The sequence below is a fragment of the Nocardia sp. NPDC041819 genome (assembly GCF_055590505.1).
The window spans coordinates 224,099-281,769 of record NZ_JBVJAP010000008.1 but is presented as its reverse complement, the minus strand read 5'-3'; the positions used below and the strand labels follow the sequence as shown (position 1 = coordinate 281,769).

Below are 57,671 nucleotides of genomic sequence, written 5' to 3'. Positions count from 1 at the left end.
AAGCTCGGTGCATGGGTGACGATCCAGCGCACGAATCATGCCGCTGGCCGCGGGCTACCTGACCGGGAAGCGCGTCTCGGAAACCTGCGGGGGTGGTCGTGGGATCCTCGGTCTGACCAGTGGGAAGCCAGGTTCGCGCATCTTGCGGGGTTTGCCAAGGAACATGGGCATTCTCGTGCGCCAAAGGGCTACACGGTCGACGGATGCGATCTCGGTGGTTGGGTCCAAATTCAGCGCAGCAGATACAACAAAGGCGTGCTCGACCCAACCCGAGCCGATCGCCTGCAAGCCTTGCCAGGCTGGACGTGGACCCCGGATGCGGACCAGTGGGACAAGTTCTTCGCGCTGCTCGTATCCTATGTCGAGAAGTACGGGCATCCTCGTGTCCCTCAAACCTACGCCGTCGACGACCATCGTCTCGGCAGCTGGCTCAGTAACCAGCGACATCGTCTCGCCAAGGGAACCTTGCCCGCTGACAGGGCCGAACGACTCAAAGCCCTACCCGGTTGGACCGTCGTCGACCCGTGGGAAGAGTGGTTCATACTCCTCGGGGAGTACGCCGAAGAGCACGGACACACCCGCGTTCCGAAGGACTACACCGTCGGGGACCACCGCCTCGGCAGTTGGGTTGCCAAGCAACGGGACAAACACGCCGCCGCAACATTGTCCGCGGACAAGATCGAACGACTGAGCAACCTGCCCGGCTGGAGCTGGGACCCCCACGCTGATTTGTGGGAGAAGAACTTCAGCCTCCTCAAAGCCTATGTTCAGGCCAACGGTCACTCTCGGGTCCCCCGCTCATACACCGTGAACGAATACCGTTTGGGTCAGTGGGTCGGGATCCAACGTGCCACCTTCAATAAGGGGCGGCTCGCCCCTGATCGAGCAGCGCGACTGGAAGCGCTGCCGATGTGGTCGTGGGATCCGGTCGGTGATCAGTGGGAGGAAGGCTTCACGCGGCTGTCCGCCTACGTAGGCGAGCATCAGCACGCACAGGTGCCCAAATCGTATGTCGATGAAACGGGATACCCACTGGGAAGCTGGGTTGGTACGCAACGCAACCGACGTACCAAGGGCACCTTGACTGTTGAGCAGCAACGACGTCTCAACGAGCTGCCCGGCTGGGCCTGGGATGTCCTCGCTGATCAGTGGGAGCAGGGATTCCGGCACCTGGCCGCCTACGTCGACCAGCACGGCGACTCCCGCGTCCCCATCGGTCATGTCGACCATGCAGGGTACCGCCTCGGGCAGTGGTGCAAGGTTCAGCGTCGCAACCGGAATCTCTCTGCCGAGCGGCAGCGTCGGTTGGAAGCCCTGCCAGGCTGGACATGGGATGCCGTTGCAGACCAGTGGGAGCAGGGATTCCGCCACCTGGAAGCCTACGTCGACCAGCACCGCCATGCCCGAGTACCGGACGCGTTCGAATCAGAGGACAAATTCCGGCTCGGGCAGTGGGTCGGAGTACAACGTCGCGCACAATCCACCGGAAACCTCTCCGCCTCCCGGCAACTGCGGTTGGCGGCATTGCCCGGCTGGACATGGAACCCGATCGCCGATCAGTGGGAACACGGATTTGCTGTACTCGCCAGCTTTGTGGAGCAGCATGGCCACGCCCGCGTCCCAAGAGAGTGCCTGGTCGGAACCTTCCGTCTCGGGCAATGGGTTCTTACCCAGCGCAGCAGGTACGCCACAGGACGCATGCCGGAGGAACAGGTGAAACGACTTGAAGATCTGGCAAGGTGGAGCTGGGACACGTTCGCAGACCAGTGGGCGGAGGGCCTCGCTCACCTTGCTGATTACGTGAGCGAGCACGACCACGCCCTCGTTCCCCAGGACCATGTCAACCAGAGCGGCTTCCGACTCGGGACATGGGTAGCGACCCAACGCAGCAGGTATGCCAAAGGCACCCTCGATCCTGCACGAGTGCGTCGGATCGAACAGTCCGTACCTGGCTGGAGCTGGGATCTCTATACCGACCAGTGGGAACAGGGATTCGCCCACCTCATGACCTACGTCGAGAAGCACGGACACGCTCGCGTACCGAGGACCTATGAGATCGACAGTTACCGCCTCGGCGGATGGTGCAAAACACAGCGCAGCGCCCACGCCAAGGGCAGCCTCTCGACCGAACGGTACGAGCGACTCAACTCTCTGACAGGATGGACCTGGGATCCTCACGCCGACAGCTGGGAGGAGGGACTGGCCCAGCTGATCGCGTTCGTCGATCGACACGGCCACGCACGCATACCCAGAGACTGCATCGTCGACGGGTACCCGCTCGGAAACTGGGCGTCGAACCAGCGTGCATCACGCGCCCGCGGCGCACTCTCCGCCGACCGAATGAAGCGTATCGAGGAAGCTGTACCCGGCTGGAGTTGGGCCGCGCTCAGCGACAGGTGGGCCGAGGGTTTCGTTCGCCTACTGGCCTACGCGGCAGAGCACGGCCACGCCCTCGTCCCTCAATCGTATGTCGACCAGACCGGTTTCCGCCTCGGCACATGGGTAGCGACCCAACGAACGAGGTACACGAACAATGCGCTCTCCACCGACCGCATCGAGCGACTCGAATCTGTCGACGGCTGGGCATGGAATCCTCACGCGTATCAGTGGGCATCAGGATTCAGCCGACTCGTCGCGTACGTCGACCAGCACGGCCACGCCCGCGTCCCGCAGAGCCACATCGATGAGACCGGCTTTCGGCTCGGCGTATGGGTCCTCACCCAACGGCGGAGAAAAATCAAGGGCGCCATCTCCGACGAACAGGTCAAACGGCTCGAAGACCTGCCCGACTGGACATGGAACGCAAAAGAATGACACCACACGATGGGCCGACCTGGCGTGCTACCGAACGCCTGGGGCGCAAGCCGAACAGCATGCGAGTATTTCGATCAACTACCGACGCGCCGCCCGAGGAATCGGTAGCTCGTTGACCCGCAGGTAGCGTTGCTGATCGCAGATCAAGGCTGAACAGCGTCGTGGGACCTGGGCCAGGATCCACGGCGCTGCCCCGGTTCGGTCGGCCGCGGCTCGCCCGTGCCAGTCGCACGGTGCCGGTGAACCACTACACCTACAACAGTGTCAGCGCCAACCTTGCCGCCGCTACCCGCCGCGACGCGCACTAATGACCCACGAGAAAGGCCGGGCCCGGTCTTAGACCGGGCGTGACCTGCTATTTCTGTGGAGCAAAGGGGATGGCCAGTCCCCGATAACGCGACCATCCGGAAGTGGAGCCCGGGTTGTTTCGTCGGTTTCAATCGATCCCACAGCCCACCGGTTGGTGGGTGTGGGTGCAGGCCGCAGCGTACTCGGCCGGTGTCCGGTAGCCCAGGGCTGAATGCCAGTGCCGCAGGTTGTGCTCGGTTTTGAAGTCACCGATGACCACGCGGGCCTCGAGCAGGGAGGTCCAGTGGTTGCGGTTGAGGCACTCGGTGCGCAACCGGCGGTTGAACGATTCGATGTAGGGTCGGTCACGGGCGCGGTGCTGAAACTGGTCGGGTTCCAGTCCGTTTCCCGTGACCGCCCTCCGAACCCGGCGTGCCCATTCCTGAGCACCGGGCTCTCCCCGAGTCAGCGGGCTATGCTGCGGTTCCCTCGGTCCATGGGGTCGGGATGCGGGTGCCGCGGTAGCGGTATCGGCTGACCTTCGTGGTGTCCGCGTAGAACAGTGCCACGTCGCCGTCGGTAGGCTTCCAGTCCGGGAAATACTGTCGTCGCAGTTTCCGGACCGGGTCTTCGGGTGGCGTTTCACCGTCCAGCCGAACACCCGCCGCCAGGTGTAGGCGGCGAGGTAGGCGAACGTGGTCTTGGATGCCGCGTGCCGGAAATACATGCACCAGCCCCGAATCATGGGATTGAGAGTGCGCAGCAGGTTCGCCAGATTCCTGGCGCTGTTCCTGCGGGTGGTTTCGCGGACCTTCCCGACGATCGAGGCCAGCGCCTTCTTCGACGGGAAGGTGTAAACGAACCGTCTGTCCGGGGTTCCCTTCTTGCGGGACCGCTGGATGCGGAACCCCAGAAAGTCGAACCCCTCATCGATATGCGCGACCCGCGTCTTGGACTGCGACAATCGCAACCCGAGCGGGGCGAGCACCTCCGCCACTTCGTCCCGCAGCGCTTCGGTCTGTGTTTCGATGCCGCGCACGAGAACGACGAAGTCGTCGGCGTAGCGGACCAACCGGCAAATCGGGACGCCCTTGCGGGCGGCGAGGTGACGCTGCTTGGGGCTCAACGCATTCCAGCGACGCTCGAAATGCTCATCGAGCACGCTGAGTGCGATGTTGGCCAGCAGCGGGGAGATGATGCCGCCTTGCGGGGTGCCGGTGTCGTTGGCTTCCAGCTGCCCCAACTCGGTCATGACCCCCGATTTGAGGAAAGCCTTCACCAGCGTAAGGACTTTCTTGTCACCGATCCGTCGACGCACCCGCTCCATGAGGGCGGTGTGGTCGATGGCATCGAAACACGCCTCGATGTCGGCCTCCAGCACCCGCTCGTAGCCTCGCGAGGTGAACTGGTGGATCTCGGCGATCGCATCCCATGCCCGTCTTCGCGGCCGGAACCCGTAGGAACACGGGCGGAAATCGGCCTCGAAGATCGGTTCGAGCACCAGCTTGAGCGCGGCTTGCACCACGCGGTCCCGGACGGTCGGGATACCCAGCCGGCGCAGCTTGCCGCCGGTTTTCGGGATCATCCTCTCCCGCACGGGAAGCGGCGCGAACACCCCGGAGCGCAGATCCCGGCCGATCCCGGCCAGGAACTCCGGAACTCCGACGGTCTGCTCGATGTAGAAGACCGTGCGGCCATCCACCCCAGCGGTTTTCGCGCCGCGATTGCCCCGCACCCGTATCCACGCCGCAGCGAGAAACGCCGGGTCGGCGACCAGATTGAACAAATCGCAGAAACGGCGGTCGGGGTCCTGGCCCGCCCACCTGTGCAGTTTTATCTGGATCTCCCGTACCCGCCCGACCAGCCGTGGCTGCTCGACCGGAGCGACGGTATTCACCACCGCGTCTTCAGGCATTTCAGTCCTCTCCTGTGTGACTCGCTGCCGCCCTTCCCCCTGTGCCGGGCTTTCCCCGGCTCCGAGTACTACGGCGGCTCCGCCCCTGCCCGCTCCCGTCGGCAGTCCGATGCACCTGACCGGCAACCGCTCTGGCTCGGCGGCCGTGGTCAGCAACGGGCAGGTTCCCGTGTTCACTGATGATCGATCGGCAGGGTCGGTGCCCGACTGTGCCCCTGCGGCCATCCACGAGTACGCCGCAGACCTTCCCCGTGGTCTCCCGAACCTGCGGTTACATCACGTTCGGAAGTTGCCCGTCACACGGATTCGACGACGGGCACTCAGCCGCCTCCCGGCCCATATCCGCCAGGTTGGAGCCGGTTGAACACTGAAGGGGCTTTCTCGCCGGTTCCTGCACGTACACCTTTCTGCCTCGCTCGCCGGACCCGCACCGTCTGGCAGTGCCGACACGTCCCGGCTTTGTCGGGGCTGCTCCCGCCCTCCCCGGCATCGACCCGGATCAGGCCGCCCCCAGCTTCATTCAGGTTGCTGCGACAACCCGAAGGTGCAGGTCTCTCACCTCCACTCGACCAATCAGCGCCTCACGGCACACGAAACCGTTGTTCCACGGAGTTCCCGGCGGGATGTAGGTGATCCCGATCCTGTTGGCGCAAAAGCGTTGCAGTGCTGTGGATATCATTTCCGGGCCGTTGTCGCACCGCAGCACCTTCGGCACACCCCGGGTGGTGAACACCCGGGCGAGTTCGGCGACGAGTTTCTCGCCGGTGATGGAGCGTTCCACCAGATGCAGCAGCGACTCCCGGGTGTGTTCATCGACCATCGACGCGATCTTCACCGCCCGACCATCCACAGTGGAGCCGAACTGGAAATCCGACGCCCACACCATCTTCGGTGCGTCCGCGGCGACCGCCGGCACCGAGTAGGACCCGGCGCGTTTGCGCCGGCGATGCGCCCGCACCTGCAGGCCCTCCTGCTTCCACAACCGATGCACCCGTTTGCGGTTGACCCGGTGACCTTCGTCGAACCGCAACGCCGCCCACGCCCGACGGAACCCATGACACGGGGTTCTTCCTGGCAGATTCGCGCAGCCAGGCCCTGGCGCCGGCGTCGGGATCGCCCGGGGTCTGGTCGAGCGGCAGCCGCCGGAACGTGGACCGATGCACCCCGACGACCTTGCAAGCGAACCGTTCCGACATACCCTTGACCTGCAAGAGCATGCCCACCGCCCGCCGCTTGGCCGCCGGACCTAGAAGTCTCCGCGAGCGATCTCCCGCAACGCGTCCTTCTCCAGCTCGGCATCCGCCAGCAACCGCTCGAGCCGGGCGTTCTGCTCCCGCAACTCCTTGAGCTCTTTAGCTGCGTCGGTGTCCATTCCCCCGTACTGGCGCCGCCAGTTATACAACGTGGCCGCAGAGATCCCCAGCTCAGCGGCGATCTCCTCGCCCGAAGCCCCGGCGGCAGCCAACTCGTCGGCACGGCGCAGCTTCCGCACGATCTCCTCCGCGGAATGCCGCTTACGTCCAGCCATGGTTCTCAGTGTCCCTTCCAGGCCCTCACCAGAGCCAACAGGACTCTAAATCCAGGTGGTCTCATTCACCGGGGACAGGCCAGCCCCGCCACAACGGGAAAGTAGAGCGCTACAACCGGATCCTGGCCGAGGAATTCCTCTACGCCCGTGAATGGACCTCGGATCTGCAGCGCCGCCAAGCACTACAGATCTGGAACATCCACTACAACTATCATCGACCCCATTCGGCCGCCGGGAACCAGCCACCAGCCAGCCGCCTCCACACCGGCGTCACCAACGTCACGGCCTCATACAACCATGGGCTGTCACTGGGATGTTGACAGCCGGATCGCCGCACCGAGTCTCTCGTGGCCACCGTCCTCGAACAGATCCACCCAGTGCAAATGAGTAAGGCGACTCGGGATCTCACACGGCTCCAACCTCGCAGGGATCAGGTAGATCCTGCCCTCTGGCTGCTTGTCAGCCTCATCGAGAGCGAACAAAATCTCTTTCTGGACGAACCCCCTCTTACTCACCGAACCCTCGGAAAGGCACACGACGACCACGTCCGACGACTTGATCGCTTTGCGGATTTCGAACTCCCAATTCTCGCCTGCTACAAGGTCCACCGCATCCAGCCATGGTCGAAAACCTTTGTCGCGAAGCTTGTCGTACAACTGGCGGACTGCTGGTTTGTCGCCAGACGAATGACACAAGAACACCTGCTGCGAGGTCTCCGACAATGAGGCGAGAGCCATCTGCACGCGACTTCCCTGTGGGGCCCATGCGGATGTCGAACGGTCGACTCCGTCGGCTTCTTCTGCCTGCTGTCGCGGTCCTGAGCCGACAAGTCCAGCGATGAATTTATGCGTCGCCGGGTCAACCGCGTAGAGGACTACGCCTCGCATCCCGCGCGTCAACAGTACTTTGTAGGTATTTCGTATCAGAAGCTCGAAGTCCTCGTCGGAGACGGCGCCATTTCTTCTGCTCCTGAGCATTGGATCGCAATTGAATTCTCTGCGTATCGCCAACCGTTGGCCGTCAGCGACGATATCCGGACCAAGGATGACCCCAGCCCAATCGTGTTCGAACCCCTGGACGGTATATACAGATCCAACTTGCGCGAAACCACGCGGATCGGTAGCCCACAACGACGCCGGCGGGAATTCACCCTGGATCTTGCTACCTTTTTTGTTCCACGGTTTTGACCAGTCACCAATTTCGATATCAGATACTAGGGTTCCGTCGTCCCGGGGATCGCTCCATTGCCAGCAGTATCCTGCCGTTATTCGTGCGGTTTCGCCGTTGTTTTCCTTCGAGCGAAGGAAATCTTCCATCTCCTGTGGCGAGTCTGCGATGCGCACGTCGAAGAAGTCATCGCTGGTCCACGCTGTCGGCCCTCCAGCTCGTATGCCGAGCAAGCGCAACACCCATTCGTCGTATACCGCGCTACCGCCAAGCCGGAACCGGCCGTCGAGCTTGGTGTGGAAGACCGGAAAGCCTGACCGGGCTGCATGGTTCATGATGTATTCGACGGTTCCTACTTGATCAGGGCGAATGACCTCGTGCTCATCCAGGAGGAAGATTGGAACCCGTGCCGCTGCCATCAGCTCGTCGATTTGCGGGCGATTCGTTTTGTGCGCGTTCTTGTCCCAGCGATTGGCCGATGTCTTCCGGATACCATGCGCTTCGTCGCAGATGAGTACGTCCAGCGAGTTGTGATTGGTTGGGGCCTCTCGGTAGTAGGTAAACAGAGGCCTCAGTTCTCTCGAGTGCCGACCGTGAGATCTCCGCATCGTTTCGATGATGGCCGGAGAGCCAGATGCGTACTGCACTCGGCGGTCGAATCTGTGAAGTTCGGCGAGGAGCGACACGGCGATAAGGCTCTTCGCGCTGCCGGGCCCGCCGGTGACAAGTATGACGCCCTTGAAGTTCGATTTCGACAAGAGTTGGACTTGGCTCCACACAGTCTCGTATGCGAGCTTCTGGTCGTCCAGTAGAGCGGCAGCTGTGCGGCGCGTATCTGCGGCAAACTGAAGCGGTGTTACCCTGCGCCGAACCTCGCTGGCGAGTAGCCGGTCCGAAGCCGATCTGCCAGGCTCTGGGGCGAACTGGTTCTGCAGATACTCGATGAAGTCCTTGCGCTGGTCACGAGTAAACATTCGCCCCAGGTCGTCCTGCCAGCGTAAGAACAGTGTTTCTACTGATTTTCGGGTGGCGTTGTGCAGATAGGCGACTCCGTGCATCGCTGCTGGGCGATCATGCAAAAGAGGCACGTATTGCCGTAGATTGTGGCAGTATCCGCGTACCTGATCGACAGGATGCAGTCGCTCGTCGCGCAGCCCGTTCACCTGCACGATCTGATCGCTATTCCAGGCCAGCGCCGCTCCGCGCCACGCAACTAGTTCCACCACAATGTAGTTGTCATCGCCCGTTTCCGGATGCCTCCCCGCGAGTAGCACATCGGCCCTTTGAGACGCCTCTGGCAACGGATACTCAATAAGCATGTCGATCATCGCAAGTCCCGCATCGACCAAGACACCAGCGAGCAGCGGCAGGCTGTCATCCCACGCTTTTAGCTGCGCCGGAGGGGACCGCCGACCTAAGTGCTCGGTGATGACCGTCGACAGCGGCTCCGAGGGTGAAGTGGTGAATACTTCTCCTGCAGTCGAGCGATAGGGATGTCGCGTCATGCATGCCCCCTGGGGCTAAACGTATTGTAGGAGAGGCACATCCGCTCCCACTCGGCTGGATCCAACGATCGTATACGCACTCGGACACAGGTCGGATAGTTTAGCTTGCCCCAGTTGAGGGGTAGGTTGCCGCGTCGGCTGTGGCCTTCCTCTGGCTAGTCGAGGAAGTAGGCGTCGACCTTTTCATCGGAATCGAGGATCTCGTCCGAAGCTACGCCGAGGTGCACTGCTAGTTCGACGGATCCGGCGAGCGCGAGCTGCAGGTCAGGCGAGAAGGCTCGTTCGAGGAGTTCGAGATAGCCGGACATGCTTTGGTCCAGCTTTTCCAGTGTGGTCTGGTATTCCGCGGCGAGTTGTTCGTCGAGTGTGCGCTGCTGGTCGAGGTAGCGCTCGATCAGTGCCGCCTCTCGTTTCGTCAACGACGATGCGGCGGCCTTGTACATCACAGTGCCGACTGTGGTGCCGATGACGGCGCCGAGGATCGGGATGGGGATGGTCGCCTGGCCGATGCAAGAGGCCAGGGCGCGTACTGCGGCCTGCAAGGCGATGAGTTCGGAGTTCTCGATGAACTCGAGTTCGTCGATCTCGCCGCGGCGGAGCTGGTTGGCTTGTTCTGCGATGCTGAAGGATGTGGTGACGATCGAGCTGGCGATGGCTGCGGAGGTCGCGGTGAAATTCGTGAGCGCGTAGATGCTCAGTCCTCGGACGCCGCCCTTGCCGAACCCTGAGCCGGTCTGGCCTGCGAGGTCGATCCAGTCGCGCCCGCTGAACTCATTGAGCCGCTTGCCTTCCCGACGCTTGGCGACCACAGCCAGTACGAACGCGGTCGCGCCCGCGGTCGCGGCGGCGGTGAGTGCGGCCGGGCCTGCTTCTCGCAGCGTCGGCCGGCTGCGCTGGTAGGCATCGTCGCGCAGGGACCGGTCCGTGGCACGGAGCGAGCCCTTTTCGGCCGCCATGGTCGAGGTGTAGACATCGCGCTGCACTTCGTTGTACTCGAGCGTCGAGGGCTCGAGCGATTCGAAGCCGACCGATCTGGTTTGGAAGAACGCCTGGACCCGCTGCCAGTCTCTGAGGGAAGGTCCGTCGCCGCTGCGTGACAGCAGCTTGCTCGCTTCCTCGGGCGACAAGGCATGTAGCCGCTGGATCACCTCGAAATGGTCACGGGGGATCTGGTATTTCCCACCGTTGCGCACGTATTCGGGATACTTCTGGAGGTGCTCGGCGATCGCGCCCAGTGAGAAGCGGCCACCCGCTGCGACGAACTTCTGCTGGATCTCGACACTTCCGCGCATCAGGTCGACGGGTCCGTTGTCGTTGACCCACTGGTAGACGGGCGCGTGGCCGAGGATCTGCTTTCGGGCGTTGCCGATCCCGACCTCGGCGATCTCGGCGATGAAGCCGTGCATGCCATGCTGTCCGCCGCGGTTGGCGGCGACCACCTCGAGGTCGATCTTCCTGACGGCTTCATCGACACTGGTGAGCGCGTCCCGAAGGTGCTCGTCCTGCTGGCTGACCGCGCTCAGAAGGTTGTCTATGCGGAGCTGGTTGAGATAGCTCACCCAGGAAGCAACTGCCTGCTCCTGGGTGCTGGTGACGAACTCGGCAGCGTCACTCACTATCGGCGTCCTGTTCGATGCGCATGCTCAGCATGGTCGCGCACGACTTCGTGTTGTTCACCAACGTAGCGAGTGTCGACCGCTCGGCAGGGGCGAGCGCGTGGAAATCGGCGCGGAAGTGCACCAAGGCTTCGCCGTAACTCTTCACCAGCCCTTCGCGCAGCGAGGTCGTCCGCTGGAGGAGGTCGTCGATCTGAGCGTCCATGCCAGCGACGAGGGTGGTGTTGTGCTTTATCGCAGTCAGCGCTTCGTGCTTCGCCTCTCGATTCTCGAACTTCTTCTTCGCGAACAGGGCGATCGACGCGAGGAGGGTTGCGCCCGCGATTGTCCAGCCGATCGGGCCGGCAAGCGCGAGCAATGTGGCGCCTGCCGCAGTGCCGCCGCCACCGGCGGCCAGCGCGCCGCCACCGAGCCACGCCAGTGCTGCCTGACTGGCTGCCGCCCCGGAAAGGGTCGAGATCGCGGTGCCGGTCGACGCTGTCCCGAAGGTGGTGGCGACCCACATCGCCGCCGACGGTGCCAGGCCCGCTACCGCGGTGCCCGCCGCGAACCCGGCGCCGGCGCCGGCAGCCGACAACCGCGCCGCTTCCAGCTCTTTCCGAGCGAAATCCTCCGCGCTCGAGAACCGTTTCCGATGTACCTCGATCTCATCGAAGTCGGTATCGAACGATTTCGGGGTGTTGGCGATGCTGTTCACCAACTGCTCGACCAGCTCGATCAGGTCCGTCGAACGTTCGCGCTGACGCAACAAAGACAGGCCCCTGTCGGCCATCGCCGTGAAGACGGCGTTGTATTCCGCTACGGCCACTTCGTAGGGGTCGGGCCCTTTCGCAGTCAGCTTCTCGACCCTGCCTCTGGCAGCGTCCTTGACGTTGCCGACCTGCCCGGCGAACTGCGATGAAGCGGTTCGCGCCGCCCTGCCGATACCGTCGACGGTCCTGCCGATGCCGTCCTTGGCGTTGCCTACGTTGAGCTTGGCGCTGCCTACGTCGAGCTGTTCTACCATCGCACCCCTCCAAGACCATTGCGGCTCAACGACGTAACGGAGAATATCGACCACATGTGACAGATTGGGCGGGATGCACACTCCGATCCACCCGGGGCGGCGGCCCCCGGGTTGACTCACCGAGTGCCTTTGCCGGTCCGCTCCACGGCTCTCGCCCTCATAGGGCCGACCCCGCCGGGCGTGCCCTTGATACCCACCGCCGCAACAATAGAACCCCGTCCCATCCTCCCGCCGCGATTCGAGCGACCCCACCACTAGCAAGCTCGAACCCCTGAGCTGTCGATACTTTCAGCAGCGAACCGAACCACATCAACCGTCGGGCAGGCTCTGTGCTCCGGAGACAGGGCTGAGGATCGCGGAGGCGAGGGTGTTGACGCTGTCGAGTTCGGCGGCACCGGCACCGGCGTCCTCCCTCTCCCGCCCTCTCCCGCCTGCTAGACGCGAGCGCCGGCACTGCTTCCGCCAGTCGGGTTCGAGCTTGCGAAACTTCTTGAGCGCGGGCTTCTGGGCGTTGGTCGTGGTGATGACGTGCTCGTAGCCCAATTTCCGACTGAGACGAATCGCCTCGCAGTAGTGCGGGTGCAGCGTCGGCTCGCCACCGAGGATGGTCAGCTTGTCACCGCCCATCCGCCGCCAGGTGGTCAGGGTGTCCACAATCTGCGGCAAGGGCATCTTGAGCGCGCGGTCCAACCGCTCACCCATGTAGCAGTGCTCGCAGCGCAACTGGCACGCTTCGGTGATGTAGAGATAGACATTGCGGAACCGGCCGTACGCGACGCGGTCAATCCGGTCCGGTTCAGGAACATCGGCCCCACGGGGCATGCGGGCATGGCCATAGCCATCGCTGTTGGCTCGCAGGCCAGGGGCAGGCAGATCAACGGTTGTCATCGTGGTGCACTCCGGGAAATAAGCAGCGGGGCAAGCAGATTCGCCGGCCCGTCGATGGTGTTGGTGGTGTCGAGCTGGGTGAGGGTGACATCGGCACGGGCGAAGCCATCGCGGATGCCGACCGCCGCCTGGTGATAGCGCTGCATACGCGCTTTGAACAGCCGCGGTGAATCGCCGCGTCGGGGATGCAGCAGGCCCCCGCACCGGCCGCACTGCCACGGGTCGGCATCACTCGGGATCGCCGGCAAGCGGGGATCGTTGATCGGGTCACGCTCGCAGCGATGGCAGACCTTCCGGTTCCGGGCGCGCTGCCGGAGCGTCTTGACGTCGGTCACCACTTCGATGGCTTCGATGTGGCAGGGCGTCAGCGACCACAGGATCGCCAGCAGCTGATCAACCTGCGCTGCGGAACCGGGAAAATTGTCGAGCAGCACTGCCTGAACCGTCGGGTCCGCATTGACGGTTTCGAAGTAGGAGCGGAGTGCTGCGGCGACGGTGTAGTCGTCGATCCACCCCAACTGCTCCGGCGTAACCGCCGTTGCGGCCAGCACCTCCTGTGAGACATGCTCGCGCAGCCGGAACACCCGGCGCCCAGGTGCCGATCCGAGCTGCATCGTCAGCGTCGTTTTGCCCGCTGCTGGCGGACCAAAGATGGGAACTACTAGGGACAACGCCACGCCTACCCCTTTCCTCGGCAAGGTTTTCGTGACCCGCCCAAGGGTCGGTTTCTGGGGCGAAAAGGGCCACGACAAGGGGGTATTCGGGGTATGTATGAAACGTATAGCGTCGCCTGTCAAGCCCTGGTAGGGTCACGCGACCAAAGCGAAACGGCGAGAAAACCCAGGAAAACCCGGGAGCGGCCATCATGACGCGGGGACCCCAGACAGAGCGGTACTGCGCTCGTTGTGGGAGCAGGCTGAATCGGTACAATCCTGAGTCGCGTTGCGCGCCATGCGAAATTGCGCTTCGAGATGAACGACAGCAGCCGTCGCCGGCACCACCAGCCTTCTGGCAAACCGATCAGATGCGCGATGCGCTCGCCACTTGGCACATGGGCCGGGTGATCTTCGCCTACCGCACGCACCCATTTCACCATCGGCCCTTGCCGCAGAAGCTGGTTGCCACCTGGCTTGGCCTCACCCAGGCCCAACTCAGCCGTATCGAGAAGGGGCCAGCACCCGAGCAACTGTCCAAACTGATCCGTTGGGCGGAGGCGCTGGAAGTGCCGCCCGAGCTGCTTTGGTTCAAGCTGCCAGCAAAGTCCGGGGCTACGCTCGGGGATGTGAAACGCCAGGAATTTGTTCGCGCCGCGCTGGGCGTCACTGCGGCGGCCGCGACCAAACAGCCGCTACTGGATTTGCTGGCCCAACTTGAACCAACGCCTGTCCCGTCGACGGTCGGCCTGGCCGAAATCGAGCAGGTACGAACTGCCGCGCGCGAGTTCAGCTCCTGGGATCACACCTACGGCGGTGGCCTGGTTCGAGAAGCGGTCTCAGCCCAGCTGCGCTATGCCGTGAACTTGCTGGGTGCCAGTTGTGCCGAGAAGCACCGCATGGACCTGCACAGCGCAGTCGGGTTCCTTGGACATACGGCCGGGTTCATGGCCTTCGATGCCTACGCGCACGCTGATGCCCGCAGCATGTTTCAGCTCGGGCTGACCTGCGCCGAAGAGGTCGGCAACTGGCACCTTCGAGGCAAGGTGTTGTCGTCAATGGCTCGTCAGGCCATCTGGTGCGGGCACCCCGACGATGGGCTCACCTTCATCGAACTGGCTATGGTCCGGGCTGATCGACTGACGGCGACGGAGCGGGCCATGCTGCACGCGGCAAGAGCCCGAGCGCTGGCCAAACTGCACCGCACCGACGAAGCCGTGCGAGCGGTTGGACAAGCTGACGAGGAGTTCGCGCAGGCGGCGCCGGAGAACGATCCGCCCTGGATGGCCTACTACGACCATGCCCAGCACTCCGGCGATACCGGGCATGCTTTATTCGATGTGGCACTCGAAGGCCGGTTCGTCGGTGAGGCCCGGCAACGATTGGAGATTGCCGTTGCCGGACACACCGACGCCTTTGTCCGCTCGCGGGCAATATCTGGCATCAAGCTGGCGTCACTCACCATGGCCACTGGCGATCCGGTAGAGGCTGCCTCCTTCGGCCAGACTGCGCTCAGCGACGCTGGACACCTCCGTTCCCGCCGGGCAGCGGATGACCTGCGTGAGCTTCGCATGCTCACCCAGCCCCATGCCCAAACAACAGAGGTTGATGAACTGCGCTCGCAGATCGACAGCACGCTGGTTCACGCATGACGGACGTGACCGGAACCGATTGGCTGGCGATCGTGCGGTCGGCCGGCACCGCGGTCGGCCTGGACGTGGACCATGCCGAACCGATTCAGGTCAGTGAGAACGCCATCTACCGGCTGCCAGGATCGGTGGTTGCTCGGGTGAGTCGCCCAGGGCAATCAGATGCAGCGAGGCGTGAGGTCAACGTGGCTCGCTGGTTGCAAGCATCAGGCGTCCCAGCGGTACAAGTTGTTCCCGATGTCGACCAGCCCATCGAGGTCGAAGGCCACGCGATTACCTTCTGGCGCGAACTACCGCCGCACCATCACGGCACCCCGACCCAGGTGGCTGCCCTGCTCAAGCAGCTCCACCATCTGCCGATTCCCACCGAACTCAACCTCGGGAGAATCGCGCCGTTCGTGCGACTGGATGAGCGGATCAGTGCCGCCCATACCCTGTCCGATGGCGATAGACGTTGGCTTCGAGAGCATTTGGCGTATCTACGGCGACGGTGGGAGTCGCTTCCAGAGGGACTGCCGTGGTGCGTGATCCACGGGGACGCCTGGATCGGCAACGTCGCGGCGATGGACGACGGGGAGGCCGTCCTCCTCGATCTAGAGCGGACATCCATCGGACCACCGGAGTGGGATCTGGTGCACACGGCGATCAAGCACAGTTCGTTCGGGTGGATCACCGAACAGCAGTACGCCGAGTTCTGTCAGGTGTACGGCCATGACGTCACCACATGGGAGGGCTTCGCACTGCTCAGAGACATCCGAGAACTGCGGATGACCACGATGGCGGCGCAAACGGCAACAGCAGATCCCGCCTACCAGGGGCAGGCGCTACACCGGTTGGCGTGCATCCGAGGGGAACGCGGGTCGCGGCCATGGGCGGGATGGAAAGCGTTGGGCTGACAAACTCTCGGAGCGAAGAGCTGAAGGTATCGATCCGGGCGAGGCTCGAAAGCCGAGGCTTCCGAGCCTCGGCACCGACAGCAGCTACTGACCGCGCGCCTGCCGCACGATCGCGCGGGCGGCATCGGTATCCAGCTCGATACCCTTGGCCTTCTTGTACTGCTGTTTGACGGCCCGGATGGCGTCGGCCTCGGTGCCGCCGCGCGGAACCTCGACATTCAGCGGCTTTTCGAGATCGCGTAGCGCCTTCTGGTTGAACTTGACCTTGATGGCCATAACACTCTCCACTTCTTTGGGAGCGGTGAGGCGGACTGCCTCGGCGTCAGGCTACGCGCAGGCACCGACACAAGTTCCCCTTGTGACTGCCATGTGCCGTCGATCAGTCCCCACGGCAATGGCTCAACCACCGTCTCCACCATCTTCCGATGACTCCCCGGCACCCCGCTCACATCAGCAGTCGCAGTGCAGGTTCTAACCGTTCCAGGCGCGCCAGAACGGTGACGCATCGTTCCCGGCCGCCGCCAGTAGGGCGGTCTTCAGTGCGCCGGGTCGTACATCGGTGTCGGCGAGCTGGGTTTCAGGGAGCCCGTGCCGTCCGGGTTCATTGTGTCGCGGCTGCGGTTATCGGTCGGCGTGCTCCGCGACTTGGCGTAGGTATTCGCGGATCAGTTCGGCCAGCCGTTGGTCCAGTTCGTCCAGTGCCCGCGCGGGCCGACGCGTGCCCGGTGTTGCCGCCGCGCTGTATTCGGTGCCTAGTATCGTCAGCGCACGTTCACGCGGGCGACAGGGTGATGGGCAGTGGTGGTGCACGCTCAGGCTGCGGATCGCGTCGTCGGGACTGAGGTGCGCGCCGGGATCGACCGCGCAATCGGTGTTGGCGATGTTGCTGTCATGGATCGCGGGCTGTGTGGTGCGGTTGGCGATCCTGGCCGCGTCTCGGCCGCCGCGCCCCGGCGGGTCCTCGAGTCTCATCGGGTCGCTCCCCAGGTTCCGAGCGCGGCCCAGCAGCAGCGCCAGGCCCGGGACACGAGGTCGAAGACGTTCGAATCCGAGGAGGTCGGCGGCGGCAGACGACGCCGGGGCCAGGTGGATTGCAAGACAAGGGCACGAAGGGCAAGCGGTCGCGTCCGATTCCGTTGATCGAGGAGATTCGTCCGCTGATCCTCAGGCGGATCAACGAGGCGCGCGCCCGCGTTGAGCGTGGCCAGGAGGAGGCGAGCGAGAAGCAGCGGCGAGAGGCGCTGTTGGATGCTCGGCTGTTCGTCGGGCCTCGGGGAGGTCGCATCCAAACGGGAGTGCTGCGGGATGCGACCCATTGGGACGACGTTGTGACGAAGCTCGGATATGAGCATCTGCGGCGTCACGATCTCCGGCATACCGGGCTGACATGGTTCGCGGATGCCGGGGTTCCGCTGCATCGGCTTCAGCGGATCGCCGGGCACACTGATCCCAGGATCACGCAGCGGTACCTACACCCGGATATCGCGACATTGCAGGAGGACGGCAATCAGCTGTCGCGGCACCTGCGGGGCAAGTCTGGCCCCAGATTGGCCCCAACTCTGCGGGCGGTACCGTAAGAAAAAATCCCCTCCGATGCAGTTCGGAGGGGATTTTTCTATGTCGGGCTGACAGGATTTGAACCTGCGACCACTTGACCCCCAGTCAAGTGCGCTACCAAACTGCGCCACAGCCCGTTGCGCCCGCTGTGCGGGCGCTCGAAGAGATTACCGCACGAGGCCGGAGCGGTGCTAATCGCCTAGTCAGAAGGGGTGCGGGGTGGTGGAGGACGGGTGTGTTGTCAGCGGTAGTCGTTCACGTGGTCGACCGCCCACTGGGCGAAGGTGCGGGCGGGCGTGCCGGTGATCGACTGCGAAGTGGGGCCGACCGGGCTCGGCTCCGTTCCGGCTGCTGCCCACATATCGAGGACTGGGCGGTAGTAGATGTCGGCTGCTTCCTCGTAACTCAGCTCGATCAGTTCGATCGGCTCGCCCAGGGCGGCGGAGATGGCGGCGACCTGCTGGCGATGCGACAGGGATTCGGGGCCGGTGAGCGGGTAGATCTTGCCCGCGTGGGACGGGTCGTCGAGGGCGGTGACGGCTGCGGCGGCGATATCGTCTTCGTGGATCGGCGTCAGTTGCAGGCCCGGGAAGGGGACGCGGACGACGCGGTCGGCTCTGATGGTGGGAAACCAGGTGCGGGCGTTGGCGGCGAAGGCGCCCGGCCGCAGGACGGTCAACGGCAGGCCCGATGCGCGCAGCGGGTTCTCCACCGCGAGATGGCGTGCGCCGATGGGATTGTGCCCGTTCGCCGCCGCGATGGAGGACAGCAGCACGATGTGGGCGACTCCGGCGGTCTTCGCGGCGTCGATGAAGTTGTCGATGCCCTCGGCGGCGGCGTAGCAGAAGACTTTCTCGATACCCGCGAGGGCGGTGGCGACCGATCCGGGGTCGCTCGGGTCGAGCCCGACGAGTTCGACACCGTCCGGCACGGTGGTGTCTGCGGGGCGAGAACTGGCCGCCCGCACCGGTTTTCCGGCCGCGCGCAGTTGATCGAGGACAGCTCGGCCGACGATGCCGCGAACGCCGGTGACGAGGTAGGTCATGGGGTTTCTCCCTAAGTTTGTAGGTGTCTGGGGTTGATGCCCTGGATGCCCAGGGCGGTGGGGTGTAGCTGATGGGTTTTTGCCTGTGGTGAGGCTCGGAAGGACTGGCTGCCCCACCGCTTTGGACGCTCCGGCCGCTGATTGAGAGCTGATGCGGATCGTCGCTGTTTAGGGATCTGACGGCGGGGCTGTCCTCGGGCCGAGACCGTGACGGCAGGAGTCGGTAGGTGAGTGATCGCCCGGAGCTGTGGGTGGGCATCGATGTCGGCAAACAGACGCATCACGCGTGTGGGATCGACTCGGACGGGAAAGTGGTGTTCCGGCAGAAGCTTGCCAACGATCAGCGGGCTATCGAGCGGCTGATCGAGCGGGCCGGGCAGGCCGCCACACGGGTGCGATGGGCCATCGATCTGACCAGCCCTATGGCGTTGATGCTGATCACGGTCCTGCTGGCGGCCGATCAGGCGGTGACGTATGTGCCCGGCCGGGTCGTGAACACGATGACCGGCGGGTTCCGTGGCGAGGGCAAGACCGACAGCAAGGACGCGCGGATCATCGCCGAAACCGTCCGGCTGCGCAGGGATTTGACCGAGGTCACCATGCCCGATGAGCTGGTCGCCGCGCTCGGCCAGCTGACCAGCTACCGTGCTGACCTGATGGGCGACTGGGTCGCCGGGATCAACCGGCTGCGCGCTCTGCTGGGGTCGATCTTTCCCGGCCTGGAGGCCGCGTTCGACTACTCCAACCGGACCCCGTTGGTGCTGGTCGCCGGACTGTGTACTCCTGCTGAGATCCGCACCACCGGGATCGACGGCCTCACAGCGTATTTGCGTGACAACGGTGGCTGGCCCGCCGCGATCGGCAAGACCGCGGCCACCGCGATCGCGGCCGCCCGGGCCCAGACGATCGCGCTGCCCGGCGAGGCCGACACCGCGATGCTGGTCAAACGGCAAGCACGCAAACTGCTCGATCTCGACCGCGAGATCAAAGAGGTCGACAAGCTGATCGCGACGCGGTTCCGCACCCACCCGTGGGCGAAGATCATCGAGTCGCTGCCGGGCATGGGCCCTGGCCTCGGGGCGGAGTTTCTCGCCGTCACCGGTGGCGATCTCGCCGCGTTCGCCACTGCGGGCCGGCTGGCCTCCTACGCCGGGCTGGTGCCGGTGCCTCGCGACTCCGGCCGGATCACCGGCAACCTGCACCGGCCCAAACGCTACAACCGGCGCCTGCGCAAGGTGTTCTACATGGCCGCGCTGTCCAGCCTTCGCACCGAAGGCCCGTCCAGGCAGTTCTACGACCGCAAACGCGACGAACGGCTCATCCATACCCAAGCCCTCCTAGCCCTCGCCAGACGCCTGGTCGACGTGCTCTGGGCCCTGCTGCGCGACGGACGCGAATTCACCCTCCACATCCCCCTCCCGGCCGCAACGGCTTGACAAGTTCATTGAGAGTCCTTCGGAACGGGAATCGGTGAGATGGGTCAGGATGCGGCGCAACTGTTCGCCGTAGCGTCGCTCGAATTCCGTGGTCTGGGCTTCCATGCCGAACAGCTCGCGCACCTGGACCGGTAGCAGCAGAGGGGCGATGACCATGCCCATCACCGCGAGCTGGAAGGCGGCCGGGTCGAGGTCGGCGGCGATCTCACCGCGCTGCTGACGGCGTCTGGTCTCGGCGAGATCGCTCTCCGAGATCGGCTGCTCACCCGACGGCGCGGCATCGGATAATCCTTGCCACATGAGCAGCCGGATGCCGCGCGGATCGCGCAGCCCGTCGCGCAGATAGTTCGTGACCACCTCCGCCAGCGGCAGCTCCGGATCGTTGAAGGTGGCCTCGCGCTCCAGCCAGCTCTGCTGGAGCGCTCGGTACAACCCTTCCTTTCCGCCGAAGTAGTAGGTGATCAACTGCTTGTTGACGCCGGCCCGCTCGGCGATGTCGCCGACCCGGGCCCCCGCATAACCTTTCGCGGCGAACTCGTCCAAGGCCGCTTCGAGCAGGCAGCGTTTGGTGCGTCCGGCGTCGCGAACGCGATGGGCGGGATCCGGGGTGCGATGAGTCGGCACCTCCCCCAGAGTAGTCCATATTTTACATATGGCTAATTGTTTTAGACAGATGAAAAGTAGTGGGGTGGCCCGCAGTGCGACAGACCACCCTCACGTCCGACTCAAAGAAGACTCAGGGGCGGGGACTCCGGAAAGGTGACCGGGACCGTAGCCGGTGCGCGATGGAAGGAGCTCGGGAGCCACTTCGTCTCCGCAGCTGGGATCGCCAGCCGGATCTCCGGCAGCGCATCCAGCAGTTGGTCGAGCGCCTCTTGGACGATGACCATGCCGACCGACTGCGCGGGGCAGGTGTGCGGGCCGCAATTGGCGCCACGATCCGACTCGGCCGTCGAACCGACCGGTCCGCCAAAATCGTTCGATCGCAGCGTAATTCGACTAACGTTGGGAAAGCATACTCAGCTCCGTCAGCGTTCGCAGCGCGAACTTTCCGAGACGGCGAGGACCCGGTGACCGTCCGGCAGAGGCAGCCGCGCAACTGATCTCGCACCGCCGGGCGCGGCGGTAGGCAGCATGTTCTCCTGCCCGGCTACCGCCCTACGGGCGCCGCCGGTCGACTACGCGCGGATCGGCGCGTTCGAATTTTCGAGTCGGGTGGTCACCGGCGGGCATTCTCGCCGAGCGATCAGCGGGCGTCACCGCGCTGTCGACGGGGCATACCGGTTACCGGCGAGGCGCGGCGAAAGTCGATGCGTCTTGTCGAGTCGACCATTCCCGCGATAGGAGGGCGGGCGTGGTGAACTACTCGCTTCAGGTGCCGCGCTTCGTGAATGGGGCAATCACGTGCCCGGTGAACTGCGACGTAGCAGCAGCCGCCGCGGATCATGGCAGGCGACGCACAGGCGGTGCCTGCACGACCGTCAATGTCGAACGTTTGCGCAGCGTGAACCCGAGCTTCTCGTACAAACCGATCGCCGTCGCGTTGCGGGCGAGCGCATGCAGGAACGGTGTCTCATCACGCGCGCGGATGCCCGCACCGACCGCGCGGACCAGGCGTGTGGCGAAGCCGCGGCCACGGAATTCCGCGTCGGTGCAGACGGCGCTGATCTCGGTCCAGCCAGGCGGATGCAAGCGCTCCCCGGCTATCGCCACCAGTCGGCCGTCGACCCGCAGGCCCAGGTAGTTACCCATCTCGATGGTTCGTGGCGCGTAGGGGCCGGGTTCGGTGCGGGCGATCAGCGCCAGGATCTCGGGCACGTCCGCCGCGGTGAGGACTTCCAGTTCCGGGTCGTGCGCGACGCGTAGGGCGGTGCCATCCATTTGCACCGAGTCCATCTCGTCGAGCACCGTCCAGCCATCCGGAGGCACGTGGCCGTGGCCGCGCAACGCGGTGCTGCCGCCCGGTCCGAGGAGGGTGGCCAGGTCGGCCCAGTCCTGTTCGTTCAGCACCGGCGGGTGGCCGACGAACCGGGCGACCTCCGGGTCGTAGCGCCCGACCCGTCCCACCCAGCCGGCGAACCGGCGGTGCTCGCCGCGCAACGACGCCCGCACCGGGTCGTCCAGCGGGTGCAGCGAGATATCGACGTCGATGGTCGACTCAGTGGTCACCGCGCACTCCTCCCACAACAGCGTCCGACCCGAGAACGTTAGCGAGACGCACGACCGATGAGCACGGGTTGCGCTCAACGCGATTCCGGCACCGTGGCCTGCCGGGGCGTCGGAACCACGGCGCCGATCGCAGGCCTTCTTGACCTGTCGGTCTAAAACGATTACGGTTCGGGTCATGGGCAGGCCGCGCAACTTCGATCCGGACACGGTGGTGGACCGGGCGATGGAGACGTTCTGGACCCACGGGTACGCCAACACCTCGCCCGCGCAGCTGGCCGAAGCCACCGGCATCGGAAAAGGCAGTCTGTACAACGCTTTCGGCAGCAAGCGTGCGTTGTTCGACCTGGCTCTCGACCGTTACGACCGGCTGGGTGTCGAGTTGGCCGCGGATATCCTGACCCGACCGGGCACCACCCGCGATTGCCTGGCCGCCTTCCTGTGCGGCCTGGCGGACTCCGATCTCGCGCAGCCCGTTCGGCGCGGCTGCCTGGCGGTGAACACCGCCATGGAAATGGCGGGGCACGACGCGGAGATCGCCCGGGCGGTCCGCGTGACACAGGATCATATGATCGCTGCGTTGGAGGCCCGGATCGATCAGGGGAAACGCGATGGTGACGTGCGCGCCGACACCGAGCCGCGATCGATGGCCGAGTTCTTGATGAACACCGTCGTCGGCCTCCGGGTGATGGCCAAGACCTACGATGCGCCCACTCTGCATCGCATTATCGACACCGCTCTGACCACCCTCTGAATCGAACCGCCCGCCGTGGGCTCGTTCGCTGCCCATATTTTTGACCTGTAGTTCAAGAAGGAAAGGTTCCATCATGGATCTAGAACTGTCCGGCAAGACCGCCGTCGTCACCGGTGCCAGCCGAGGCATCGGCTTGGCCGTCGCCGAAGCATTGTCCGCCGAGGGCGTGCGGGTGGTCGGGGCCGCGCGCACCGTTACGCCCGAACTCGAAAAGGCCAGCGTCGCAGCGGTTCCCGTCGACCTCTCCACCTCGGAGGGAGCGGCCCGGCTGATCGGCGCCGCACTCGACGAACTGGGCGGCATCGACATCCTGATCAACAATGTCGGCGCCGTGAATGCCGCGCGTCTGGAACTGGGCGGCTTCCTCGACGTCGAGGACGAGCAATGGCGAGAGTTGTTCGACCTGAATCTGTTCAGCGCGATCTGGGTCACCCGCGCGGCACTGCCCAGCCTGCTGGAGCGGCGCGGCGCGGTGGTCACCATCTCGTCGATCAACAAACATCTTCCGGCGGCGGGGCCGGTCGGCTACAGCGAGGCCAAGGCCGCGCTGACCGCGCTGACCAAGCGGCTCAGCGAGGAGTTCGGGCCGCGGGGGGTGCGGGTCAACACCGTCTCACCCGGCGTAGTCGGCACGCCGATGTGGCGCGGACCGCACGGCGTGGGTGCCAAGTTCGCCGCCGCTCAGGGGCTTTCGCAGGAGGAACTGCTCGCGGCCGTGCCGGAGCAGTTCGGCATCGCCTCCGGCCGGATCAGCGAACCGGAGGAGGTGGCCGCCCTCGTCGCCTTCCTCGCGTCACCCAAAGCCGCCAATATCGTCGGTGCGGACTACGTCATCGACGGTGGGACATTGAAGATCGCCTGAATTCGGCTGCCGGGGGAGTCTTCGCGTTCCGGCTGCGACGCCGTGGAATACGTTCGTGCCCTTAGCGTTCGAGTGGCGAACGTGGTAGGAGTGGGTCGCGGCCGGAAGCGTAGACGGGTAGGGTGGCCGGACGGCACGGATAGGAGCGGACTGGTGCGTGTCCATCATCTGGATGCCGGGGGGACCCGTCCTTTCGGAGGCCGTTTGTTCGACGGCAGGCCGGGGCTTCGGCGCAATGCGGCCGGGGCGTGTCATTGCTTGTTGATCGAGCACTCCGCCGGATTGATTCTGGTCGACACGGGTTACGGCGAGCAGGCGCTGGTCCGGCCGGATGTGTGGGTGGGGCGGCAACTCATCCGGCAATCGCACCCGGTTCTCGACCTGCCGATCGCCCGGCAGGTCGAGGCGCTGGGCTTCTCCCGCGATGACGTCCGCGACATCGTCGTGACGCACCTCGATCTCGATCACGCGGGTGGTCTCGCCGACTTCCCCCGGGCCACCGTGCACGTGCACCGAGCGGAGCTGGACGCCGTCGAAGGGCCCTTCGGTCGTCGCGAGAAGTTCCGGTATCGACCGGTGCAGTTCGAGCACGGACCCAAGTGGTCGGTCTACGGGGAGTCCGACAGTCGCGCGGAGCGCTGGTTCGATTTCCAGGCGGTGCGCGAATTGCGGGGCCTGCCCCCGCAGATACTCATGGTTCCACTGGCGGGCCACACGCGCGGTCACGTCGGCGTCGCCGTCGACACCGGGGACGGCTGGCTGCTGCACGCCGGGGACGCCTACACCTACCACGGCCAAATGCGTGCGCAACCGTCGATGCCCTTGGGAACGCGGGTTTTCCAGTGGTATGTGGACACTGGGCGGCGGGCCCGCATCGAGAACCAGCAGCGGCTCCGGGAACTCGTCAGCGACCACGGCGACGCGGTGACGGTGTTCTCCGCGCATTGCGCGACGGAGTTCGAGCGGCTGAGCAGCTGACCGCGGTGGCTACCAGGGCCGGCCGCTGCCGTAGAGCACGTGCCCGGGTTCGGCGAACGCGAGCGGGGCCGGCAGCGCCCCATTGATGCCGACTTTTTCGGCTACCTCTGTCTGCGGACGAATCCGTGCCGAACGCCTGCCGGGTGGTCGCGCGCGAACGCCGTGACGACGTTGTCGCGGCGGCGTGCCGAACTCCGCGCCGAGTGCTGACCGACCCGTCCGAGGCCGGGTGACAGGCGCTGCGGACTTCGTGTTGTACGGCCAAACCTAGCTATCTGTGGGCATCGTGACCTGAGTAGTGCGCTACCCGACCTGAGCGGTCGTCGGTCAGGCGTGGGTGAGCCCGGTCGCGCATACTCGCGCAGGTCTTGCCGCTGCGCGCCGCTCGGCCGCACAGGGTAAGGCTCGGCGTCCGCGCAGCGGGGAATCGAGCTGCAGCTGTCCTCGTGTTTGCCCGGCTGGCCGGTTCGCGAGCTCTGCGCAGGGTGGGCGAGGTAACGTGAAGGTGTCGGCCGGGGTCGGCTACGTGATCGACGGCGTGGCGGCCGCGGTGGCAGCGCGTAGTCGGTGCGTCTTCGGACCTCGTGGTCGTATCCGGCCGGAAGCCGTCAGGGCCCGGAGGCTTCCGCTGAACAGCAGTGCTGGTTCGCGAGAAAGATCCGCCGTCATGAGTGTGTACGTACCCCTGTACCGCGAGGTCCTGTCGCGGGAGGAACTGCCGGACGAGTTCTTCGGACTCTTCCTCGACCCGACCCGCACCTACAGCTGCGCGTTGTGGACCCACCCCGACGACACCCTGGAAAAAGCCCAGACGGCGAAGATCGATCTCGCCTTGGCCAAATGTGATCTCCAACCGGGGATGACCCTGCTGGACGTCGGGTGCGGCTGGGGATCGACCATGCTGCGCGCCATGGACACCTACGGGGTGAACACGATCGGGTTGACCCGCAGCCGCAACCAGTACCGGTACGTGCGGGACATGCTCGTCGACCGGCTGATCCGTGGCCGCCCCTACGGCGGGGTGCGAGTGCAGGGCTGGGAGGACTTCGACCGGCGCGCCGACCGGATCGTGTGCGTCGGGGCGATGGAACACCTGCCGGTGGACCGCTATGGGGAGTTCTTCGAGTTCGCCTACCGGATCATGCCCTCGGACGGAGTGCTGCTGTTGCAGACGGTGGTCAGCCACAGCCGCGATCATCTGCGGGCGCACGGCACCAGGATCACCAGCGACGACTTCGCCTTCTTGCGTTTCCTGCGCGAGACCATCTTCCCCGGTGGCCAGCTCCCGCTGTCGTTCGGCCACTACCCCAAAGGAATCACCGAATACGCGCAGGACGCCGGATTCACCGTCGCCGACGTCCAGTCGCTGGGACCGCATTACACCACCACATTGGGCTGCTGGGCCGACGCCCTGCACGAACACCGAGACCGGGCGATCGAGCTGGCCGGGCGCGACACCTACGACGCCTACATCCGGTATCTCACCGGCTCGGCCGAGTACTTCCGTCGTGGGCATATCGACGTCATGCAGTTCACCTGCCTCAAACCCGACGCTCGGTATCGGTCCCCGCTGCTGCGCTGAGTCCGCCCGCCGGCGGTGGCGCATCGCCACGGCATCTGCCTGCCTGCTCGCCGAGTGCAAACTGCGCACCGTGCTGTGGCACTCGGCGAGTCGCGGACGGATGCGTCAGCGATCCGCTCCGGTCAGAACCGGACCTCCGTCGCGCCGGTCGACGGGCTCATGCTGGGGGTGCGGCGCTCCGCGGCCCGCCGTACGTTCTCGCGCGGGCGTGGATTGCGGATCGGCAGGGTGAGCCTGCGTCTACGGGGCTTGGTGTTGATGAGCGTCATGTCGCCGTTGTAGTGGGCCAGGACCCGGGGATCCATGACCGCGCGCCACAGTGGCGGGATGATGGCCAGCAGGACCATGGTGGCGTAACCGGCGGGGAGCTGGGGCGCCACGTCGCAGCTGCGCAGGGTCTGATAGCGGCGGCCCGGATTGGCGTGGTGATCGCTGTGGCGCTGGAGGTGGAACAGGAAGATGTTGGTGACCAGGTGGTCGCTGTTCCAGCTGTCGCGTGGCGAGCAGCGGGCATAACGGCCGTCCGGGCGGCGGGCGCGCAGCAACCCGTAGTGTTCGACGTAGTTGACGGTCTCCAGCAGGCCCGCGCCGATGAGCGCTTGGAGGGCGAGGTAGGGGATGACGGCGGGACCGAACACCACGATCAAGGTGGTGAACAACGCCGCGCTCATCGCCCAGGCTTGCAGGAGATGGTTGCTGGGGCTCAGCCAACGTTTGCCGTTGCGGGCAAGACGCTGGCGCTCCAACGTGAGGGCGGAGCGGAACCCGCCCGTCATGGTGCGGGGGAGGAACTGCCACAGCGATTCGCCGAATCGGGCGCTGGCCGGGTCCTCGGGGGTGGCGACGCGAACGTGGTGGCCGCGGTTGTGCTCGACGAAGAAGTGCCCGTAGCCGGACTGAGCGAGCGCGATCTTGGCCAGCCAGCGTTCGAGACGTTCGGCGCGGTGGCCGAGTTCATGCGCGGCGTTGATGCCGATCCCGGAGACGAAGCCGAGGGTGACGGCCAAGCCGAGTTTGTCGACCAGGCTCAGCTCATGGCTTGCCCACAGGTAGCTGGCGATCAGCAGGCCGATGAACTGCATCGGCAGGAAGAGGAAGGTGCACCAGCGGTAATAGCGATCGTTGGACAGTGCCTCGTAGTCCTCGTCGCGGGGATTGCTGCCATCGTCGCCGATGGCGAAATCCAGCAGCGGGATCACCCCGAGGATGATGATCGGGCCGATCCACCAGAACAGCTCCAGCCCGGTGTACAACACCAGCTGTGAGGGCAATAGCGCGCAACCCGGGGCGATCAAGCCCAGAATCCAGAGGTAGCGCTTGGGGTCGCGGGCTCGCGTGTGCTCGAAGATCGTCATAGTCATCTCGCCGATCCGTCAGGACGACACTCAACCGACAGTTCCGACTGCGGATAACACCTACAACGTGCACGACTATCCAGGATAGCTAGAAGTTCGCTGTGTAGGGCTGAACCGTCGAAACCGTTGCCTGAGCTGGCGATCTCCGCCCGGCGATGGCGCATCGCTGACCGGATCGGCCCGCGCCTTCGGGGCAGGCGCCGCCGCGTCGGGTACGGAACGATCCGTGCCGGATCTGCGAGTATCACCGCTGCGCGCACCTGAGCGGCTCGGGCAGGCGGGGATGGGCCAACTCCGACATTCGAACCTTTCTGTACCGAAATCGACCTAGCTGACGAGCGGTGAGACAGCAAATTCGGTGCAAGTAGACTCGCCGGCCCTGGTTCCAGGAGCCACGGGACGATCGTGGGGGTGGAACTCGCCCGCCGCACGGTAGATCTGTGCTGTGCCGGGCAGCAGATCGGCCGCGGCTCGGTCGTGGGACCGAACCGCGGCCGACCACCGTGCATGGAGATCATGGCACTACGAGCCGAATCGCTGCGCGAGGCGCCGTGCCGAGTCCCCGATCGAGATACCGACGGTATCCGAGCGGGTCACGCTTCGCAAATCAGGGCAGCGCCCCGCAGTTGGTCGGAGCGGGCTGGTCCGCGAGCCGCTCGGTCATCCACTGCTGGGAGGCCACCAGCGACGGGAAGAACGCCAGCACGTGGGTGGCCCGCAATCCGCTGATGACGCTGGGCAGCTCGCCGTTCGCGTTCAGCTGGACAGGAGCGCCGCCGCCGCACCACCCGGCCGCCAGTTCACGGACGGGCACGTAGGGCGCGCCCTCGTCGATCGGGCTGGAGGCGATGAGCACGGGCACTCCCGGAGTGAGCGTCCCGACGCGCTGATCGGTGAACGCCGCCTTCAGGATCGGGGACTGATCGATCACCGCGGTGAGCGGTTGCCCGCTGGTGGTCCACTGCGAGGTGTTCGGGAACTGCTGGGCCAGTCCGAGCGGTACGGCGCACTTTTCCAGCGACTCGCGCAGGATCGCCTTGCCGGTGTCGTTGAGTTCGGCGTCGAGCACCGGGCGGGTTTCGGGATAGTTGGCGGCGATGCCGTTGAGAATCCACGCGAAGGCGGGTCCGAGGGCGGGACGGCCGTCGTTGAAGCCGATGAAATATTCGTCGTCCACGACCGGGCCGCCGGCGTAGGCGCCCCGCACGTTCAACTCGGGGGCGTAGCTCGGCTGCAGTTCGGCCGCGGCTGCGGAGGCCATGCCGCCCTGGGAGTATCCGTACAGAATGACGGGTGAGCCGGGATGCAGGCTGGTGCCCGGCAATTGCAGCGCCGCTCGCGCCGAGTCGAGCAGCGCGTAGGCCTGAGATTTCCGGTTCAGATAGTCGTGTACCGCCGGCGTGCCCAGGCCGTGGTAATCGGTCACCATGACCGCCATGCCGCGGGCCAGCAGCGTGTACAACGCCAGCACGTCGTATTCGACGATTACGTCGAACGGCGGCTGGTATTGGATGAATTGCGCCAGCAGTTTCGAAGGCGCGCACTGATCGCCTTGCCCCTTCGTGCCGACCGCGTAGGCGATCAGCGGGCGCTCGCCCGGGCCCGTCCACGGCTGGGCGGGTTCGAGGTACGTCCCCACCACGGCAGCGCGGTCGCCGTGGGTATCGCTGCTGGTGTACATGATGCGCGTGGACGTGGCGGGGACCTGTCCCGGCTGTCCGGGGACCGAAAGCGCCAGTCGCGACGATTCGGTGCGGATGATGGAGCCCGGCGCGCCCTCCGCCGCCGCGGGTGGAATGTAGAACTCGTCGCCGGCCACGGCTTGCGCGGCCGGTTCCGTCCATGCGTGGGGGGCGGCGACCGCCCCGGCTCCGACGACGATGAGGGTTCCCGTCAAAGCTGTGGCCAATCTGAGTATTCGGCTCCTCACGATGCGATCCTTCCTGCGATTTGGGATACCCATGGCATCTAGAATCGGATACTGAGAGTATCTGTAAGGGGTAGAGATTGTCTGGGAATAGCGATGAGTGTCGGCGGCTTCGGGGAGAAGGGCGTTCGCGGCCGACTCGAGCGCAGAGCCAAGCGCGGACGCGCACTGTATTGATCACCACCGCCAAACGGCTTTTTCTGGAGGACGGCTATCAGGCGACAACTCTGGACAAGGTCGCGAAAGCCGCGGGTTTCACCAAAGGGGCGGTGTATTCGAACTTCCGCACCAAAGTCGACTTGTGTCTGGCCGTGCTCGATGAAATCCACGCCGAGCGGGCGGCGGAGGTCGCCGAGATCATCGCCGCGCCCACGGCTGCCGCGCGCCTGAAGCGGATGACGGAGTGGGCCGAGCGGGTGGTCGGCGATCCCGACTGGACGCAACTCGAACTCGAGTTCAGCGTTCACGCGCGACGCGACGAGCACCTCCGTGCCGAATTGGCGAGCAGGCTCGCCGACATCGCGGGAATGGTCGGCGCGGCCTTGCGGGCGACGGAGGATCTCGACACCCCGATGCCGAGGACCGAAGCCGCCGTCGCGGTGCTGGCGCTCGGCGTGGGGCTGGGTTTGTTCCGCTCGATCGATCCCGGCATCCCCGTCGCGGGGATGATCTCCGCACTGCGTGCCATCGCGGGATTGTCCCCGAACGGCTGACAAGACGGCGGCCGGCCGCGTCCCGTCCAGGCGGGGAGTGGATGGAAACGCTGGAGTGGTGTTGCGGCCACCGCGAGGGCCGCTAATATAAGTCAAAACTTATTCAAGGAGGTTTCCATGCCACTGTTGACCGATCCCGCAGCCATCGCCGGGCTCGTCACCCGCGAGGTCCGCACCGGATCCCGCGACGGCGCGCCGACGCGGATCGCCGTCGCCCGCCGTCGCTACCCGACGGATCAGGCGGATCTGTGGGACGCGCTCACCGATATCGAGCGGATTCCGCGCTGGTTCCTGCCCGTCAGTGGTGACCTGCGCGTCGGCGGGCGCTATCAGCTGGAGGGCAACGCCAACGGTGTCGTCGAGGAGTGTGATGCGCCGGAACGTTTCGCCGTGACCTGGGAGATGGGACCGCAGGTCTCCTGGCTGACGGTCCGTCTCACCCCCGCCGAGGACGGCACCGAGCTGGAGTTGGCGCACGAGGCGCCGGTCGATCCGGAGTTCTGGACGCAATTCGGACCGGGGGCGGTGGGCGTGGGCTGGGATCTCGCCCTGATGGGCCTCGGGCTGCACTTGGCGAGCGGAGATCCGGTCGACCCCGCCGAGGGCATGGCCTTCCCGACGACGCCCGAGGGCGTGACGTTCGTACGGACGGCGGCGCTCGGCTGGGCGGAGGCGGCGGTCGGCGACGGTGACGACCCGGCCGCCGCGAACGCTGCGGCGCTGCGGACCGTCGACTTCTACACCATCGACCCCGCACACGGCTCCGAGGCCTGATGGACCGTTCTCCGGCGAAGATCTTCGAGGCGCTCGGCGACCCGGTCCGCCGGTTCATCCTCGAAACGGTGGCGGCCGACGAACAGCCTGCGGGCGCGCTGGTCGCCGCCGTGCGGCAGCACACGCCGATTTCTCAGCCCGGCGTCTCCCAGCACCTCAAGGTGCTTCGCGACGCCGGGCTGGTGCGGGTCCGCGCCGAAGGCACGCGACGGCTGTACGCCCTCGACTCGGAGGGTATCGATGCCGCCAGGGCATGGCTCACCGGACTGGTCGACCCACTGCACCAGTTCGCTCAACCGCTGGACGCGCTCGCGACGGAGATCGCCCGCGGGAAACGCGCTCGCCGCGGTGCCGGGACCGGTCGGCCCGGCGAAGAGAATTCCGGTAGTCGCGCCCGTCATGCGTGACCCGCACGGGTGGCGGGCCACGCATGACTGCGGTCAGCAGCGCCCGAAGACGACGGCCGCGTTGTGGCCGCCGAAACCGTAGGAGTTGTTCAGCGCGTATTCGATGTTCTGGGTGCGCGCGCTGCCGTGCACGATGTCGAGATCGATCTCGGGGTCCTGATTGTCGAGGTTCAGCGTGGGCGGCACCACCCCGTCCCGGACGCTGAGCACGGTCAGGGCGGCTTCCACCGCGCCTACCGCGCCTACCGAGTGTCCCAACGCGGATTTCGGCGCGTAGACCGAGGCGTGGTCGCCTACCGCCGCTCGGATCCCCCTCGCTTCCGCCAGGTCCCCGAACGGGGTGGCGGTGGCGTGCGCGTTGACGTGGTCGATATCGGTGGCGCTCACGCCGGCCGTTTCGATCGCGCGGCGCATCGCTCGAATGTTCCCCGCGCCGTCCGGGTGGGGCAACACCATGTGGTAGCCGTCGGCGGTCAGGCCCGCGCCCATCAGGCGAGCCAGGGGCTTCGCCCCGCGCGCCCGCGCGTGGTCCTCCGACTCCAGCACGAACAACGCGGCGGCTTCGCCGAACACGAAACCGTCGCGATCCCGGTCGAACGGGCGCGACGCGGCTTCGGGTTCGTCGATCCGTGTGCTCAATGCCCGCATCATCGAGAATCCGGCCACCGCCAGCGGATTGATGCGGCCCTCCACGCCGCCCGCGACGACGATGTCGGCCTCGCCGAGGATGATCGAACGCCACGCGTGCACCAGCGCCTCACATCCCGAAGCGCAGGCCGAGACGGGCGTGATCACGCTGGCTCGCGCGCCGAGTTCCAACCCGACCACCGCGGCGGCGCCGTTCGGCATGGCCATGGGCACCGCGAAGGGAGACACCTTGCGGTAGCCCGCCTCGCGCATCAGGTCGTTGGACTCGATGATGGTGTCTGCGCCGCCGAGACCGGTGCCGATGCAGACGCCGAGACGATCCAGATCGACTTCCGGCCTGCCCGCGGTGTCCCAGATCCGATTGCCCATGACATAGGCGATCTGCTGGACGTAGGACATGCGGCGCTTCTGGACGCGGCTGAGTTCGTCGGTCGGATCCAGTTTGAACTGGCCGCCGATGTCGACGGGAACCTGGAAGCGCTCGAAGTCGGGGTCTTGCACCTTCGCGATCCCGGTTTCCCCGGCGAGCAGTCCTTTCCAAGTCGCATCGGTGTCGGCGCCGACAGCGGTCGACATCTCGATAGCAGTCACGACCACACTCCGGAACCCTCCGTTGGTGGTGGAGAAGTCCGTGATATCGGACATCAAACCCCTTCTTTCGGCTTGTCGGCTCGGACGCTCAAGCGAGGCTATGTGCGCGCCGGAAGGCTGGGGTAGTAGCCCGAGTGCCGATCACCGCTACGATCGGGCCATGGAAGCGGATGGGGAAGCGCGTCGGGTCACCGTCGTCATTCCCGACGAAGTGGTTGTTCTGGATGCCGCGATTCCGATCGACGTGTTCGGCTCCGACCCCAACTACCGGCTCGAGGTGTGCGCGGTCTCGCCGATGGCGACGACCTCGGTGCCGGGGTTGTCCTGCGTGGCGACGGCAGGGCTGGAGGCTCTTCGTCACGCGGGCACGGTGGTGGTGCCCGGTTACGCGTCGTACGGGGAGCCGCCGCCGGAACCGGTGCTGCGAGCGCTGCGCGACGCCCACGCGCGAGGCGCGCGAATGCTGTCGATCTGTACCGGTGCTTTCGCTCTGGCCGCCGCGGGACTGCTGGACGGCCGTCCCGCTACGACGCATTGGCGGGCCGCGCCGCTGTTACGGAGCCGGTATCCGAACGTCGAGGTTCATGCCGATCGCCTGTTCGTGGACGACGGTGACGTGCTGACCTCCGCGGGCGTGACCAGCGGAATCGACCTCTGCCTGCACGTGGTGCGCAAAGACATCGGCGCCGCGGCCGCCAACGAACGCGCCCGCGACCTGGTGGCGCCACCGGTGCGCGAGGGCGGTCAAGCCCAGTACACCCGGCAGTTCCTGGAGCAGACGTCCACCGGCCTGCTCTCCGACACACGGGCGTGGATTCTCGCCAACCTCGACCACCGGCATTCGCTCGAAGACCTCGCCAAGCGATCGAATCTCTCGCGTCGCAGCTTCATCCGGCGATTCCGGGAGGAGACCGGTACCTCCACGCACGTCTGGATCACCAGCGCGCGCCTGAACCAGGCGCGGGAACTGCTCGAGACGACCGAACTCCCCGTCGACCAGATCGGCTATCGCGTCGGCCTCGGGAATCCGGCCAACACCCGCGCGGTGTTCAAGCGTCACCTCGGTGTCAGTCCGGCGCAGTACCGGCGCACGTTCACGATCGGAAACCGGCGGGTGCCGGGGACCTAGCCGGGCAGCCGCTGCGCGGGATAGCCGTGCAGTCGCGGATCGGAGTCGCCGACGACGACCGGATGACCGACCAGCTCGAACATCGCGGTGTCGGAGTGGTGATCGCCGAACGCCGTGCAGGACGACAGGTCGATGGCCGCCCGCTCGGCGTAGCGCAGCAGGGCTGCGGACTTGTCGGCACCGACCATCGTCGCCAGGACCTCGCCGGTGTACTTACCGGCGGCCGTCTGCATCGTCGTGCACAGCACCGAGGTAGCGCCGACGGCTTCGGCGATCGGGCGCAGCGCCGGGGTGAAGGAGCCCGATACCAGGATGATGCGAGTCCCGGTGCGAGACAGTTCCTCCAGCCTGCCCCGTACCGCGAGATTGAAAAACGCCGGGTCCGCGACGCGGCTCGCGAACCACTCGTCGCCGACGCGTCGCACGTCCGCGAGGTCGCGGCCGGCCCATAGCCGGTAGAACCACCGATGGGATTCGGCACGGCTCATCCCCGCCGCCCGCAGCGCCCGGAACTCCTCGACCACGCCATCGGCCTGCGCGCCGCACCCACGGCGCCGCGCGTCGAACACGAACAAGGACAGGAAAGTGATGCAACGGACCAATGTTTCGTCGACATCCACGAAAGCCGCTGGGACAGCGCATTCCTCGCCGCCACGTGGCCTCGCCGGCCGATCCGCGTTGGTGCGGCCCGTGGTTTCTCCGCGTTGCCTCATGGGGCCGTTGCCTCTGCCTCGACGGCGGAATCGCTGTGCCGCTGTTGTTTCGTCGTCCCCGGCGGCCGGTCACCGCGAGGGGTGGTGATACCGCAGAGCTTCAGCAACGGCGCTGTCATCGCGGTGGTGATCAATGCCATCATGACCAGCAACGAGTACAGCCGCTCGTCGATGACGCCGATCGTCAGCCCGATGTTGAGGATCACCAGTTCCGTCAGGCCTCGGGTATTCATCAGCGCCGCGAGGGCCGCTGCTTCCGCCCTGTCGCTGCGGCCGAGCCGGGCGGCCAGATAGGTGCCGCCGAGTTTGCCCACGAGGGCGGCGAACATGATCGCGGCGAATTCGGCGATACCGGCGCGATCGATGGCACCGAGATCGACCTGCAGGCCGGCCACCACGAAGAAGGCGGGTAGGAAGATGCTGCTCAGCAGTTGCGCGCCGCTGTCGACGGCCGCGCGCAGCCGCCGGGGGAACACGACCCCGAACAGGAACGCGCCGAAGATCAGATGCAGTCCGAGCCATTCGGTGGCGGCGCCCAGCAACAGTGCGCCTGCGACGCCGAGGAAGACCATGTTGCTCGTGTTCTTCTCGGAACCGGCGCCCGCGAGCCGGTCGAGAGCCGGGCGCACCGCCCACCACAACACCACGACCAGCGGGACGAACAGCAGCAGCCGCCAGTGGTGATCGAGGCCGGGCCGGGCGATGCCGATGACCACCGCCAGGACACACCAGGCGAGGACGTCGTCCAGCGCGGCGCAGGTCATGGCCGACTGGCCCAGGCGGGTGCCGAGCAGCTTGCGGTCGTGCAGGATCCGGGCCAGCACCGGAAAGGCCGTGACGGCCAACGCGCAACCGATGAACAGCGCGAAGTTCAGCCGGTTGCCGCCGTCGTGCCGGGCCAGCGCCCACAGCGCGACGACGGAACCGAGCGCGAAGGGCACGAGGTAGGCCGAGAGCGCGATCCCCGCGACCGACCGCCGCCGTCCGGCGACCGATCGCAGGTCCATCTCGAGACCCGCCGAGAACATGAAGATCATCACGCCGACGTTCGCGAATGCCGTGAGATACGAACGAGTGTCGTGCGGAAAGACCGTCTCGGACAAGTGGGCCCCGAGCACCGTCGGCCCCGCGAGTATGCCCGCCACGATCTCGCCGATCACCGCGGGCTGTCCCACCCTCTCGGCCAGCCAGCCCAGCAGGCGTGCCGCGCCCACGATCAAGACGAGGTCCAGTAACAAGAAGATCATTTGGTCGCTCGGCAACGCCTCGACTCCGTTCGACATTGAGGACATCGCGGGACCGGATCCGATGTTCGCACGGGACATCGCCGTCACGCATCGACCGCAGCGCGGAACCCCCGAAACATGGACTGCCTGCACTGAGACGATATCGCATCCGCCCGGCGGCCGAGCGTGCAGAGTGATCTACGCCACACCCGTCAGGGTGCCGGGCCGACTGGCGCAAAGTTGCGCATCTCTGTCGCGAATGGTACTGGCTGGTCGCTCTTTCCGTTCGGAATACTTCGAGCCGTGGCGTGCGCCGGTCGAGGGCGCAGCCGAGGGGAGTCGACGTTGTTCGAAGATAAGACGGTACTCGTAACCGGTGCGGCAACCATCATCGGCGCTGAAGTCGCTCGGGTCTTCGCCGAATATTCCGCGAATGTCGTACTGGGTGACATCGATACGGACGGGGGGAAGGGAGCAGCCGCCGAGATCGGCGACCGAGCTGTCTTCGTGCCCGTCGACCTGCGCAGCGATTCGTCGATCGAGTCGTTCGTCGCGGAAGCGGTCGACCGGCACGGACGGATCGACGCGCTGGTCAACGTCGCCTGCGTCTACGGTGACGACGGGCCGGGCGGGGATGCGCGGGCAGCGTGGCTCGAGGTGCTGAACACGAATGTGATCGGTACGGCGATGTTGTGTGAAGCGGCGCGACCCGCGTTGCGGGACACCTCGGGGTCCATCGTGAATTTCACCTCTCCCAGTGGACGTGTCGCTCAAGCCGGGCGACTTCGATACCCCGTCAGCAAGGCCGGGTTGTTGCAGCTGACCCGCAGTCTCGCCCTGGAGTACGCGGGCGACGGAATCCGGGTGAACAGCGTCTCGCCGGGCTGGACCTGGTCGCGGGTGATGGACGAGATCACCGAGGGGGACCGGGCCCGCACCGACGCGGTCGCCTCCCGGTTCCACATGCTGGGCAGGGCGGGTGACGCGCGCGAAATCGGCGAGGTGGCCGCGTTTCTCGCATCGTCCAAGGCGAGCTTCGTCACCGGCGCCGAGTGGACCGTGGACGGCGGCTACTCGGCGCTGGGGCCCGAGCAGACCACGTCGGCGATCGAGCTTCTCCTGCGCGAGTCGCAGGCAAATTCTCTGGCTTAGGAGTCAGGACATGACTGCAGCAACAATTTCGGCCACCTCCCTGCTGTCGGCGGTACGTTCGCTGGCGCCCGACCTGGCGGCACGTCGCAGTGAGATCGATGCCGAGCGCAGGCTTCCGATGGACATCGTCGAGCGGCTTCGTGAGATCGGCGTCTACCGAATGTGTTTCAGCGCGGAGATCGGCGGCCCGGGTCTGACCTCGCTCGAGCAGTTCGAGGTCGTCGAGGCGCTGTCCTACGGGGACACGGCCACCGGCTGGTGCGCCATGATCGGCGCGGCGACCGGGATCTACGCCGGCTATCTCGACGAGCAGGCCATCGCGGAGCTGATGCCGACGCAGGATCTGATCACGGCGGGACTGATCTTCCCGGCCGGTCGCGCCGAGCGGGTGGCCGATGGCTACCGATTGACGGGCCGGTGGAAGTTCGGCAGCGCGATCACGCACGCGGACCTGGTCATGGGCGGCGCTTTCGTGACCTCGGGCGGCCGGATGGAGGAGACCGCGGAAGGCGGGCCGCTGGTGCGGCTGTTCTACATGCGCCGCGATCAGGTCGCGGTCTTCGACACCTGGGACACCACGGGTCTGCGCGGCAGCGGGAGCAATGATTACGCGGTCGAGGATCTCTTCGTGCCCGAGCATCATTCCTTCGCGTTCGGCGAAAGGAAGAGCTGTCGCGGAAAGCTGTCCGAGCCGGAGGCTCTGGCCCGGATCATGCCGGGTGTACCGCTGGGAACGGCTCGTGCGGCCCTGGACTACGTCCGTGGCATCGCGGACGGGAAGACGGTGACCGCCACCGGTCAGAAGTGGGCCGACAACTACCGTGCCCAGTACCTGCTCGGTGAGTGCGAGATGGAGTACATCGTCGCCCGCGGCGCGGTCGTCAACACGCTGACGGAACTGTGGGACGCGCTGGACGGCAAGCGTTTCGCGGAGCTGCCCGCCGACCTCAGGATCGCGAGCGCGTTGGCGAGGACCAACGCGTTCCGCGCAGCGCAGCGCATCGTCACCCGTCTGTGCGAACTCGTCGGCACCGAATCGATCTACCGGCCGAATCCGCTCGACATCTGGTTGCGTGACACGAACACGATGGCACGGCACATCATCGCGCACGACCAGGTGATCCAGTCCACGGGCGCCTTCGTGCTCGGCGGCAGACCGGAATTCCCCTTCGTCGTCGGACTGGGCTGATCGCGATGGATCTCGACAAGCGCAAACGGCTGCCGTCGTTGACCGGACTGCGGTTCTTCGCGGCATTCTCGGTCTTCGTCTTCCATGTGATGCTGCCCAACTCGCCGATACCTCCGTACAAGCCGGTGAACCTCTTCTCCGATCCGGATATCGCATACGACGCGGCGTGGGTGGTCGGCAAGGCCGGATTCCTCGGGGTGTCGTTCTTCTTCATCCTGAGCGGCTTCGTGCTGACCTGGTCGTGGAAACCCGGAGCGAGCAAGCTTCAGTTCATCCGGCGGCGAGTGGTCAAGATTTTTCCCAACCATCTGACGCTGTGGGTGGCGTCGATGGTGTTGTTCGCGGCGGCGATAACACCGTGGAAGGCGTGGCTGCCGAACCTTTTTCTGCTACATGCCTGGTTTCCGCAGAATTATATCAATGCGGGCGTCAACACACCGTCGTGGACATTGTCCTGTGAGCTCCTCTTCTACGTACTCTTTCCATTTCTGATTCCGGCGGTACTGCGCATCGACGCGAAATATCTGTGGTACGGCGCCGCGGCCATGGTGGCCGGCATCGGCGTGATCGTCCTGCTGACCGCGTTCGTCATCCCGAGTTCCGAGAAATCGGAACTCACGCCCATACCGGTGCTGCAACTGTGGTTCGGATATCTCTTTCCGCCGACGCGTCTGTTCGAATTCTTCCTCGGCGTGTTCATCGCCCGGATAGTGGCGGAGGGGCGCTGGCCGCGCATTCCGCTCTGGACGGCGGTGGCGGCGGTCGGCGCGGGATATGTGGTGGCGATGTACACGCCGTTCTACGTCGGTTTCGTCCTGGCGACCGCGGTTCCGCTCGCGCTGCTGATCGGGGCCGCAGCTCAGTCCGACATCGAGGGCGCGTCGAAGTTCCTGTCGAGCAGGCTCGCGATCCGGCTCGGCGAGATCTCGTTCGCCTTCTACATCTGTCAAGGCGTGACGGTGTTCTACGTTCGTCGATTGATGAACGCCGCTACGTTCAGTGCTCCGGTCGCGGTGCTGCTGATCGTCCTGTTGTTCTGCCTGAATCTCTTCGCCGCATGGTTGTTGTTCACTTTCGTGGAATCTCCGGCGATGCGCCGCTTTGCTCGGCCGAAACGATCGACGGTGGTCGGAGAAAGGGTGGCCGGCTAGGCGATCCAGCTGCACGACCGACAAATTCCGAAATGCCTGTTCGGAGGCTTGTGGCGTTGCCACGGGCCTCCGGCTTCTTTTTGTCGCGGTGTGCCGGAATGTGGTTGCCCGGCAGTCTGTTCGGAGGTATCCTGGGAGTGTTATAAACCACAGAATCGGTTGTGAACGTGGGGGGTGTTCGATCGAATGGACTACGTGATTCAGATCTGGCTGTGAGCATCGGGGCTCGCCGATACCGGATATCGTATGGAATCCGACGCCTGAATCCGTGTCCTACTACGACGTTCTGATCGCAGGCAACCATCGCCGGCTTGATCCGCGCTGATAGCGGAACTTTTGCCGTGCGGTCCGGTCGCGTGCGCTCGTTTGGTGTGCCCGGAAGGTAGTGATGAGTACGACTGTCGACAATGGCTCCGAGCATGTTCAGGAGCTCGGACAACCACGGCTGAACCCGAATCCCGCCGATGATGTCGGATCGGTTGCCACGCGAATACTTCGCATGGTCTTCGCGCGCCGGCGCAGTGCCGAACCGAAGTCGCTGTGCGACGCGGCCCCGTGCGCGGACTGCTTCGCACCGCACCTGAGCAAGGTGAGCCGGTACATCGAAGCCGGTGTGCCGGTCCATTTCATCATCCCCGCGTTCCCGGCGAAGTCGCGCAACCGCCGCAAGACACTGGGGCGTCTACCCGATATGGCGGAGACGCTGGCGATCGAGTCCCTGCAAGGATTCTGCGACCAGATCTCCGCCGTCTACCGGCCGGGCGCCATCGTCACGATCTGTTCGGACGGGCATGTCTTCAGTGACACGTTGGGCATCCCGGACCCGCACGTCGACCATTACGGTGACGAGCTGCGCCGCATCATCCGGTCGACCGGTGGCGGTTCCATCGGGCTGTACGGGCTGCGCGACGCCATGCCCGAAATGACCTGGGACGAACGCAGGCTGCGCCTGCTGAAGGAGTACTCCGACGGCATCGACGTGCTGCGCGAGGCGGTCCGGACCGAGGCGGCGGCGCGGCGGATGTTCAACGGAATCCATCGGTTCATGGTCGAGGACAATGCCGTGCTGCTGCCGGGGCTGTCGGCCACTCAGCGGCGGAACCGATCGAAGGAGACGGCTTACGAAGTGGTGCAGCGCAGTCAGGCGTGGAGCCGTCTGATGGCGGAGATCTTCCCGGACGCGGTGCGGCTGTCGATCCATCCGCAGACGAATCACTCCGAGAAGATCGGATTCCACCTCTTGCGGACCCAGGACAGCTGGCTGACTCCGTGGCATGGCGTGGTGCTCGACGACGGAACGAATTACACGCTGGTCAAGCGGATGCATGCCGAGGAACTGGGCGCTCGCTTGGTGTGGCGCAACAGTCGCCCCAGTCACTTCGTCCTCGGGCGAACAGCAGAGACCGAATCACGGCAAGACCTAGGAAACTCATGACGAAAAGCTTGAACGAGGTACTGCTCGAAGGCGAGCCGCTGCGGCCGTTCGGCCGGCTGGTGGCCACCGATGTACCGGGGCGGACGCTCGCCGACGTGCCGATCGAGGAACTGCTCGCGCTGACGCTCGGCGCGAAAGTGTCGGTACTGCGCGGATTCGGCCTCCTCGGCAAGGCGGAACTCGAAAACTACTGCAGCGCGGCCGGAGAGATCCTGCAATGGAACTTCGGGTCGATCCTCGATCTGGTGGTTCGCGACACCGCCGAGAACTACCTCTTCGACAAAGGCGATGTCCCGTTCCACTGGGATGGTGCGTTCGCCGAGCACGTACCGCGGTTCTTCCTGTTCCAATGCGTGCAGGGCGAGGGCGCGGGCGGCGAGACCGTGTTCTGTGACAGCGTCCAGGTCTATCGGGACGCGCCGGAAGACCTGAAAGAGCTGTGGGCCCGCACCACGATCACCTACCGGACCGACAAACTCGCGCACTACGGCGGCCTGGCCGAATGGCCGCTGCTGGGCATTCATCCGGCCACCGGCGAGACGACGATCAGATATGCCGAACCCTTGGACCCCGCGCGTTACGCCAATCCGCTGTTCTTGACGGTCGACGGCATATCGGCCGAGGACGGCGTCCGAGTGATGGAGGACCTGCGCGAGCGGCTGCACGACGCGCGCTACTGCTACGCCCACGAGTGGCGGACCGGCGACATCGTCGTGGCTGAGAACCACGCTCTGCTGCACGGCCGGAACGCGTTCACCGAATCGGTTTCCCGGCACCTCCAGCGCATTCAGATCATCTGAGCAATGGGCCATCAGAGAGGAATATCAATGGCTGCACCGATCTCTCGACCAGCAACCGAGTACGACGTCGTCATCATGGGCGGTGGTCCCGCGGGATCCACGCTCGCCGCGATGCTCTGCCGCGAAACCGATCTGCGCGTGGCGATCTTCGATCGCGAGGTGTTCCCGCGTGAGCACATCGGCGAGTCGGGTGCGCATCCCCTCGTCCCCGTCCTGCAAGCGAGCGGGGCGCTGGAGAAGGTGCTCGCGAGCGAGTGCTGGATCCAGAAGTACGGCGGCATCTATCAATGGGACACCGATCGGCCGTTCGTCGGCTTCTTCGAGCACGCGGACTACCTGGCCGACGGCGTGTACCGCTGGTCCGTCCACGTCAATCGCGCGGAATTCGACACCGTGCTGCTCGAGCACGCCGAGTCCTGCGGCGCCCACGTCTTCCAGGGCGTGCGGGTGACGCGCTTCCTCCTCGACGGGGGTGCGGCCACGGTGGTCCTGGAAGACGGAACCGAGGTCAAGGCAGGCTATTTCGTCGATGCGTCCGGGCGGGCGAATCAGGTGGCCGCCCGCGGGTCGCAGCGCGACAAGCAATGGCTCTCGGACTACCGCAACGTGGCCGTCTGGTCGCACTACCGCAACTGCGTGCCCGCACAACGCGCGGCCGGTGACTGGAACGTCTTCCGGGCGGAGAATTTGTCGCCGATCTACGCGGTGGCCTTCGAGCACGGATGGGTGTGGTACATCCCGACGCCTCGGCTGGTGGACGGCACTCGGGAAACCGTGTGGTCGATCGGCATCGTGACCAATCCGGAGTCGATCGCTCGCGTGGATCTGCGAGATCCGGACATCTTCCTGAAGACGATCAAGTCGATCCCGGTGCTGCAGGACCTGGTGGCGAACGCGGAACCGATTCGCCGGGAAATGCTGACCGCGACCAACTATTCCCGGGTCAGCGATTGTTTCGGTTCGTACGCGGATCGCTGGATGGCGGTCGGGGACGCGTCGTACTTCGTCGATCCGCTGTTCTCCTCCGGGATGTCCTTCGCCGTCACGCAGGCGTGGGCGGCCGCATTGGTGCTGCGCAAGACCTTCGACAAGGACTTGGACGAGCAATCGAAGGAAGACCTCTGGCGTGACTACGACGTCGAGTGGCGCGGGATGGCGGAGACATGGGCGCTGAGCATCGACCAGTGGTATCACGAGATCTCGCGCTCGCATCCGGACAGCCCGTACTGGAGCGCGGAAGGCCGGCGGGTGGAGGTCGACAACGCCACCGAGGGCACCTTCCAGGCGCTGCTGAACACCGCCTTGGTGCCCGACTTGCTGAACATCATGACAAAGGGCACCCGCGACCCGCGTGACCTGGCCACCGAGGGGCCCTACCTGCGGGCCTACACCGCCGCCGACGCGGTCGAGCTGGCGCCGGAGGACATCGTGACGCTGTCCCCGGACGCACGCATCCGCACCGGTGTGGCGGCCGACATCCCGGGCTTCAAAGGGATGTCGCCGCCGTTCGAGATTCCGCAGGCAGCTCGCGAAGGACTGGCCGCGTACTGGCGAGATCCCATCGCCAACAGCGAGGCGGCGCCGTCGCCGCTCGCCGATACCGTGGACTGCCACCGGATCTACTCCGCGTCCGATCCGGGCAACGAGGTGCGGTGCCTGGATCGAGACGGGGGCAAGAAGCTGTGGGAAACGCTGAACCGCGGTCCGGCACGGTGGTCGGAGCTGGCGCCACGGTTGACGGTGCTGCAGGGACGCGCCTTGAAGCGCCTGCTCCGCGCCGGGTTGGTGATGGCCGGGCCGGAAGCGCTACAGCAGGCCGACTAGGTCGAAGGCATGAGATCATTGGCTGTTCTGGCCGTAGACGACGTGATTCCGTTCGATCTCTCGGTGCCGCTGGAAATCTTCGGGCGGGCACAGCAGGAGGACGGAACTCCGGCGTACGAGGTCCACGTCTGCGGGGTGAACTCCGACGTCCCGTCGAAGTTCTTCGAAATCTCGTGTCTCGGTGACATCGAATATCTCGAGGAGGAGGCCGGAACCATCATCGTTCCGGGAGCGATGAGCTACCGGTCTCGGCCATCGGAGCGGTTGCGAAAGGCATTGGTGCGGGCGCATGAGCGGGGCGCGCGGGTGGCATCGATCTGTCTCGGCGCGTTCACCCTCGCCTCGGTCGGGTTGCTCGACGGAAGGCGGGCGACAACGCATTGGATGGCCGCCACCGAATTGTCGAGGAGCTACCCGCGGGTGCGCGTGGATCCCACGGTGCTGTATGTCGACAACGGGAGCATCCTGACTTCGGCGGGGGCCGCGGCAGGGCTGGATCTGTGCCTTCATATGGTCCGGATGGATTACGGGACCGCCGTGGCGGCCGACACCGCCCGGCTCTCGGTGATGCCACTGACCCGCGACGGGGGACAGGCGCAGTTCATCGCGGAACGTCCGCGCTCCGAGGCGGACAGCATGTCGCTCAATCCCACCTTGGAATGGGCGGAAACGATGCTCGGTGAGAAGATCACCGTGCTGGATCTCGCGGAGCGAGCCGGCGTCAGCAAGCGCACGCTGATCCGGCGCTTCCACGAGCAGGTCCGGATGACGCCGAACGAGTGGCTCCAGACCGTCCGGGTGCGCAAGGCCCAGGTGCTGCTCGAGACGACCATCCTCACGATGGAGTGCATCACCGATCAAACGGGATTCGCCTCGGTGGCCGCGTTCCGGAAGGTCTTCCGCAAGACCGTGGGGATCACGCCGCAGGCGTACCGGCGGGCCTTCCGCTGACCGATCCTCTCTCGCCGTGGATTCGCGAATCCGAATCCACGGCGAGACCCCTGGTCGCCGGTCATCCCGTCGAGGTGGCTCGCAACCCCGGTCGCACAGTTGCCGGGTCGGCGGCTCGTATTTCGTCGTTGCCGGAATGTAGTTCATAGTTGGTGATCGGGTCCCCACGGCTAAGGAGATCATGGTGCCAACCGCGAATTTCGGTACGAAGGACGATCCTGGTTTCGAGCTGGAGCAGAGTCCCGATCTGATCGTGGTGCGCACGCACAGCGGTCGTGGGATCCGGCGGCAATCGGGGTCGGTGCGCACACCGCTGAGCGGTGAACTCGACGACGCGACACTGGTGCAGGCCTACCCGGAGGCAGGAGTCGAGGTCTATCGGCTGCCCGCGGGGTCGAGATCGGTGGAGGAACGCACGCCGGCGCTGGAGGCCGCGCCGGAGGTGCGGTTCGCCGGACATGTGCTGGTGGACCCGGTGACCGGGGAGCCGGTGCTCTATACCGAGAACATCTTCGTGAAGTTCGTCGACCACGTCGACCGCGAACATTGCCTTGCCGTCCTGGCGGCGGCGAATCTTACTGTGAAGCAGGTGGTTTCGTACGCCACCAACGCCTACTTCACGGCGGCGCCCGAGGGCACCGGCCAGCGGGTCTTCGACATCGCCACCGCCCTGCTGAATCGCGACGACGTCGAGTACTGCCATCCGGAGCTGATCCGGCACCGGGCCAGGAAGACGATCTTCCCGCAGCAGTGGCACCTGAAGAAGACCACCATCGGCGGTATCACGATCGACGCGCACGCGGCGGTGGAAGCCGCGCATGCCCTCACCCGCGGGGCGGGGGTGACGATCGCCGTGATCGACGACGGTGTCGACATCGACCATCCCGAGTTCGCCGGTGCCGCGAAGATCGTCGCGCCACGGGATGTCACGGCGAAGACCGATGATCCGCGCCCGAAAGACTCCTTCGGCACCGGCCCCGACAACGGTGACAACCATGGCACCGCGTGTGCGGGCGTGGCGTGCGCCAACGGCACGGCCGGAGCCTCCGGAGTGGCGCCGGAGGCCGCGCTGATGCCGATCCGGCTCGCCTCGGGGCTCGGATCGCAGGCGGAGGCGGACGCGTTCGGGTGGGCCGCCGATCACGGGGCCGACGTCATCTCGTGCAGCTGGGGCCCGGCCGACGGCAGGTGGTTCCAGCCGAACGATCCGGCGCACAACCGGGTGGTGGCGCTGCCGGCGAGTACCAGGCTGGCGATCGAATACGCCGTCACCAGCGGACGCGGCGGCAAGGGCTGTGTAGTGCTGTTCGCGGCGGGCAACGGCAACGAATCCGTCGACAACGACGGCTACGCCGGTTTCGCGAAGGTGATCGCGGTCGCGGCATGCAACGACACCGGCAAACGCAGTGTCTACAGCGATTTCGGCAAAGCGGTGTGGTGCGCGTTCCCCAGCAGCGACTTCGGGCACCGACCCTTCGGGCATCCCGACCCGCTCACGCCCGGGATCTGGACGGTGGATCGGCACGGGGCGAACGGCTACAACCCAGGCACGGTGGCGGCCGGCGACGCGGCGGGTGACTACACCAACGACTTCGGCGGAACCTCCAGTGCGTGCCCGGGCGCCGCGGGAACAGTGGCGTTGATGCTGTCGGTGAATCCGGACCTGACTTCGGACGAGGTGAAGAACCTGCTGAAAGACGCCTGCGACAAGATCGATCCGCAGGGCGGCGGGTACGGGGCGGACGGGCACAGTGACAAGTACGGATACGGCAGGCTGAACGCGCTCGCCGCCGTGCGGGCGGCTCGGCCCGCCGAGACCGAGTCCGCCGCCGGTGCGGTGGTCACCGTCGCGGGAGACTGAGGCGGTGGCGGCCGATGGTGTTCAGCTGATCGTGGTGGACGCCGCGAACGTCGTCGGTGCACGGCCCGACGGGTGGTGGCGCGATCGGGCCGGCGCAGCCCGGCGATTGCTCGAGCGGATGACCGGAGCGTGGGCGCAGCCGACCGAGCCCGCCGAGGTGATCGTGGTGCTCGAGGGTGCGGCGAAGGCCGCGGTCGACGCGGCGGCGGATCCGGAATTCGGCGGCGTGCGCGTGGTGCGTGCGGAGGGCTCGGGCGACGACGCGATCGTCGGCGTGGTCGCGGCGGCTCGGGCGGAAGATAGCAGCCGTTCGATCACGGTGGTGACGGCCGACCGCGGACTGCGGGCCCGCGTGGCGGCCGGGGGGGCGGCGACGGTGGGACCGAACTGGCTGCTGGACCGCCTGGGGCCGTGATGCGGTCGGCGCCGGGAAGTCGGTCTCGCATTGATACACCTCCGGCGTTTCACCCATCCGTCCAGTCCGTTTTGCGGCACTCTGAGCGGTATGACCGCCTCCGACGTCGTGGGGATGCCGTTGCTCTACCTGGTCGAGATCTCCGAGCCAGGTTACTTCAATCGGCCGTGGTGGAAGATCGCGAGCACCGGCGCGCCGGGGCAGGTTCGTGCCGCGCTCAGCGAACTGGCCGTCCGGGTCGAGCGCGACATCCAGCGCGCCGGAGGCGGGGGCCGGTGCTGGTACCGCTACGACGTGCGGTGGCCCGACGGCGCCGTGCTCGAGTGTTTCCAGGGGGCGATCCGATCGGTGTTGATTCCCGGCGAGTTGCGCTGCCTGGCCGTGGCCCTGACCTCGGCGACGACCGCGGATCTGCGCTCCGCCGAGCGTCCGCCGTACTGATCACGCCGTCGCACCCGACGGACGAGCAGAGCCCCGATGGCTTCGGGGCTCTGCGGGTGAATCGGTGGCTCAGTCGAGCAGAGCCGGTTGTCTGGCGCCGTCCTGCTTCGCGGCACCGTCGGACTCGGGCCGGGTCGCCGGGTGCGCGCCGGCTTGCATCGGGTCGAGTGCGGGATCGATGTCGATCGTGCGACGCAGCGGGCGGTTGGGCAGCAGCGCCGCCGCGATGAGCGCGACGACCGTGGCGCCCGCGGCGATGAGGAAGATCCGCCCGGTCGCGTCCCCGTAGGCAGCGCGCACGATGGTCGCGATGGGCGCGGGCAGGGCGCCGAGATCGAGATTGCTGCCGCCGGAGGACTTGGTCTGGATGCCGAGCCGGGCGAAGCCCTCCGCGGACAGCTCGCCGACCCGGGTGGCCAGGACCGAACCGAGCACCGAGACCCCGATGGCGCCACCGAAGGTGCGGAAGAAGGCGACACTGCTCGACGCTGCGCCGATGTTGTGCACGCTCACCGTGTTCTGCACGGCCAGGACCAGGTTCTGCATCATCATGCCGACGCCGAACCCCACGACGGTGATGTACCCGCCGACCAGCCACAGGCTCGTCGCGTGGTCGATCGTCGAGAGCAGCGCGAATCCGAAAACCAGCAGTGCGGCGCCCGCGACCACGAAACCCTTCCACTTGCCGCGCCGGGTGATCAACTGGCCGGAGCCGACGGAGGCGATCAGCATGCCAGCGACGAGCGGGATGGTCAGCACGCCGGCCGCGGTGGGGGAGTAGCCGCGCGCGGTCTGGAAGTACTGGCCCAGGAAGGTGGTGGCGCCGAACATGCCGACGCCGACGGCGATGGAGGCGATGATCGCCAGGCCCGTGGTGCGTTCGGTGACGATCGGCAGCGGGATGATAGGCGACTTGGCGCGGGACTCGACCCACACGGTCGCGAGCAGCAGCAGCACGCCGGAAGCGACATAGATCGCCGATTCCCGCGAGATCCAGTCGTAGTACCCGGCCTTCCCGGCGAACGACACCCAGATGAGCAGCACCGAGACACCGCCGGTCAGCAATGCGGCGCCGAGCCAGTCGATCGACACACCCTCTTTGCGCTCGGTGGGCAGCCGCAGGGTCCGCTGCAAGAGCGCCAGCGCGATCACGGCCAGCGGCACGCACACGAAGAAGCACCAGCGCCAGCCCAGCGGGCTGTCGACGATGACACCGCCGAGGACGGGGCCGCCGGACATCGAGACCGCCATCACGGCGCCCATGTACCCGGAGTAGCGCCCGCGTTCGCGCGGCGCGACGATGGAGCCGATGATCGCGACGACGAGCGCGGTCAGTCCACCCATGCCGATGCCCTGGACGACCCGCGCGACCAGCAGCACGGGGACGTTGCCGGCGAATCCGGCGATCACGGAGCCGACGACGAAGATGACGATCGCCGATTGGACCAGCGCCTTCTTGTTGAACAGGTCGGCGAACTTACCCCAGATCGGCGTGGAGGCCGCGTTCGCCAGCAGCGCCGAGGTGATGACCCAGGCGTAGGCGGTCTGCGATCCCTGCAGGTCGCCGATGATGGTGGGCAGCGCGGTGGCGACGATCGTCGTGCTGAGCAGGGCGGTGAACAGCGCCGCGAGCAGCCCGGTCATCGCTTCCAGCACTTCGCGGTGGGTCATCGCGTACGGGTCGCGTCGCGTCACCGACTCGACTGAACTAGACATCTACTTCCTGACTCTCTTTCGAAACCGGCTGGTGCGCGTGCACCGCACTGCTTTGCGCGTGCGCGGTCAGTGCGTTGCGGAGCTTTTGCACGGCGACGCACGCGCCCTCGGCGTCGTTTTCGCTCCAGTCCGCGAGGACGTTCTGCAAGCCCCGCGCCCGCGAAGCGCGGACGCGGTACAACAGATCCCGGCCCTCGTCCGTCACCCGGATGAGGGTGGCCCGCCCATCGGTGGGATCGGCGTGCCTGCTGATGTAGCCCGCGCCGACGAGTTCGGTGACGTGCCTGCTCAGTGCGCTCGGGCTGATGCACAGGTCCACGGCGAGGTCCACCTGCCTGCACGGGCCTTTGGATTCGAGGGTGCCGAGCACCCCGATGCCGCCCGGAAGCAAGTGCCCCTCCTCCGGATGCGCGAGCACGGTACGGATCGCCCGGCCCATCAGATAGAGCTCTTTGATCAGGCTTTGAGCCGTATCGGGTGAGACTGCCATGTCCGCTCCAGACGAGATAAGTTGCTTGCGCTATGCAACTATATAGTAATTGCTTGCGCTAAGCAAATAGTGCTCACGGACTCCTCCGCCGCGCCGGGCCGGCGACGCGCGGAGGGTGTAGCGGATTCGCAGCTATCGGATTGCGAACAGCAGGCGACCACCCACCCCAGGGTGGGCACGGGCCGACCCCGGGGTTTGCTGGACGGTCCCTAAGGTCTCTGTTCCTGCGGTTACGGACGCCGGAGAGTAGTAGCCGACGCCGAATATCGATCCCTATCGAGGAACTACGAGATGCAGCCGACTTTCGTTCACCACGTAAGGCAGCAAATTTTCGAATACGGGGAGACCCGCTCCTATACCTACCTGCGTGAGGCCGGACGAGGGCTCAGCGAGGAAGTCGTCACCTACCGCGAACTCGACCGCGATGCCAGGGCAGTCGCGGCCTGGCTGGCGGCGCGTCCGGAATCGACCGAGCCGGTCGTGCTGCTCTATCAGGACGGGCTGGCGTTCCTGCGGGTTTTCCTCGGTTGCCTGTACGCCGGGGTCGTGGCCGTTCCGGCGCCTGTCCCGCACGATGCGGGAAGCGCCCGGCGTGTGGCGAATGTGATCGCGGATTCCGGTGCCCGATTGGTGCTCACCACAGCGCATTTTCAGCCGCTGGTCGCGGCGGCCACGCACGCGGCCGTGGTCACCACCGACGGTCACCTCGGTGACCCCGACGCGTGGCAGATGCCCGACATCGACTCGGGGACGATCGCGTTCCTGCAGTACACGTCGGGATCGACCGGCACCCCGAAAGGGGTCGTCGTGACGCACGGCAATCTCCTGCACAACGAGGCCGCCATCGCCGAGGGCGGGATGAATGATGCCGGTACCGGCGTCAGTTGGATTCCGCACTTCCACGACATGGGCCTGATCGGAATGCTGCTCGGGGCGGTATACGCCGGTGCGAACCTGGTGCTCATGGCACCGACGACGTTTCTCAAGCGTCCGGTGCGCTGGCTGCAGGCCATCGACAAGTACCGCGCGACATTCACCGGCGCGCCGAATTTCGCCTACGATCTCATCGCGCGCCGGGTGACCGACGAGCAGTTGGCCGACCTCGATCTCAGCACCCTCGAGATCGCGCTGAGCGGCGCGGAGCCGGTCCGCGAGCAGACCATGACGGCGGTGCTGGACCGTTTCGCACACGCGGGTTGGCGGCCGACGACGTTTCGGCCCGCCTACGGCCTGGCCGAGGTGACACTGCTCGCCAGTGCGGCAGCGACGCCCTCGGTGCCGAACTATCTCGATGTGGGTCGCGATGCTCGGCTCGTCGGCTGCGGACCCGCGGCCCGTGGTCTCGACATTCGCATCGTCTGCCCGGACACGCTGCGACAACTGGCGGACAACACCGTCGGGGAGATCTGGATTCGCGGCGAAAGCGTCGCCGCCGGCTATTGGAATCGTCCCGACGAGACCCGCGAGACCTTCGGTGCGCACCTCGGCACCGTTGGGCCGTTCCTGCGTACCGGCGACCTCGGCCTGCTTCGTGACAACGAGCTGTTCGTCGCGGGTCGCCTCAAGGATCTGTTGATCATCAACGGCCGCAACGTCTATCCCCAGGACGTCGAGGAGCTGGTGCGCCGGCTGCATCCGGCGTTCGCCGACAGTGCCGGCGTAGCCGTGTCCGTCGACGCGGGCGGCCGGGAACGGCTTGTGGTGCTGCAAGGCGTCAAGACGGCGCTGCAAGGCGACACCACGCTCGCCGAACTCACCTCGGCGATCAAGGTCGCGGTGTCCCGCGGGTTCGACGTGCCCGCGCCGAACGTCGTTCTCATTCCACCCAGGTCGGTGCATCGCACCACCAGCGGCAAGGTCCAACGCAGCTCGATGCGGGAGGCGTTTGTCCAGGATCGCGTCGTGGGTGTCCTGCACGAGGATCTCGAACCGGCGCTGCGCCGGTCCGTGACCGCCTGATCGATCGAAAACCCGCCGAGGAGCCGAAACATGTTCACCAGCACGATCACTCGTCCGACCGCCATCCGGGATTGGCTCGTGGAGCGCGTGGCGGACTACACCGAACGCGCGCCCCACGAGGTGGATCCCGTCGTCCCGCTCGCCGAGCTGGGCATGGACTCCGTCTCGGCGGTGAGCCTGTGCGGTGAGATCGAGGACCGCTGGTCGCTCGAGGTGGACCCGGTGCTGGTCTTCGAGTACCCCACCATCGCCGACATCGCCGCCTACCTGGCCGCCGAATTCACCCTCGCCGCATGACCGATATCGCCATCGTCGGTCTCGACTGCCGATTTCCCCAAGCACCCGATCCGGCCGCGCTGTGGCGGCTGCTGATCGAGGGACGCGACGCGATCTCCGAGGTGCCGTCGAGCCGCTGGAACGCCGCCGACTTCCACGACCCGGCCGGTGCGCCCGGCACGATCAACACCCGCAGCGGCGGCTTCCTGGACGACGCGGACGCGTTCGACGCCGACTTCTTCGGCATCGCCCCGCGCGAAGCCGAGGCGATGGATCCGCAACAGCGGTTGCTGCTGCAAGCCACCTGGCGGGCCTTCGAAGACGCCACGCTCGACCCGCGCGGCGAGGCCGGTTCGCGGACCGGCGTCTTCGTCGGGGTGATGGCCAACGAATGGGCCAACTTGCAGATGAGCGACTACGCCGCGATCACGCCGCAGCACGGCTCCGGCAACGGGTACTTCATGACCGCGAACCGGCTGTCCTACCAGTTCGACCTGAAAGGACCGAGTGTCGCGGTCGACACGGCTTGCTCGTCGTCGCTGGTCGCGGTGCACCTCGCCTGCGGCGCACTGGCTTCCGGCGAATGCGATCAGGCGGTCGCCGGTGGCGTCAACCTGGTGCTCACGCCCGCCGTCGGGGTGTTCTACACCCAGGCCGGTCTCTCCGCGCCGGACGCTCGGTGCAAGCCGTTCAGCGCCGACGCCGACGGCATCGTGCGCGGCGAGGGCGTCGCGGTACTGGTGCTGCGCCGGCTCGCCGACGCCCAGGCGGCGGGTCTGCCGATCTACGCGGTGATCAAGGGCAGCGCCGTCAATTCCGACGGGCGCAGCAACGGCATCACGGCGCCGAACCGGTGGGCGCAGCAACAGGTGATCGGCGCGGCGTGCGAGCGTGCGGGCGTGCGGCCCGAGCAGGTGGATTTTCTCGAGGCGCACGGCACCGGAACCGTGCTCGGCGACATGATCGAGGTCAAGGCGCTGGGCCAACTGCACGGGCGAAACAGGCTTCGCCCCTGCGGGATCGGATCGATCAAGGGCAATCTCGGCCACACCGAGGGCGCCGCGGGCGTCGCGGGCTTGATCAAGGCCGCCCTCAGCTTGCGGCACGGCGTGGTTCCGCCGTCACGGTTCTCCGACCAGGAGAACCCGCGGCTGCGGATGTCGCAGCAGGGTCTGCGTCTGCTCACCGACCCGATGCCGCTGGAAGGTCCCGGCTACGGCGGAGTCAGCAGTTTCGGCATCGGCGGCACGAACGCCCATGTCGTGCTGGGCAGCGCACCTGCGGCCGAAACGTCAACGGCGTCCGGCGGGGGAGTGCTCACCGTGTCGGCGAACGACGCGGAAGGGTTGCGGCGCAACGCCCGTAGGCTCGCCGATGCGTTGGCTTCCAGCCCGCCGGATCATTTCGCGCAATTGTGCTGGACGAGCAACCAGGTCAAGTCGTCCGGTCGTGCCCGGCTCGCGATCGCCGCGGCGGATCGCGACACCGCGATCGCGCGGCTGCGCGAGGGAGCGGATACCGGAGTGGTGCGACCGCTGAACGTCGGTTGGATGTTCACCGGGCAGGGTTCGCAATTCCCGGGAATGGCTCGCATGCTGGACGCGGCCAGTCCGCTGTTCCGGCGCGCCTTGGCGGCGGTCGACCAGGTCATGGCCGCCCATCTCGGTCGCTCGGTGCGCGAGCTGATGCTCGACCAGCACACCGCGATCGACCGCACCGATCTGGCGCAACCGGCGATCTTCGCGATGGAGTACGCCTTGGCGAAGTCGCTCGCCGACCTCGGCGTCCGTCCGGCCTGGGTGATCGGACACAGCATCGGCGAGTTCGCGGCCGCCGCGGTGGCGGGAGTGTTCGATCTGGACGACGCGTGCCGTCTCGTCGTCGCACGAGGCGAGCTGATGCAGCGGTTGCCCGCGGGCGGAGCGATGCTCGCCGTGCGGGCGGACGCGGGCGACGTCGCGGACCTGCTCGCCGACCGGACGGAGATCGCGATCGCCGCCGTCAACGGACCGAAGGAGATCGTGCTGTCCGGCGCCGCCGCGGCGATCACCCGGATACACGAGACGCTCGCGGCGCGCGGGGTGGGCGCGAAGGGGCTCACCGTGTCCCATGCCTTCCACAGTCCGCTGATGGAACCCATCCTGGAGGGGTTCGCGTCCGTCGCCCGCGAATGCACCTACCGGACACCGGCTCTGCCGCTGTACTCGACCGTGCGCGGTCGCCTGCTCGACGCGACCGAGACGATGGACGCCGCGTACTGGACCGAGCACGTCCGCGCCACCGTCCGCTTCGGCGAGGCCGTCGAGGCCGCGCTCGGCACCGAGCCGAGTCATGTCGTCGAGCTCGGGCCGCGCCGCGTCCTCGCCGCGCAGGCCGGCCGGATCCGCCCGGACCTGGCGGCGCGCTGCCTGACGCCCAGCCCGGGGCCGGGCGCGACCGGGGGCGAACTGGCCGGCACCGTCGCCGCGTTGTATCGCGACGGATTCGATCCGGACTGGGACCGGCTCTACGAACCCGCGCAGCGCGTCCGCCGTCGGCTGCCCGGTTATGAGTTCTGCACCGACCAGCGGTTCTGGCTCGAACCCTGCGCCACCCCCACGCCTTCCGCACCAGCCGAGGAAACCTCCATGGACCAGTTGATCGCTCTCTTCCGTGAACAGAACGCCGTGCTGGCGAGTCTCGCGGGCGTTCCATCCGCCGGGCGCGCTCCGCAACAGGCGGCCGCCGCGGCGGCGGTCACGCAGACGGTCACGCCGCAACCGATCGCGACGCAGGCGACCACGGACCTGCCGATCGCCCAGGAAGCCGTCGCCGGTGTCGTACGCGCGGAGTTCGCCAGGGTGAGCGGTTTCCCGGCCGATCGGCTCCGCGATACCCAAACTATCGGCGACGACTTGGGATTCGACTCGCTCATGCTCACCGACCTGATCGCCGCGCTCGTGCGCAAACTGCCCGGAGCGGCCATCGACCCGAGCCGGTTCACCCCCGCCACGACGATCGGTGATGTGATCGCTCAGGTCTCGAATCAGGGGGGCGCGCCCGTCTCGCGGCAAGCCGCCGTACCCATGGTGGCCGAGGCGCCCGAACCACGGCGCGCTGTCGTCGAGCCGGAGTACCGGATCTCGGATTTCGCTGAGGTGAAGGCGATTTCCGACCGGGTCTCCGCTCTCGAAGCGCTCGGGTTGTCCAATCCCTATTTCTTGATCAACGACGGTGTCACGCGCGACACCTCCGTCATCGACGGTGCGCCGGTGATCAACTTCTCCAGCTACAACTACCTGGGGCTGTCCGGTCATCCGGCGGTCGCCGCCGCCGTGCAGGACGCGGTGGCCCGCTACGGCAGCTCCTGCTCGGCCAGCCGGATCCTGTCCGGTGAGAAGCCGGTGCACCGCGAACTCGAGGCCGAACTCGCGGCCCTGCTCGGCACCGAGGACGCCATCGCGCTGGTGGGCGGCCACTCCACGAACGTCACGATCATCGGACACCTGGTCGGACCGGAGGACCTGGTGATCCACGACAGTCTCGCCCACGACAGCATCATGCAGGGCTGCAAGCTGTCGGGCGCGACCCGCCGTCCGTTCCCGCACAACGACCACGCCGCACTCGACGCACTGCTCACCGAGATCCGCCACCAGTACCGGCGGGTGCTGATCCTGATCGAGGGCGTCTACAGCCAGGACGGCGACATCCCCGACCTGCCCGCGATCATCGCGGTGAAGAAGAAGCACAAGGCGCTGTTGATGATCGACGAGGCGCACAGCGTCGGCGTGCTCGGCGCGGGCGGCGGTGGCATCGGCGAATACTTCGGCGTGGATCGCGCCGATGTCGAGCTGTGGTCCGGGACGACATCGAAAGCGCTCGCCGGGTGCGGCGGGTACGTGGCGGGCAGCGCGGAGCTGATCCGCTTCCTGAAGTACACGACGCCCGGATTCGTCTACAGCGTCGGCATGACGCCGATGAACGCGGCCGCCTCGGCCGCGGCGATCCGGCAGTTGCGGTCCGAGACCGAACCGCTGGAACGGCTCCGCCGCAACTCCCGGCTGTTCCTGCGACTGGCCCGGGAAGCGGGGATCGACACCGGCGACAGCCACGACACTCCGATCGTCCCGTGCATCGTCGGAGACTCGCCGAAGACGCTGCGACTGTCGAACGCGCTGCTGCGCCGCGGCATCAATGTCAACCCGATCCTGTACCCGGCGGTGCCGGAGAATCTGGCGCGCCTGCGGTTCTTCATCACCGCCTGCCATACCGAAGATCAGATCCGCGAGACGATCAAGATCCTCGCCGAGGAAATGGCCTTGCTCACCGAGAGCTGACACGCGGTGACCGGCGCGTGGCCTTCGCAGCAGCTGCGTCGTGTACCGCCACGCGCACCGGACCGCTGTAGCATCAGCCCGAGGTGCCATCGCTGCTGGTCGCAGCGGCGACTCGGCGGGGCAGGGCGGATGATGAGGGCCGAGCACGGTGTCCGCTGCCGCGGGTGGGGGTTCGAACGTCGTCGACGGGTGCCGCGGGCGTGTGCTCTGCCGGATGAAGGTTCCAGCGGCGTTTCGGCTCCAGTCGCGTGCGGCCGGTCGGCTCCCGATCCGATCGTGCACCGTGCCGCCGAGCCGATCGATGCCGGCTACCGCGGTGGACGAGGCCGCCTGCCTCGCCGCCGACCGTAGCGACGCATCGGAGGTAGTGACAGCCATGATTCGCTCGATTGTGCGAACCGCCCTCGCTCCGACGGTCGCCGCCGGTGTGTGCTTCGCGGGTACTCCGCCGCCCCAGGCGGCCTCCGCGCCGCTCGGCGTCCTCGTGACCGGCGGTGAGGTCTCGGGCTACGCCGCCGACGGAGTCGTCGAATACCTGGGCATTCCCTTCGCCGCGCCCACCGGGGGCGAAGCGCGGTTCCGTCCGCCGCGCCCCGTCGCGCCTTGGCCCGGTGTGCGCCCCGCGCACGAGCATGGGCCGCAGTGCGCGCAGAACGGCTACCTGCCCGGCGTGCCGCCGATCGGAGAGATCAGCGAAGATTGCCTGACCATCGATGTATACGCGCCGGACCGCGCCCGCGATCGCCCGCTGCCCGTCATGGTGTTCCTCTACGGTGGCGGCTATAACAACGGCTCCAACAGCGAATACGACGGCCCCACCCGCATGGTCGCCGACGGCGACGTCATCGTGGCCGTGCCCAACTACCGCCTCGGCCCGTTCGGCTTTATGTCGCTGCCCGAACTGACCGCCGAATCCGGCGGCGCCACCGGAACGGTCGGCATCCAGGACCAGCAGGCCGCGCTGCGCTGGGTGCGCGACAACGCGCCCGCTTTCGGTGGCGATCCGGGCAATGTCACGATCTTCGGTGAGTCGGCAGGCGGCGTGAGTGTCTGCACCCACTTCGCGGCCCCCGGCTCCGAGGCCCTGTTCGCCAAAGCGATCATCCAGAGCGGCGCTTGCGCACAAGCGCCCGTGGCCCCCGTCGATCCCGGCGACGCCTTCGCGCGCTCGCAGCGCTACGCGGAACGCGTCGGATGCGGGGATCCCGCGACCCGGCTGGCCTGCCTGCGCGCACTACCCGTAGCGGCACTTCTGAACGCGCCGAACGTCGAAGCCGACGGACAGACTCCCGTCTGGGTGCCCAGCATCGACGGCGTCGTCATCACCCGGACACTGGACGCGGCCTTGGTGGGGGACGCGCGGAAGACGCCGCTCATCGTCGGGTCCACCAGCGCGGAAGGCGCGCTGAGCGTCGCCGAAACCGACTACGCCCGCGGGCGCGTTCCGGACGCGGCGAGCTATGAACGGTACGTGCGCGAATCCTTCGGCGCCGACGCCGAGCGAGTCCTGGCCCGCTATCCGCTCGACCGATACCCCTCACCGGCGGCCGCCCAGATCGCGGTGATCACCGACAGCCGGTTCGCCTGTCCCGCGCTGTTCACCAGCCGAACGGCGCGCGACGCCGGACATCCGCTGTGGCAGTACGAAGTCGATCAGGCGCCGCTCGGTGCCGCCAATCCTGTTCTGCCCGGGGCCTTTCACTCCTCCGAGCTGTTCTATCTGTTCACCAGATACTTGGGCGTGCCGATTCCCTGGACGGGTGCGTCCGCCGCTTTCGCCGCGCGAATGCAACGCTGGTGGACCACCTTCGCCCACACCGGCGACCCGAACACTCCGGGTCCACCCGAATGGCCTGCCTGGCCGGAGTCGGCCGGGCACAGCTCCGATGGACCTGCTCTGATCATGC

The 57,671-nt window shown here is 66.3% G+C and carries 47 protein-coding genes, 1 tRNA gene and 2 pseudogenes (2 of these 50 running past the window's edge); 28 read left to right on the top strand and 22 right to left on the bottom strand.

What is annotated here, in order from left to right:
- Positions 1–2,814, top strand: the 3' portion of a protein-coding gene (locus ACZ6DL_RS23645) for a DEAD/DEAH box helicase (RefSeq protein ID WP_466054212.1). It extends 2,244 nt beyond the left edge of the window; 2,814 of the gene's 5,058 nt are visible here — the last part of the coding sequence; the start codon falls outside the window, past its left edge; it ends in the stop codon at positions 2,812–2,814.
- Positions 2,815–3,250: 436 nt separating this feature from the next.
- Here ACZ6DL_RS23645 and ltrA read toward each other — a convergent pair whose 3' ends face one another.
- From ltrA to ACZ6DL_RS23625, 4 genes and pseudogenes are all read right to left on the bottom strand, one after another.
- Positions 3,251–5,017: a group II intron reverse transcriptase/maturase gene (gene ltrA / locus ACZ6DL_RS23640; protein ID WP_466054211.1), complete on the bottom strand. Its 1,767-nt coding sequence runs from the start codon at positions 5,015–5,017 to the stop codon at positions 3,251–3,253.
- 520 nt (positions 5,018–5,537) lie between these two features.
- On the bottom strand, positions 5,538–5,933 hold the full coding sequence (locus ACZ6DL_RS23635; protein WP_466054210.1) for a DDE-type integrase/transposase/recombinase: 396 nt from the start codon (positions 5,931–5,933) through the stop codon (positions 5,538–5,540).
- Positions 5,934–5,966: 33 nt separating this feature from the next.
- A pseudogene (locus tag ACZ6DL_RS23630) lies at positions 5,967–6,095 on the bottom strand (IS3 family transposase); the annotation flags it as partial.
- Positions 6,096–6,263: 168 nt separating this feature from the next.
- Complete coding sequence (locus ACZ6DL_RS23625) at positions 6,264–6,545, bottom strand: transposase (RefSeq protein ID WP_466054208.1); 282 nt, start codon at positions 6,543–6,545, stop codon at positions 6,264–6,266.
- Positions 6,546–6,628: 83 nt separating this feature from the next.
- On the opposite strand from ACZ6DL_RS23625, the pseudogene ACZ6DL_RS23620 reads away from it, so the two are divergent.
- Positions 6,629–6,865 (top strand): annotated as a pseudogene (locus ACZ6DL_RS23620) (integrase core domain-containing protein); the annotation flags it as partial.
- Here the strand turns inward: ACZ6DL_RS23620 and ACZ6DL_RS23615 are convergent.
- From ACZ6DL_RS23615 to ACZ6DL_RS23595, 5 genes are all read right to left on the bottom strand, one after another.
- A complete protein-coding gene (locus ACZ6DL_RS23615; RefSeq protein WP_466054206.1) occupies positions 6,851–9,217 on the bottom strand; it encodes a DNA/RNA helicase domain-containing protein in 2,367 nt (788 codons plus the stop codon). The pseudogene ACZ6DL_RS23620 and the gene ACZ6DL_RS23615 overlap by 15 nt on opposite strands.
- Positions 9,218–9,372: 155 nt before the next feature.
- Positions 9,373–10,833 carry a hypothetical protein gene (locus ACZ6DL_RS23610; RefSeq protein WP_466054204.1) on the bottom strand — a complete coding sequence of 487 codons (1,461 nt, stop codon included), beginning with the start codon at positions 10,831–10,833 and terminating at the stop codon, positions 9,373–9,375.
- Positions 10,826–11,839: a hypothetical protein gene (locus ACZ6DL_RS23605; RefSeq protein WP_466054202.1), complete on the bottom strand. Its 1,014-nt coding sequence runs from the start codon at positions 11,837–11,839 to the stop codon at positions 10,826–10,828. The genes ACZ6DL_RS23610 and ACZ6DL_RS23605 overlap by 8 nt, the downstream gene beginning before the upstream one ends.
- Positions 11,840–12,148: 309 nt before the next feature.
- Entirely contained in the window at positions 12,149–12,727 is a 579-nt protein-coding gene (locus ACZ6DL_RS23600; RefSeq protein ID WP_466054201.1) for a radical SAM protein, read from the bottom strand.
- Positions 12,724–13,404 carry an adenylate kinase family protein gene (locus ACZ6DL_RS23595; protein ID WP_466054199.1) on the bottom strand — a complete coding sequence of 227 codons (681 nt, stop codon included), beginning with the start codon at positions 13,402–13,404 and terminating at the stop codon, positions 12,724–12,726. The genes ACZ6DL_RS23600 and ACZ6DL_RS23595 overlap by 4 nt, the downstream gene beginning before the upstream one ends.
- Before the next feature lie 347 nt (positions 13,405–13,751).
- Between ACZ6DL_RS23595 and ACZ6DL_RS23590 the strand changes: the two genes are divergently transcribed.
- Positions 13,752–15,032: a helix-turn-helix domain-containing protein gene (locus ACZ6DL_RS23590; RefSeq protein ID WP_466054197.1), complete on the top strand. Its 1,281-nt coding sequence runs from the start codon at positions 13,752–13,754 to the stop codon at positions 15,030–15,032.
- A complete protein-coding gene (locus ACZ6DL_RS23585; protein ID WP_466054196.1) occupies positions 15,029–15,925 on the top strand; it encodes a phosphotransferase in 897 nt (298 codons plus the stop codon). The genes ACZ6DL_RS23590 and ACZ6DL_RS23585 overlap by 4 nt, the downstream gene beginning before the upstream one ends.
- Positions 15,926–16,009: 84 nt before the next feature.
- Here ACZ6DL_RS23585 and ACZ6DL_RS23580 read toward each other — a convergent pair whose 3' ends face one another.
- Both ACZ6DL_RS23580 and ACZ6DL_RS23575 read right to left on the bottom strand, forming a co-directional pair.
- Positions 16,010–16,201, bottom strand: a complete 192-nt coding sequence (locus tag ACZ6DL_RS23580; RefSeq protein WP_449939194.1) for a hypothetical protein — start codon at positions 16,199–16,201, stop codon at positions 16,010–16,012.
- A gap of 345 nt (positions 16,202–16,546) precedes the next feature.
- Positions 16,547–16,897: a hypothetical protein gene (locus ACZ6DL_RS23575; RefSeq protein WP_466054194.1), complete on the bottom strand. Its 351-nt coding sequence runs from the start codon at positions 16,895–16,897 to the stop codon at positions 16,547–16,549.
- Between the two features lie 119 nt (positions 16,898–17,016).
- Between ACZ6DL_RS23575 and ACZ6DL_RS23570 the strand changes: the two genes are divergently transcribed.
- The gene (locus ACZ6DL_RS23570) at positions 17,017–17,502 is read left to right on the top strand and encodes a tyrosine-type recombinase/integrase (RefSeq protein WP_466054193.1); all 486 of its coding nucleotides are present in this window, start codon (positions 17,017–17,019) and stop codon (positions 17,500–17,502) included.
- Positions 17,503–17,545: 43 nt separating this feature from the next.
- Here the strand turns inward: ACZ6DL_RS23570 and ACZ6DL_RS23565 are convergent.
- Positions 17,546–17,619, bottom strand: a tRNA-Pro gene (locus ACZ6DL_RS23565).
- A gap of 104 nt (positions 17,620–17,723) precedes the next feature.
- Positions 17,724–18,527, bottom strand: coding sequence for an SDR family oxidoreductase (locus ACZ6DL_RS23560; protein WP_466054191.1), 804 nt, complete (start codon positions 18,525–18,527; stop codon positions 17,724–17,726).
- Between the two features lie 227 nt (positions 18,528–18,754).
- On the opposite strand from ACZ6DL_RS23560, the gene ACZ6DL_RS23555 reads away from it, so the two are divergent.
- A complete protein-coding gene (locus ACZ6DL_RS23555; RefSeq protein WP_466054190.1) occupies positions 18,755–19,963 on the top strand; it encodes an IS110 family RNA-guided transposase in 1,209 nt (402 codons plus the stop codon).
- Here ACZ6DL_RS23555 and ACZ6DL_RS23550 read toward each other — a convergent pair.
- Complete coding sequence (locus tag ACZ6DL_RS23550) at positions 19,865–20,587, bottom strand: TetR/AcrR family transcriptional regulator (protein ID WP_466054188.1); 723 nt, start codon at positions 20,585–20,587, stop codon at positions 19,865–19,867. The genes ACZ6DL_RS23555 and ACZ6DL_RS23550 overlap by 99 nt on opposite strands.
- Before the next feature lie 819 nt (positions 20,588–21,406).
- Complete coding sequence (locus tag ACZ6DL_RS23545; protein WP_466054186.1) at positions 21,407–22,132, bottom strand: GNAT family N-acetyltransferase; 726 nt, start codon at positions 22,130–22,132, stop codon at positions 21,407–21,409.
- A 175-nt stretch (positions 22,133–22,307) separates the two neighbouring features.
- On the opposite strand from ACZ6DL_RS23545, the gene ACZ6DL_RS23540 reads away from it, so the two are divergent.
- From ACZ6DL_RS23540 to ACZ6DL_RS23525, 4 genes are all read left to right on the top strand, one after another.
- Entirely contained in the window at positions 22,308–22,883 is a 576-nt protein-coding gene (locus tag ACZ6DL_RS23540; RefSeq protein WP_466054185.1) for a TetR/AcrR family transcriptional regulator, read from the top strand.
- Positions 22,884–22,956: 73 nt separating this feature from the next.
- A complete protein-coding gene (locus ACZ6DL_RS23535; protein ID WP_466054183.1) occupies positions 22,957–23,745 on the top strand; it encodes an oxidoreductase in 789 nt (262 codons plus the stop codon).
- 153 nt (positions 23,746–23,898) lie between these two features.
- The gene (locus tag ACZ6DL_RS23530; protein ID WP_466054181.1) at positions 23,899–24,723 is read left to right on the top strand and encodes an MBL fold metallo-hydrolase; all 825 of its coding nucleotides are present in this window, start codon (positions 23,899–23,901) and stop codon (positions 24,721–24,723) included.
- Between the two features lie 667 nt (positions 24,724–25,390).
- On the top strand, positions 25,391–26,305 hold the full coding sequence (locus ACZ6DL_RS23525) for a class I SAM-dependent methyltransferase (RefSeq protein ID WP_466054180.1): 915 nt from the start codon (positions 25,391–25,393) through the stop codon (positions 26,303–26,305).
- A gap of 122 nt (positions 26,306–26,427) precedes the next feature.
- Here ACZ6DL_RS23525 and ACZ6DL_RS23520 read toward each other — a convergent pair whose 3' ends face one another.
- Both ACZ6DL_RS23520 and ACZ6DL_RS23515 read right to left on the bottom strand, forming a co-directional pair.
- The gene (locus ACZ6DL_RS23520) at positions 26,428–27,666 is read right to left on the bottom strand and encodes an alkane 1-monooxygenase (protein ID WP_466054178.1); all 1,239 of its coding nucleotides are present in this window, start codon (positions 27,664–27,666) and stop codon (positions 26,428–26,430) included.
- 601 nt (positions 27,667–28,267) lie between these two features.
- Positions 28,268–29,569, bottom strand: a complete 1,302-nt coding sequence (locus ACZ6DL_RS23515) for a lipase family protein (protein WP_466054177.1) — start codon at positions 29,567–29,569, stop codon at positions 28,268–28,270.
- A 191-nt stretch (positions 29,570–29,760) separates the two neighbouring features.
- Between ACZ6DL_RS23515 and ACZ6DL_RS23510 the strand changes: the two genes are divergently transcribed.
- The 3 genes from ACZ6DL_RS23510 to ACZ6DL_RS23500 all read left to right on the top strand — a co-directional run bounded on the left by ACZ6DL_RS23510 (position 29,761) and on the right by ACZ6DL_RS23500 (position 31,481).
- The gene (locus ACZ6DL_RS23510; RefSeq protein ID WP_466054175.1) at positions 29,761–30,300 is read left to right on the top strand and encodes a TetR/AcrR family transcriptional regulator; all 540 of its coding nucleotides are present in this window, start codon (positions 29,761–29,763) and stop codon (positions 30,298–30,300) included.
- A gap of 117 nt (positions 30,301–30,417) precedes the next feature.
- Positions 30,418–31,074, top strand: coding sequence for an SRPBCC family protein (locus tag ACZ6DL_RS23505; RefSeq protein WP_466054174.1), 657 nt, complete (start codon positions 30,418–30,420; stop codon positions 31,072–31,074).
- Complete coding sequence (locus ACZ6DL_RS23500) at positions 31,074–31,481, top strand: ArsR/SmtB family transcription factor (RefSeq protein WP_466054172.1); 408 nt, start codon at positions 31,074–31,076, stop codon at positions 31,479–31,481. Before ACZ6DL_RS23505 ends, ACZ6DL_RS23500 begins: the two co-directional genes overlap by 1 nt.
- Before the next feature lie 33 nt (positions 31,482–31,514).
- Here ACZ6DL_RS23500 and ACZ6DL_RS23495 read toward each other — a convergent pair whose 3' ends face one another.
- Entirely contained in the window at positions 31,515–32,774 is a 1,260-nt protein-coding gene (locus ACZ6DL_RS23495; RefSeq protein WP_062973381.1) for a KasA/KasB family beta-ketoacyl-ACP synthase, read from the bottom strand.
- 106 nt (positions 32,775–32,880) lie between these two features.
- On the opposite strand from ACZ6DL_RS23495, the gene ACZ6DL_RS23490 reads away from it, so the two are divergent.
- Positions 32,881–33,849: a GlxA family transcriptional regulator gene (locus ACZ6DL_RS23490; RefSeq protein ID WP_466054170.1), complete on the top strand. Its 969-nt coding sequence runs from the start codon at positions 32,881–32,883 to the stop codon at positions 33,847–33,849.
- Here ACZ6DL_RS23490 and ACZ6DL_RS23485 read toward each other — a convergent pair.
- Both ACZ6DL_RS23485 and ACZ6DL_RS23480 read right to left on the bottom strand, forming a co-directional pair.
- On the bottom strand, positions 33,846–34,562 hold the full coding sequence (locus ACZ6DL_RS23485; protein ID WP_466054168.1) for an HAD family hydrolase: 717 nt from the start codon (positions 34,560–34,562) through the stop codon (positions 33,846–33,848). The genes ACZ6DL_RS23490 and ACZ6DL_RS23485 overlap by 4 nt on opposite strands.
- Positions 34,559–35,854, bottom strand: coding sequence for a cation:proton antiporter (locus ACZ6DL_RS23480; RefSeq protein ID WP_466054166.1), 1,296 nt, complete (start codon positions 35,852–35,854; stop codon positions 34,559–34,561). The genes ACZ6DL_RS23485 and ACZ6DL_RS23480 overlap by 4 nt, the downstream gene beginning before the upstream one ends.
- A 279-nt stretch (positions 35,855–36,133) precedes the next feature.
- On the opposite strand from ACZ6DL_RS23480, the gene ACZ6DL_RS23475 reads away from it, so the two are divergent.
- The 10 genes from ACZ6DL_RS23475 (at position 36,134) to ACZ6DL_RS23430 (ending at position 47,007) form a co-directional block, all read left to right on the top strand.
- Positions 36,134–36,940, top strand: coding sequence for an SDR family oxidoreductase (locus ACZ6DL_RS23475; protein ID WP_466054165.1), 807 nt, complete (start codon positions 36,134–36,136; stop codon positions 36,938–36,940).
- Positions 36,941–36,950: 10 nt separating this feature from the next.
- Positions 36,951–38,129 carry an acyl-CoA dehydrogenase family protein gene (locus tag ACZ6DL_RS23470; protein ID WP_466054163.1) on the top strand — a complete coding sequence of 393 codons (1,179 nt, stop codon included), beginning with the start codon at positions 36,951–36,953 and terminating at the stop codon, positions 38,127–38,129.
- A 5-nt stretch (positions 38,130–38,134) separates the two neighbouring features.
- Positions 38,135–39,280 carry an acyltransferase family protein gene (locus ACZ6DL_RS23465; RefSeq protein ID WP_466054161.1) on the top strand — a complete coding sequence of 382 codons (1,146 nt, stop codon included), beginning with the start codon at positions 38,135–38,137 and terminating at the stop codon, positions 39,278–39,280.
- 499 nt (positions 39,281–39,779) lie between these two features.
- Positions 39,780–40,715, top strand: coding sequence for an L-tyrosine/L-tryptophan isonitrile synthase family protein (locus ACZ6DL_RS23460; protein ID WP_466054159.1), 936 nt, complete (start codon positions 39,780–39,782; stop codon positions 40,713–40,715).
- Complete coding sequence (locus ACZ6DL_RS23455) at positions 40,712–41,515, top strand: TauD/TfdA dioxygenase family protein (RefSeq protein ID WP_466054158.1); 804 nt, start codon at positions 40,712–40,714, stop codon at positions 41,513–41,515. Before ACZ6DL_RS23460 ends, ACZ6DL_RS23455 begins: the two co-directional genes overlap by 4 nt.
- A gap of 27 nt (positions 41,516–41,542) precedes the next feature.
- Positions 41,543–43,339 (top strand): NAD(P)/FAD-dependent oxidoreductase, encoded by a 1,797-nt coding sequence (locus ACZ6DL_RS23450; protein WP_466054156.1) that lies wholly within the window; start codon positions 41,543–41,545, stop codon positions 43,337–43,339.
- Between the two features lie 9 nt (positions 43,340–43,348).
- Positions 43,349–44,290, top strand: coding sequence for a GlxA family transcriptional regulator (locus ACZ6DL_RS23445; RefSeq protein WP_466054154.1), 942 nt, complete (start codon positions 43,349–43,351; stop codon positions 44,288–44,290).
- Positions 44,291–44,474: 184 nt separating this feature from the next.
- The gene (locus ACZ6DL_RS23440; RefSeq protein WP_466054152.1) at positions 44,475–46,151 is read left to right on the top strand and encodes a S8 family peptidase; all 1,677 of its coding nucleotides are present in this window, start codon (positions 44,475–44,477) and stop codon (positions 46,149–46,151) included.
- 4 nt (positions 46,152–46,155) lie between these two features.
- On the top strand, positions 46,156–46,566 hold the full coding sequence (locus tag ACZ6DL_RS23435) for a hypothetical protein (protein WP_466054150.1): 411 nt from the start codon (positions 46,156–46,158) through the stop codon (positions 46,564–46,566).
- Between the two features lie 90 nt (positions 46,567–46,656).
- On the top strand, positions 46,657–47,007 hold the full coding sequence (locus ACZ6DL_RS23430; RefSeq protein ID WP_466054149.1) for a hypothetical protein: 351 nt from the start codon (positions 46,657–46,659) through the stop codon (positions 47,005–47,007).
- A 69-nt stretch (positions 47,008–47,076) separates the two neighbouring features.
- Here the strand turns inward: ACZ6DL_RS23430 and ACZ6DL_RS23425 are convergent, their stop codons facing one another.
- Positions 47,077–48,723: an MDR family MFS transporter gene (locus ACZ6DL_RS23425; RefSeq protein ID WP_466054147.1), complete on the bottom strand. Its 1,647-nt coding sequence runs from the start codon at positions 48,721–48,723 to the stop codon at positions 47,077–47,079.
- The gene (locus tag ACZ6DL_RS23420) at positions 48,716–49,213 is read right to left on the bottom strand and encodes a MarR family winged helix-turn-helix transcriptional regulator (protein ID WP_466054145.1); all 498 of its coding nucleotides are present in this window, start codon (positions 49,211–49,213) and stop codon (positions 48,716–48,718) included. The genes ACZ6DL_RS23425 and ACZ6DL_RS23420 overlap by 8 nt, the downstream gene beginning before the upstream one ends.
- A 291-nt stretch (positions 49,214–49,504) precedes the next feature.
- On the opposite strand from ACZ6DL_RS23420, the gene ACZ6DL_RS23415 reads away from it, so the two are divergent.
- The 4 genes from ACZ6DL_RS23415 to ACZ6DL_RS23400 form a co-directional block, all read left to right on the top strand.
- Positions 49,505–51,172: a fatty acyl-AMP ligase gene (locus tag ACZ6DL_RS23415; RefSeq protein ID WP_466054143.1), complete on the top strand. Its 1,668-nt coding sequence runs from the start codon at positions 49,505–49,507 to the stop codon at positions 51,170–51,172.
- A gap of 30 nt (positions 51,173–51,202) precedes the next feature.
- On the top strand, positions 51,203–51,469 hold the full coding sequence (locus tag ACZ6DL_RS23410) for an acyl carrier protein (RefSeq protein ID WP_466054142.1): 267 nt from the start codon (positions 51,203–51,205) through the stop codon (positions 51,467–51,469).
- Positions 51,466–55,764, top strand: coding sequence for a type I polyketide synthase (locus ACZ6DL_RS23405; RefSeq protein ID WP_466054140.1), 4,299 nt, complete (start codon positions 51,466–51,468; stop codon positions 55,762–55,764). The genes ACZ6DL_RS23410 and ACZ6DL_RS23405 overlap by 4 nt, the downstream gene beginning before the upstream one ends.
- A gap of 376 nt (positions 55,765–56,140) precedes the next feature.
- Positions 56,141–57,671: the 5' portion of a carboxylesterase/lipase family protein gene (locus tag ACZ6DL_RS23400; RefSeq protein ID WP_466054138.1), read on the top strand. 77 nt of this gene lie beyond the right edge of the window; the window shows 1,531 of its 1,608 coding nt (coding positions 1–1,531); its start codon is at positions 56,141–56,143; its stop codon lies beyond the right edge, outside the window.

What these genes read in the sequence shown, in the direction of transcription:
- ltrA (WP_466054211.1), bottom strand. Translation starts at nt 5,017, where the DNA reads ATGCCTGAAGACGCGGTGGTGAATACCGTCGCTCCGGTCGAGCAGCCA.
- ACZ6DL_RS23625 (WP_466054208.1), bottom strand. Translation starts at nt 6,545, where the DNA reads ATGGCTGGACGTAAGCGGCATTCCGCGGAGGAGATCGTGCGGAAGCTG.
- ACZ6DL_RS23615 (WP_466054206.1), bottom strand. Translation starts at nt 9,217, where the DNA reads ATGACGCGACATCCCTATCGCTCGACTGCAGGAGAAGTATTCACCACT.
- ACZ6DL_RS23605 (WP_466054202.1), bottom strand. Translation starts at nt 11,839, where the DNA reads ATGGTAGAACAGCTCGACGTAGGCAGCGCCAAGCTCAACGTAGGCAAC.
- ACZ6DL_RS23600 (WP_466054201.1), bottom strand. Translation starts at nt 12,727, where the DNA reads ATGACAACCGTTGATCTGCCTGCCCCTGGCCTGCGAGCCAACAGCGAT.
- ACZ6DL_RS23590 (WP_466054197.1), top strand. Translation starts at nt 13,752, where the DNA reads ATGCGCGATGCGCTCGCCACTTGGCACATGGGCCGGGTGATCTTCGCC.
- ACZ6DL_RS23585 (WP_466054196.1), top strand. Translation starts at nt 15,029, where the DNA reads ATGACGGACGTGACCGGAACCGATTGGCTGGCGATCGTGCGGTCGGCC.
- ACZ6DL_RS23580 (WP_449939194.1), bottom strand. Translation starts at nt 16,201, where the DNA reads ATGGCCATCAAGGTCAAGTTCAACCAGAAGGCGCTACGCGATCTCGAA.
- ACZ6DL_RS23575 (WP_466054194.1), bottom strand. Translation starts at nt 16,897, where the DNA reads ATGAGACTCGAGGACCCGCCGGGGCGCGGCGGCCGAGACGCGGCCAGG.
- ACZ6DL_RS23560 (WP_466054191.1), bottom strand. Translation starts at nt 18,527, where the DNA reads ATGACCTACCTCGTCACCGGCGTTCGCGGCATCGTCGGCCGAGCTGTC.
- ACZ6DL_RS23540 (WP_466054185.1), top strand. Translation starts at nt 22,308, where the DNA reads ATGGGCAGGCCGCGCAACTTCGATCCGGACACGGTGGTGGACCGGGCG.
- ACZ6DL_RS23535 (WP_466054183.1), top strand. Translation starts at nt 22,957, where the DNA reads ATGGATCTAGAACTGTCCGGCAAGACCGCCGTCGTCACCGGTGCCAGC.
- ACZ6DL_RS23525 (WP_466054180.1), top strand. Translation starts at nt 25,391, where the DNA reads ATGAGTGTGTACGTACCCCTGTACCGCGAGGTCCTGTCGCGGGAGGAA.
- ACZ6DL_RS23520 (WP_466054178.1), bottom strand. Translation starts at nt 27,666, where the DNA reads ATGACTATGACGATCTTCGAGCACACGCGAGCCCGCGACCCCAAGCGC.
- ACZ6DL_RS23505 (WP_466054174.1), top strand. Translation starts at nt 30,418, where the DNA reads ATGCCACTGTTGACCGATCCCGCAGCCATCGCCGGGCTCGTCACCCGC.
- ACZ6DL_RS23500 (WP_466054172.1), top strand. Translation starts at nt 31,074, where the DNA reads ATGGACCGTTCTCCGGCGAAGATCTTCGAGGCGCTCGGCGACCCGGTC.
- ACZ6DL_RS23495 (WP_062973381.1), bottom strand. Translation starts at nt 32,774, where the DNA reads ATGTCCGATATCACGGACTTCTCCACCACCAACGGAGGGTTCCGGAGT.
- ACZ6DL_RS23490 (WP_466054170.1), top strand. Translation starts at nt 32,881, where the DNA reads ATGGAAGCGGATGGGGAAGCGCGTCGGGTCACCGTCGTCATTCCCGAC.
- ACZ6DL_RS23485 (WP_466054168.1), bottom strand. Translation starts at nt 34,562, where the DNA reads ATGAGGCAACGCGGAGAAACCACGGGCCGCACCAACGCGGATCGGCCG.
- ACZ6DL_RS23480 (WP_466054166.1), bottom strand. Translation starts at nt 35,854, where the DNA reads ATGTCCTCAATGTCGAACGGAGTCGAGGCGTTGCCGAGCGACCAAATG.
- ACZ6DL_RS23470 (WP_466054163.1), top strand. Translation starts at nt 36,951, where the DNA reads ATGACTGCAGCAACAATTTCGGCCACCTCCCTGCTGTCGGCGGTACGT.
- ACZ6DL_RS23465 (WP_466054161.1), top strand. Translation starts at nt 38,135, where the DNA reads ATGGATCTCGACAAGCGCAAACGGCTGCCGTCGTTGACCGGACTGCGG.
- ACZ6DL_RS23460 (WP_466054159.1), top strand. Translation starts at nt 39,780, where the DNA reads ATGGTCTTCGCGCGCCGGCGCAGTGCCGAACCGAAGTCGCTGTGCGAC.
- ACZ6DL_RS23455 (WP_466054158.1), top strand. Translation starts at nt 40,712, where the DNA reads ATGACGAAAAGCTTGAACGAGGTACTGCTCGAAGGCGAGCCGCTGCGG.
- ACZ6DL_RS23450 (WP_466054156.1), top strand. Translation starts at nt 41,543, where the DNA reads ATGGCTGCACCGATCTCTCGACCAGCAACCGAGTACGACGTCGTCATC.
- ACZ6DL_RS23445 (WP_466054154.1), top strand. Translation starts at nt 43,349, where the DNA reads ATGAGATCATTGGCTGTTCTGGCCGTAGACGACGTGATTCCGTTCGAT.
- ACZ6DL_RS23430 (WP_466054149.1), top strand. Translation starts at nt 46,657, where the DNA reads ATGACCGCCTCCGACGTCGTGGGGATGCCGTTGCTCTACCTGGTCGAG.
- ACZ6DL_RS23425 (WP_466054147.1), bottom strand. Translation starts at nt 48,723, where the DNA reads ATGTCTAGTTCAGTCGAGTCGGTGACGCGACGCGACCCGTACGCGATG.
- ACZ6DL_RS23420 (WP_466054145.1), bottom strand. Translation starts at nt 49,213, where the DNA reads ATGGCAGTCTCACCCGATACGGCTCAAAGCCTGATCAAAGAGCTCTAT.
- ACZ6DL_RS23415 (WP_466054143.1), top strand. Translation starts at nt 49,505, where the DNA reads ATGCAGCCGACTTTCGTTCACCACGTAAGGCAGCAAATTTTCGAATAC.
- ACZ6DL_RS23410 (WP_466054142.1), top strand. Translation starts at nt 51,203, where the DNA reads ATGTTCACCAGCACGATCACTCGTCCGACCGCCATCCGGGATTGGCTC.
- ACZ6DL_RS23405 (WP_466054140.1), top strand. Translation starts at nt 51,466, where the DNA reads ATGACCGATATCGCCATCGTCGGTCTCGACTGCCGATTTCCCCAAGCA.